This is a genomic window from Hydrogenophaga sp. (assembly GCF_011390835.1).
Taxonomy (GTDB): domain Bacteria; phylum Pseudomonadota; class Gammaproteobacteria; order Burkholderiales; family Burkholderiaceae_C; genus Hydrogenophaga.
In genome coordinates, this window is the sequence record NZ_JAABRQ010000012.1 from 57,672 (window position 1) to 113,321 (window position 55,650).

At 67.3% G+C, this 55,650-nt stretch carries 46 protein-coding genes (1 of these 46 cut by a window edge); 29 read left to right on the forward strand and 17 right to left on the reverse strand.

Annotated elements, in window-relative coordinates:
* The 3 genes in view from GPT34_RS09015 to GPT34_RS09025 are tightly spaced (at most 19 nt apart) and all read left to right on the forward strand, a layout consistent with a single transcriptional unit that may run on beyond the window.
* On the forward strand, positions 1-1,105 hold the 3' portion of the coding sequence (locus GPT34_RS09015) for a hypothetical protein (protein ID WP_291011284.1). Its footprint begins 890 nt before the window's first position; the window shows 1,105 of its 1,995 coding nt (coding positions 891-1,995); its start codon lies beyond the left edge, outside the window; its stop codon occupies positions 1,103-1,105.
* 19 nt (positions 1,106-1,124) lie between these two features.
* Entirely contained in the window at positions 1,125-2,174 is a 1,050-nt protein-coding gene (locus GPT34_RS09020) for a hypothetical protein (protein ID WP_291011286.1), read from the forward strand.
* Positions 2,175-2,181: 7 nt separating this feature from the next.
* Positions 2,182-6,057: a hypothetical protein gene (locus GPT34_RS09025; RefSeq protein WP_291011288.1), complete on the forward strand. Its 3,876-nt coding sequence runs from the start codon at positions 2,182-2,184 to the stop codon at positions 6,055-6,057.
* A 34-nt stretch (positions 6,058-6,091) separates the two neighbouring features.
* Here GPT34_RS09025 and GPT34_RS09030 read toward each other — a convergent pair whose 3' ends face one another.
* Together GPT34_RS09030 and glnE are read right to left on the reverse strand one after the other, a co-directional pair.
* Entirely contained in the window at positions 6,092-6,718 is a 627-nt protein-coding gene (locus GPT34_RS09030; protein WP_291011290.1) for a rhomboid family intramembrane serine protease, read from the reverse strand.
* The gene (gene glnE, locus GPT34_RS09035) at positions 6,715-9,642 is read right to left on the reverse strand and encodes a bifunctional [glutamate--ammonia ligase]-adenylyl-L-tyrosine phosphorylase/[glutamate--ammonia-ligase] adenylyltransferase (protein WP_291011292.1); all 2,928 of its coding nucleotides are present in this window, start codon (positions 9,640-9,642) and stop codon (positions 6,715-6,717) included. The genes GPT34_RS09030 and glnE overlap by 4 nt, the downstream gene beginning before the upstream one ends.
* Before the next feature lie 14 nt (positions 9,643-9,656).
* Here glnE and GPT34_RS09040 point away from each other — a divergent pair, with 14 nt between their 5' ends.
* Genes GPT34_RS09040 through GPT34_RS09055 form a run of 4 tightly spaced genes read left to right on the forward strand, consistent with a single transcriptional unit; the run spans position 9,657 to position 17,424 of the window.
* The gene (locus GPT34_RS09040) at positions 9,657-13,856 is read left to right on the forward strand and encodes a YhdP family protein (RefSeq protein WP_291011294.1); all 4,200 of its coding nucleotides are present in this window, start codon (positions 9,657-9,659) and stop codon (positions 13,854-13,856) included.
* A 37-nt stretch (positions 13,857-13,893) separates the two neighbouring features.
* Positions 13,894-14,700 (forward strand): carbon-nitrogen hydrolase family protein, encoded by an 807-nt coding sequence (locus GPT34_RS09045; RefSeq protein WP_291011296.1) that lies wholly within the window; start codon positions 13,894-13,896, stop codon positions 14,698-14,700.
* A complete protein-coding gene (locus GPT34_RS09050) occupies positions 14,697-16,763 on the forward strand; it encodes a PAS domain S-box protein (RefSeq protein ID WP_291011298.1) in 2,067 nt (688 codons plus the stop codon). Before GPT34_RS09045 ends, GPT34_RS09050 begins: the two co-directional genes overlap by 4 nt.
* A 31-nt stretch (positions 16,764-16,794) precedes the next feature.
* Positions 16,795-17,424, forward strand: coding sequence for a response regulator (locus GPT34_RS09055; protein WP_291011300.1), 630 nt, complete (start codon positions 16,795-16,797; stop codon positions 17,422-17,424).
* Between the two features lie 12 nt (positions 17,425-17,436).
* Here GPT34_RS09055 and GPT34_RS09060 read toward each other — a convergent pair whose 3' ends face one another.
* A complete protein-coding gene (locus tag GPT34_RS09060; RefSeq protein ID WP_291011301.1) occupies positions 17,437-17,586 on the reverse strand; it encodes a hypothetical protein in 150 nt (49 codons plus the stop codon).
* Between GPT34_RS09060 and GPT34_RS09065 the strand changes: the two genes are divergently transcribed.
* From GPT34_RS09065 to GPT34_RS09075, 3 genes are all read left to right on the forward strand, one after another.
* Positions 17,519-18,790 carry an MltA domain-containing protein gene (locus GPT34_RS09065; protein ID WP_291011303.1) on the forward strand — a complete coding sequence of 424 codons (1,272 nt, stop codon included), beginning with the start codon at positions 17,519-17,521 and terminating at the stop codon, positions 18,788-18,790. The two genes, GPT34_RS09060 and GPT34_RS09065, sit on opposite strands and share 68 nt — an antisense overlap.
* A 112-nt stretch (positions 18,791-18,902) precedes the next feature.
* Positions 18,903-19,859, forward strand: a complete 957-nt coding sequence (locus GPT34_RS09070; protein ID WP_291011305.1) for an aldo/keto reductase — start codon at positions 18,903-18,905, stop codon at positions 19,857-19,859.
* 42 nt (positions 19,860-19,901) lie between these two features.
* Positions 19,902-20,603: a hypothetical protein gene (locus GPT34_RS09075; protein ID WP_291011307.1), complete on the forward strand. Its 702-nt coding sequence runs from the start codon at positions 19,902-19,904 to the stop codon at positions 20,601-20,603.
* Positions 20,604-20,624: 21 nt separating this feature from the next.
* Here the strand turns inward: GPT34_RS09075 and GPT34_RS09080 are convergent, their stop codons facing one another.
* From GPT34_RS09080 to GPT34_RS09110, 7 genes are all read right to left on the reverse strand, one after another.
* The gene (locus GPT34_RS09080) at positions 20,625-21,101 is read right to left on the reverse strand and encodes a hypothetical protein (protein ID WP_291011309.1); all 477 of its coding nucleotides are present in this window, start codon (positions 21,099-21,101) and stop codon (positions 20,625-20,627) included.
* 165 nt (positions 21,102-21,266) lie between these two features.
* On the reverse strand, positions 21,267-23,246 hold the full coding sequence (locus GPT34_RS09085) for an SdrD B-like domain-containing protein (RefSeq protein ID WP_291011311.1): 1,980 nt from the start codon (positions 23,244-23,246) through the stop codon (positions 21,267-21,269).
* The gene (locus tag GPT34_RS09090; RefSeq protein ID WP_291011313.1) at positions 23,243-24,040 is read right to left on the reverse strand and encodes a hypothetical protein; all 798 of its coding nucleotides are present in this window, start codon (positions 24,038-24,040) and stop codon (positions 23,243-23,245) included. Before GPT34_RS09090 ends, GPT34_RS09085 begins: the two co-directional genes overlap by 4 nt.
* 2 nt (positions 24,041-24,042) lie before the next feature.
* On the reverse strand, positions 24,043-24,498 hold the full coding sequence (locus GPT34_RS09095; RefSeq protein ID WP_291011315.1) for a hypothetical protein: 456 nt from the start codon (positions 24,496-24,498) through the stop codon (positions 24,043-24,045).
* A complete protein-coding gene (locus GPT34_RS09100; protein WP_291011317.1) occupies positions 24,495-25,127 on the reverse strand; it encodes a hypothetical protein in 633 nt (210 codons plus the stop codon). Before GPT34_RS09100 ends, GPT34_RS09095 begins: the two co-directional genes overlap by 4 nt.
* A gap of 137 nt (positions 25,128-25,264) precedes the next feature.
* On the reverse strand, positions 25,265-25,846 hold the full coding sequence (locus tag GPT34_RS09105; RefSeq protein WP_291011319.1) for a hypothetical protein: 582 nt from the start codon (positions 25,844-25,846) through the stop codon (positions 25,265-25,267).
* Between the two features lie 200 nt (positions 25,847-26,046).
* Positions 26,047-26,559, reverse strand: a complete 513-nt coding sequence (locus GPT34_RS09110) for an Lrp/AsnC family transcriptional regulator (protein ID WP_291011320.1) — start codon at positions 26,557-26,559, stop codon at positions 26,047-26,049.
* A gap of 174 nt (positions 26,560-26,733) precedes the next feature.
* On the opposite strand from GPT34_RS09110, the gene GPT34_RS09115 reads away from it, so the two are divergent.
* From GPT34_RS09115 to GPT34_RS09135, 5 genes are all read left to right on the forward strand, one after another.
* The gene (locus tag GPT34_RS09115) at positions 26,734-30,318 is read left to right on the forward strand and encodes an indolepyruvate ferredoxin oxidoreductase family protein (RefSeq protein WP_291011322.1); all 3,585 of its coding nucleotides are present in this window, start codon (positions 26,734-26,736) and stop codon (positions 30,316-30,318) included.
* A gap of 198 nt (positions 30,319-30,516) precedes the next feature.
* The gene (gene yajC / locus GPT34_RS09120; protein ID WP_291011324.1) at positions 30,517-30,837 is read left to right on the forward strand and encodes a preprotein translocase subunit YajC; all 321 of its coding nucleotides are present in this window, start codon (positions 30,517-30,519) and stop codon (positions 30,835-30,837) included.
* A 108-nt stretch (positions 30,838-30,945) separates the two neighbouring features.
* Positions 30,946-32,826, forward strand: coding sequence for a protein translocase subunit SecD (gene secD / locus GPT34_RS09125; RefSeq protein WP_291011326.1), 1,881 nt, complete (start codon positions 30,946-30,948; stop codon positions 32,824-32,826).
* Positions 32,827-32,853: 27 nt separating this feature from the next.
* Complete coding sequence (secF, locus tag GPT34_RS09130) at positions 32,854-33,807, forward strand: protein translocase subunit SecF (RefSeq protein ID WP_291011328.1); 954 nt, start codon at positions 32,854-32,856, stop codon at positions 33,805-33,807.
* Positions 33,808-33,883: 76 nt separating this feature from the next.
* Positions 33,884-36,283 (forward strand): DUF1631 family protein, encoded by a 2,400-nt coding sequence (locus tag GPT34_RS09135; RefSeq protein WP_291011330.1) that lies wholly within the window; start codon positions 33,884-33,886, stop codon positions 36,281-36,283.
* A gap of 154 nt (positions 36,284-36,437) precedes the next feature.
* Here the strand turns inward: GPT34_RS09135 and dprA are convergent, their stop codons facing one another.
* Positions 36,438-37,541, reverse strand: coding sequence for a DNA-processing protein DprA (gene dprA, locus GPT34_RS09140; RefSeq protein WP_291011332.1), 1,104 nt, complete (start codon positions 37,539-37,541; stop codon positions 36,438-36,440).
* Positions 37,542-37,548: 7 nt separating this feature from the next.
* Positions 37,549-38,799 carry a LysM peptidoglycan-binding domain-containing protein gene (locus GPT34_RS09145; RefSeq protein ID WP_291011334.1) on the reverse strand — a complete coding sequence of 417 codons (1,251 nt, stop codon included), beginning with the start codon at positions 38,797-38,799 and terminating at the stop codon, positions 37,549-37,551.
* Positions 38,800-39,069: 270 nt separating this feature from the next.
* Between GPT34_RS09145 and def the strand changes: the two genes are divergently transcribed.
* From def to GPT34_RS09170, 5 genes are read left to right on the forward strand one after another with little or no spacing between them, the layout of a single operon-like run.
* Positions 39,070-39,591: a peptide deformylase gene (gene def / locus GPT34_RS09150; RefSeq protein ID WP_291011336.1), complete on the forward strand. Its 522-nt coding sequence runs from the start codon at positions 39,070-39,072 to the stop codon at positions 39,589-39,591.
* On the forward strand, positions 39,591-40,085 hold the full coding sequence (locus GPT34_RS09155; RefSeq protein WP_291011338.1) for a hypothetical protein: 495 nt from the start codon (positions 39,591-39,593) through the stop codon (positions 40,083-40,085). The genes def and GPT34_RS09155 overlap by 1 nt, the downstream gene beginning before the upstream one ends.
* Positions 40,086-40,117: 32 nt before the next feature.
* Positions 40,118-41,176, forward strand: coding sequence for a methionyl-tRNA formyltransferase (fmt, locus tag GPT34_RS09160; RefSeq protein WP_291011340.1), 1,059 nt, complete (start codon positions 40,118-40,120; stop codon positions 41,174-41,176).
* Positions 41,176-41,919, forward strand: coding sequence for an AzlC family ABC transporter permease (locus GPT34_RS09165; RefSeq protein ID WP_291011342.1), 744 nt, complete (start codon positions 41,176-41,178; stop codon positions 41,917-41,919). The genes fmt and GPT34_RS09165 overlap by 1 nt, the downstream gene beginning before the upstream one ends.
* Positions 41,912-42,247, forward strand: coding sequence for an AzlD domain-containing protein (locus GPT34_RS09170; RefSeq protein ID WP_291011343.1), 336 nt, complete (start codon positions 41,912-41,914; stop codon positions 42,245-42,247). The genes GPT34_RS09165 and GPT34_RS09170 overlap by 8 nt, the downstream gene beginning before the upstream one ends.
* A 56-nt stretch (positions 42,248-42,303) precedes the next feature.
* Here the strand turns inward: GPT34_RS09170 and GPT34_RS09175 are convergent, their stop codons facing one another.
* The gene (locus tag GPT34_RS09175) at positions 42,304-43,044 is read right to left on the reverse strand and encodes a phosphatase PAP2 family protein (RefSeq protein ID WP_291011345.1); all 741 of its coding nucleotides are present in this window, start codon (positions 43,042-43,044) and stop codon (positions 42,304-42,306) included.
* A gap of 105 nt (positions 43,045-43,149) precedes the next feature.
* Between GPT34_RS09175 and GPT34_RS09180 the strand changes: the two genes are divergently transcribed.
* From GPT34_RS09180 to GPT34_RS09195, 4 genes are all read left to right on the forward strand, one after another.
* Positions 43,150-43,869 carry a response regulator transcription factor gene (locus tag GPT34_RS09180; RefSeq protein ID WP_291011347.1) on the forward strand — a complete coding sequence of 240 codons (720 nt, stop codon included), beginning with the start codon at positions 43,150-43,152 and terminating at the stop codon, positions 43,867-43,869.
* Positions 43,866-45,242 carry an ATP-binding protein gene (locus tag GPT34_RS09185; RefSeq protein ID WP_291011349.1) on the forward strand — a complete coding sequence of 459 codons (1,377 nt, stop codon included), beginning with the start codon at positions 43,866-43,868 and terminating at the stop codon, positions 45,240-45,242. Before GPT34_RS09180 ends, GPT34_RS09185 begins: the two co-directional genes overlap by 4 nt.
* Before the next feature lie 134 nt (positions 45,243-45,376).
* A complete protein-coding gene (locus GPT34_RS09190; protein ID WP_291011351.1) occupies positions 45,377-47,020 on the forward strand; it encodes a phosphoethanolamine--lipid A transferase in 1,644 nt (547 codons plus the stop codon).
* Positions 47,017-47,592 (forward strand): phosphatase PAP2 family protein, encoded by a 576-nt coding sequence (locus GPT34_RS09195; RefSeq protein WP_291011353.1) that lies wholly within the window; start codon positions 47,017-47,019, stop codon positions 47,590-47,592. The genes GPT34_RS09190 and GPT34_RS09195 overlap by 4 nt, the downstream gene beginning before the upstream one ends.
* A gap of 24 nt (positions 47,593-47,616) precedes the next feature.
* On the opposite strand, the gene GPT34_RS09200 is transcribed toward GPT34_RS09195, so the two are convergent.
* Genes GPT34_RS09200 through GPT34_RS09210 form a run of 3 tightly spaced genes read right to left on the reverse strand, consistent with a single transcriptional unit; the run spans position 47,617 to position 50,150 of the window.
* Complete coding sequence (locus tag GPT34_RS09200) at positions 47,617-49,026, reverse strand: sensor histidine kinase (RefSeq protein ID WP_291011355.1); 1,410 nt, start codon at positions 49,024-49,026, stop codon at positions 47,617-47,619.
* Positions 49,027-49,053: 27 nt separating this feature from the next.
* The gene (locus GPT34_RS09205; protein WP_291011358.1) at positions 49,054-49,716 is read right to left on the reverse strand and encodes a response regulator transcription factor; all 663 of its coding nucleotides are present in this window, start codon (positions 49,714-49,716) and stop codon (positions 49,054-49,056) included.
* A complete protein-coding gene (locus tag GPT34_RS09210) occupies positions 49,713-50,150 on the reverse strand; it encodes a PepSY domain-containing protein (protein WP_291011361.1) in 438 nt (145 codons plus the stop codon). The genes GPT34_RS09205 and GPT34_RS09210 overlap by 4 nt, the downstream gene beginning before the upstream one ends.
* A gap of 31 nt (positions 50,151-50,181) precedes the next feature.
* On the opposite strand from GPT34_RS09210, the gene GPT34_RS09215 reads away from it, so the two are divergent.
* The 4 genes from GPT34_RS09215 (at position 50,182) to GPT34_RS09230 (ending at position 54,748) form a co-directional block, all read left to right on the forward strand.
* Positions 50,182-50,613: a DUF1924 domain-containing protein gene (locus GPT34_RS09215; RefSeq protein ID WP_291011363.1), complete on the forward strand. Its 432-nt coding sequence runs from the start codon at positions 50,182-50,184 to the stop codon at positions 50,611-50,613.
* 30 nt (positions 50,614-50,643) lie between these two features.
* A complete protein-coding gene (locus GPT34_RS09220) occupies positions 50,644-51,159 on the forward strand; it encodes a diheme cytochrome c (protein ID WP_291011365.1) in 516 nt (171 codons plus the stop codon).
* A 28-nt stretch (positions 51,160-51,187) separates the two neighbouring features.
* Complete coding sequence (locus tag GPT34_RS09225; RefSeq protein ID WP_291011367.1) at positions 51,188-51,958, forward strand: cytochrome b/b6 domain-containing protein; 771 nt, start codon at positions 51,188-51,190, stop codon at positions 51,956-51,958.
* 276 nt (positions 51,959-52,234) lie between these two features.
* Complete coding sequence (locus GPT34_RS09230; protein ID WP_291011369.1) at positions 52,235-54,748, forward strand: cation-translocating P-type ATPase; 2,514 nt, start codon at positions 52,235-52,237, stop codon at positions 54,746-54,748.
* Between the two features lie 95 nt (positions 54,749-54,843).
* Here the strand turns inward: GPT34_RS09230 and GPT34_RS09235 are convergent, their stop codons facing one another.
* Positions 54,844-55,104, reverse strand: coding sequence for a hypothetical protein (locus GPT34_RS09235; protein WP_291011371.1), 261 nt, complete (start codon positions 55,102-55,104; stop codon positions 54,844-54,846).
* Positions 55,105-55,504: 400 nt separating this feature from the next.
* Here GPT34_RS09235 and pgk point away from each other — a divergent pair.
* Positions 55,505-55,650, forward strand: a 146-nt coding sequence (gene pgk / locus GPT34_RS09240; RefSeq protein WP_291011379.1) for a phosphoglycerate kinase, incomplete at its 3' end; no start/stop codon positions are given.

Sequence of the window (55,650 nt, forward strand, 5' to 3'; positions counted from 1 at the left end):
GTCGGGCGTGGCATCGAAGGCGTCGCCGCCGCTGGGGGCTCGCGCGGCAGCGGTCGCCGTCACGGCGCAGCCGCAGCCCAACGCCGTGGGCGCTGGCACCAGCGTGTCGGGCCACCGCATCGCCGCCTCGGGCGCATCCTGGACCGAGGTGCCGGTGTCCAAGGGCGTGGCCAAAGGCGTAGCCTCGGTGGGGGTGAAGCTGCTGGTGCCCAAGGTGCGGCTGTTTCTGCTCGCGCAATGGAGCTTCGAATGCCGCGAGGGCGGCGACTTCGAATCCATCATGCAGGCGCTGCCCAACAACGGCGGTGTGGCTATGCTGGGCATGCCGCCCTCGCTGGCACAGGCGTCGGGCAGCACCGGGGCGGCGGTGTGGCGCGCGGCCCTGGACACCGGCCATGTGCCGTTGCCGCACCTCACCCGCGACGGCGAGCAGACCCTGGCCTGGTACCGCGGGCCGCTCACGCCCGTGGGCGTGCGGCGCGAGACAGCAGGGCCGTACCACAGCGCCGATCAGGCGCGCCGGCTCGACCCGGCCACCGGGCTGGAAAACCTGGGCTACGCGGCGGCGTTCGAAATCGGCCGCCTGATGGCCCTGGGCGACCCGCGCTTTGCGCTCGATCTGATGCAGTGGCGCCGTCGCTGGCGTCTGCGCCTCGACCAGGGCCTGCTCAACCGCATCCTGCGCGTGCGCATCCCCGGGCTGGACGCGTTTCTGGCCGAGCGCCTCGATCCGCGTCACCTGTTGCAGCTGCCGCGTTTCCTGAGCCAGCTCAGCACCGACCGGCTCTCGGCGCTGATGCGTCAGGGCGATCTGGGCCTGCTGCGTGACCCCACCGGCCTGAGCGCGGTGCGCGATCGCCTGCCTGGCTTCAACCCGGCGCAGGTGGCCGATGCCAAGGGCTTGTCGCTGGAGACCGCGCAGTCGCTGCTGGGCAGCCTGGCCCTGGGCGGCAGCGTGCTTGACGAAGTGGGCTTTGTGGAAACACCGGTGCTGGAGACCCGGCTCGATGTGTTGCTGGAGAACCCGAACCTGCACTTTGGCCCGCAGCTGCAGACCTTCGACAACCAGCTGAGCAATCTGCTCGACCGCGGCCGAACGCGTTGAGCACCGCCGGAGACACACCATGGACAACTGGCTCACCGCACCCCGATACCTGAGCGAACTGCGCAGCCCGCCCTCTACCCTCCTGGGTGCGGGCAACACCGCGCCGCCTTCGGTGGTCAACTTCCTGACCAGGCTGCGCCTGCTCTACGGCGTGCCGTTCAACCACCTGGTGCCCGACAGCCGCCTGCTGCCGCCTGAGTCGGTGCGCTTTTTTTACATCGACCGCAACTTCACAGACCGCCTGGTTGATGGCGCGCTCAGCGTGGGCAAAACCACGACGCGCGAGTTTTCTCATGCCCAGGCCAGCAACGCGGCGTTGCGCGCCCAGGTTGACGAAGAAGAGCGCAACCTGCGCTTGCAGTTGCGTACACCCGGCGCGCTGAAATTCACGGCGCCGCAGACCGCCGACCTCAGCGGCGTGCTGGTGCGTTCGCGCGCGGTCTCGGGCTGGCCAGGCCTGGAGGTCAAGGCGTACCGCAGCATCACCAGCGCGAGACCGGAAGGCGAGCGGCTGGACCTGCTGCGTATGGACCGCCTCGCGCCCGACGTGCTGCTGTGCATTTTCCAGGGCGTGCCGACCCGGGTCGACATGGAAGAGCCGCGTGAAGGCATCCAGTTCGGTGTCGATCTGATCGACGCCGATGGCAACGGCATCGTCGAGCCCAGCAGTGCCGCGCCCAGTGGCCTGCGGCTGAAGCTGCGCAAACTGAGCGGCACGCTGGCCGGCCAGCTGCTCGGGGCCACGGCCACCAACCTGCGGCCCACGCCCCAGACCGTGGTGGTACCGGTGCGGCGCGGCAATCGGCGCGTGCTGCATGTGCGCGCCTTGCAAGATACCCTAAGCAGCGCGCTGGCCGCCAGCGGCGACCCCGACGCCCAGCCGGGCACGCTCACCGCCGGCGAACTCGCGCTGCAGATGTTCCAGTTCCCGTTCCGGCAGCGCTTTGAAGGCAGCGGCGACGCGCGACGGGTTACCTCGCAGTACATCGACGCGGTACTCAAGGTGGCGGTGATCGCCAAGCCGCTGGAGCCCGACGAGGTGCTGGCCCTGTTCCCCCGAGTGCTCTGAGGTCCTTATGGCGACACGACTGTTTCAGACCGAACTACTGGCGCGCAACCTCACACTGGCCCATGGCATCGTGCCCCGCGAGGTGTTGAACTGGGACAGCGGCGCCTGGCAGGGGCCCCGGGTGTTGGTGCCGATCATGGTCGAAGCCCTGGCAGTGTCGGTCGCCGACGCGGCCACTCGCGAATGGGCCGCGGTGGCGGTGGACCCGCTGGACCCCGAGGCAGCGCGCCCGGCACCGTTCGACACCGTCAAGGACCGGCCGGCGGGTGTGCACCTGCACTGGGCCCTGCCCGACGCGCTCACCCGCGGCAAGCGCCAATCGGCCGACGAAGAGGTGCCGCTGGCGGCTTCCGTGCAGTCCAGCGTGGAGCAGCCCGAGCAGCGCGACCAGCGCCGCACCGAATTCAGCCGCACGCCCAACCGCTGGCTGGTGGTGCGCATGCGCGCGGGCGCCACGCAGACCGCACCGCGCGAGGCAGCGGCCTGGGTGGTTTGCGGCGCGCTCGATCCGGCGCGGCGGCGGGCCGTGCCTCTGGCCGACTGGAGCGAAAACCGGGAGACCGCCGATTCAGCGGTGACCGCGATGGGCCCGGGCGATCCGACCTTTGCCGTCTACTACGACAACACGCGCAACCTGCTGGCGTTTCACGACCCGCTAAAAGACGTGGCCAGCGGACCGCTCAGTTACCTGGTCTGCGGCTGGTACGCACAGCTCGAAGACGATCCGCTTTACGCACCGGTTACCGAGCAGGCCTGGCTGGACTTGATCGAGAGTCTGGGCTGGTCGGTCAACGCGAGCGCTATCGAGCGGCTGCGCAAGGACGCACGGGCTGCCGCTCGCGCTGGCTTTCTGCCAAGTGCCGACCAGAATGACGAGACACGCGCCGGCGAAATCCAGCTCTTTGGCCCTGATCGCGACGGTGGCGACAAGCGCAGCGACGCGTCCTCGCTACTCTTGGGCACAGGGCCATCGCAGTTCACCAAGGACGCCGAGAAGCGCCAGATTAAGTCGCGTGCGGTGTACGCCCGCAAGCAGTTCTTCAGCCGGTTCTGGCCGCGCCAGATGCTGTGCCACGGTGCGTTGTTTGACGTCGCCTGGGGCGGGCGCGGCGGTGCTTTCGACAGCCCGGGTGCGGGCGTGCCGCCAGCGGGCTCGGTGGGACTGGCGGTGGGCAACACCGCGGCGCAAGCCCTGGCGGCGCTGTCGGCCAAGCAGTCGGGCGATGCATCGCTGGCGCGCCTGCTCGACGCGTTCGCCACCGGTGCGCTGTCCGACCTGTCCCAGTCCAGCGGCCTGGCGCGACTGGAGAGCCTGCTGCATGGCGAAGACTTTGCGTCTTCACCCGGTGGCTTTGTGGTGGACCAGATCGAGCAGGGAGACTTGTTTGCGCCGTCGGCAGGCTCCGAGACACCCGGCACCCGCGGCCAGACGGACAAAGGTCTGCTGAAAACCCAGGGCTCGGACACGCGTCAGCTCAAAGTGCAGCGCAGCTTCTTTCGCGCCGACGCCTCGCTCAGCGAACTGCGCGAACGCATGCAGAACCCCGGCAAGCGCCCGGGCGGTGCTGCGGGCCAGGCGCCTGCCGGGCGCCCTCGCACCACCGAAACCGTGCGCCGCGCCATGCCGCGCTGGTTCCAGCCGCGCGATCCGGTGCTGTTGCTCAGCCAGGCGCGGCGGGCCTACAAGCACGGAGAAGACCATGTGATCGACGGTGTGCTGGGTTGCCGCATCAGCGGCCAGACCGTCGACCAGGTCAGTGTGAATCCATGGCGAAGCAGCGAGACGGGGGATCGCAACGCCGCGCTGGTCGATGTGGTTGGTCGCGACCTGAGCACGCGCGACCTGCAGAGCGGCCAGATTCCAGCCGAATGCGGTGCGCTGTTTTTCGAGGCGCTGCTGCTCGATCCGACCACCGTGCCGGTGGCGCAGAACCTGATCGTGCAGCGCGCTCACCGCGTGCGCAGCTCGGCGCGCAGCGACGACCGGGTGGTGTCCGCCGCCATCGCAGGGCGTCGTTACCAGGTGGAGCAGACACTGCTCTATGTGGCCGCGGCCGATCCGCTGATCGACGCCCAGGCGCTGGCAGCCACCTCCAACCTGCGCGGCACCCGTCCGCACCCACTGGCGCTGCAGCTCTGGCGCCGGCCCTGGACCCCGATCGAGATGGACTGGGAGGTCGCCTGGTTCCCGTCGCCCGGCGCCGAGCGCGACTGGGCGCTGCAGCAGACCGACTTCGGACTGCGCGGCGATGTGCCACTGGGCACCGACGGTGAGCCGGCGCTGGTGCTGCGCGGGCGCAGCTTGCTCACGCCATCGGTGGCGCGCACGCTGGAGCGCCACCTCAAGCGCTTTCTGGAGGACGAGGACAGCGGCGAGCGCGACGAAGCCACACCCAGCGAAGAGGCCGACCTGGCGCGCGCCATGCGCGATTTCGCCAAGCTCGATGTGCTGGGCACCTCGCTTTCGGGCTTGCACGACACCCTGATGGCGCGTCGCCCGGTGCCCGGGCTGGCCGGTGAACCGGCGCCCGACGCCTGGCTGCCGATCCCGGAGGCCCGTGCGCTGTGGCTGCTGCGGGCGGGCCACCTGCGCGTGCAGCGCGCGCGGGTGATCGACGCGTTTGGGCAGTTTCACGAATTGGCGCCCGCGGTGCTCGCCGCGCCGACGCGGGCCGAAGACCTGGTGAGCCGCGCCGGCCCCGCGTTTCTCGCCCTGCCGCCGCGCATCCAGGAGCCAGCTCGGCTGATGTTCCGTCTGCTCGACGCCAGCGCTGCACCCGGCGCCGAGGTGCGCGAAGCCACGCGCGAACGCTCCCCGGTCTGCGGCTGGATCGTGCCCGACCACCTGGATGAAGCGGTGGAGGTGTTTGACGCCCAGGGTCAGGCCAGCGGCCAGCTGCAGCCAGCCGACGACGGTCGCACGCTGGAATGGCAGGGCGTGCCCGGCGTGGCCGATGCGCTGGGCGCACCGCCACAGCTGGCGCAGCCCCAGCTCGCCGGCTTTGTGCAGGGGCTGCTGGACCACGGCCTGCGCGACCGCGAGCGTCTGGCCTCAGAAGACCCACCAAGCGAGAGCGCGCTGTCTGCCCTGTTGCGCATGGTCGATGCCACGCTCTGGAGCACCGACCCGGTGGGACGGGCTGGTAGCGAACACCTGAGCCTGCTGGTGGGGCATCCGCTGGCGCTGGTGCGCGCTGAACTGCGGCTGGAGGTGCAGGACGGCGGCGTGACCGCCATCGTACAAGGCGCGTTGTACGACGACGCGCGCGACGAACTGGAGCGCACGCCGCTTCCGGTTCGCCTGGGCGAGGTGCTGTCGCTCGACGACGGCCTGATGGGCTATTTCATCAACGACGACTACAGTCGCTTCTATCCGATCCACGACTCGCTGGCGCCTCAGGCCTGGCCGATCGGCCCGGGTCAGGGCTTTCTGGGCTCGCTGGCTGGCGCGCCCAACACCGCGGGCCGCGCGGTGCGCCACCCCTACATCGACCGCACGCCGCAGGTCTGGATCCGGCCCGGGCAGCGCGTGCGGCTCACCCTGGTGCTGGACCCTCGCGGTGCGGTGCACGCCACCTGCGGCTTCCTGCCGCGCAAGAAGATCGAGCTCATGCGCGAGCACGTGGCGCCGGCGCTGGAGGCGCTGAACTTCACTTTCCGCGTCGGCCCGGTGCTGGTGGATCCGGACACCATCCGCATGCCACTGCCGTCCGAGATCGCTGGGGGCTGGAGCTGGGTACGGCGCGTCAACGTGACGACTTGGCAGGAAGATCCGGTGATCAAGGCCAGCCAGGACGCGTTGCTGCCCGACACGCCGGCCTTGCTCACCGAAGGCTGGCTCAAGCTCAGCGGCGCGCTGGTGACGCCACCCGACGAGCGCTGACTCGCGCTGGACCAAATCCACTTTCGCGCTTGCTTCAGGCCGCGCTGCCCGGTGGTTTGCTGGTCGTCCAGCGCCAGCCCGTTGGCGGCCAAGCTGTCACCAGGCCAAGCACCAATCCCCACATACCACCGGCCAGGTGGGCGGCCAGGACGACCGACATGTCGTTGCCTGGGTCCCAGACCACCGGTCGCGACCAGCCTTGTTCCAGGGCCAGCTTGGCCATAACGGCCAGCAGCAGCAAGCCACCCCAGCGGCGTGCCTTGGGCACACGAATGCGCTTGAACAGCAGGTGCACCGCGAGCACCAGCGCACCTGCGTGCAACACCCCCGACAGGCCCACCGCATAGCCGATCTGTGGCCAGATCAGCAGCGTGAGCGTGGTCAGCGGCCAAGCCAGCAGCCAGGCGATTGCACAGGCACGTGGCGGGTGCACGATCCAGGCCGTGGCGGTGAGCGCGCCCAGCGCGAGCTGATTGCCGATCAGGTGCGGTGTGTTCATGTGCACCCAGGCGGTGGTCCACAGCGTCCAGGGCTTGCCTGCCCAGCCGTCGGAGCGAAAGGTCAGGGTCTCGACCAGGTTGTCGCCAGCCCACCAGAGCAGCATGCTGGCCACGCCATGCAGTGCGCACAGCAGCAGCCAGTCGCGCACGGACGGCTTCATATCAGTGGCGCAGGCGATCTATCGGGCTCAGCACCTAGCACGTGAAGCCAGAGCGCGCGCACCGCGGATGCAGCATCCTGCACCCGCTCCTTGTCGATTTGCGTCGGCACTTCATCGAGCCGGGCCCGGTGCTGGATCATGCGCAGCTCGCGGTAGGCCAGCGCCGCCGCTTCGCCGATGCCACTCGGCACTAGGCCAGCAGCCTCGATCAGCCGAAGCAGCTTGATGTTGCCCGTGTTGGGCCGCAGCTCGGCATGTGCGCGCGAATAGGCAAGCACGATGTACTGCACCGCAAACTCCACGTCGACCATGCCGCCCGCGCTGTGCTTGACGTCGAATAGCTCGCCGCGCACCGGGCGGGCGCTGCGGATCTTCTGGCGCATGGTACGGATCTCGGTGGCCAGCGCGCTTGCATCGCGTTCGGCGGTGATGACCGCGGTGCGCACCGCGTCGAAGCGCTCGCGCAGCGTGGGGGTTGCGTTGCCATCGCCGGGCTGCCCCAAGTCGGCGGCAGCCTCCTCGGGGGGCCGCGCACCTCGCGCAGTGGGCAGCGTGGGGACAATTTCCTCCCACCCCATGACAAATCGAGCGCGTGTCATGGCCTGGTGTTCCCAGGTCCAGGCGGTGTTGGTGCCGCGCTGCAGCTGGTAGCGCTCGTAGGCCTCGAAGCTGGTGACGAGCAGCCCCGAATTGCCGTTGGGCCGCAGAGCGGTGTCGATCTCGTACAGGTCGCCCTCACTGGTCTTGACCGTGAGCCAATTGATGAGCTTGCGCACAAAAGTGGCGTAGAGCTCGCCAGCGTTTTCGTGATCGTCTTCATACACGAAGACGATGTCCAGATCGCTGCCATAGCCCAGCTCTTTGCCGCCCAGCTTGCCGTAGGCAATGATCGCGATGCGTGGCACCTCGCAGTGGCGGTTTTTCATGCGCGCCCAGCACCATTGGGTGGCCACGCGCAACACCGCGTCTGCCAGTGCGGTGAGGTCGTCGGCGACCTCTTCCACGGTGAGTTTTTTCTCCAGATCGCGCGCCAGGGTGCGAAACACCTCGGCGTGGTGGGCGCGGCGCAAGATGTTGAGCAGCTCCTCCTCGTCGTCTTCGCCGGTGGACTGCAGCGCGGCGCGGCGCGAGGCCAGTTCGGCTTCGAACTGCGCTGCGCTGAAGCGCTCCTGCAGCATCTGGTCGCTGGCCAGCTCGTCGATCACGCCGGGGTGCTTGAGCAGGTAGCGCGCCGGCCAGCGGGCTGCACCGAGCAAGCGCAGCAGCCGCTCGTGCACGGCGGGGCGCTCCTGCAGCAAGGCCAGGTAACTCTCGCGTCGAAAGAGCGGCTCGATCCAGTCGGCCATGCGCAGCGCAGCGACTTCGGTGACCCGGCCGTCTTCCAGCCAGGCTCCGGTGCGCTCGATCAGGCGCACCAGGCGCACGCGCGCGTCTTCGCGAAGCGCGAGAAAGCGGGGTTGTTCGATCCACTCCGCCACCCGAGCTGCGAAGGCCTCAGGCAGTTGCGGCAAGACGCTCGCCAAGTCGGCCGTCGCTGTGCGTGAGCCGCCATTGCAGCCCTTGCCTTTGCACTGGCCCTGGTCGGCACCGCCGAGCAGGGTGTCGAACTCGTGCGCCACGGTCTCGCGGTGCGCGTCCAGGGTGTGAAGGAACTCGCACACGCTGGCGCAGCCCATCGTCGCCGCCAGCCAGGCGAGGTCGTCGTCGCGCGTGGGCAAGGTGTGGGTTTGCTGGTCGTCCAGGTACTGAATGCGGTGTTCCACGCGGCGCAGGAAGTCGTAGGCCTCGCCGAGCGCGTTGGCGGTGGCCTGAGGCATCAGGTTGGCGCGGCTTAGGCGCTTGAGTGCGTCCATGGTGGGCCTGGTGCGCAGCTCTGGAAACTGGCCACCGCGCACCACCTGCAGCAGCTGCACGGTGAACTCGATCTCGCGGATGCCGCCGCGCGAGAGCTTCACATCGTTGGCGCGGCCCGGGTTGCCCGCCGCGCGCTTGGCCGCATGTTCGCGGATCTGGCGGTGCAGGGTGCGCAGCGCGTCGAACACGCTGTAGTCCAGGTAGCGGCGGAACACAAAAGGCAGCACTACGCCGCGCAAGGCGCTGGCACTCTGGTCGGCGATGCAGGCGGCGGGTGAGATGACTCGGCTCTTGAGCCAGGCGAAGCGCTCCCACTCGCGACCCTGCACCAGGAAATACTCCTCTAGCGCGCCCAGCGACACGGCGCTCGGCCCCGAGTTGCCATTGGGGCGCAGCGCTAGGTCGACGCGAAACACGTTGCCGTGTTCGGTGGTCTCGCCCACCGTGTTGTAAATGTGCTTGACTGCCTTGCCGAAGTACTCATGGTTGCTGATGCTGCCGCGGCCTTGCGCGTTACCGGCGGTCTCGCCATCCTCGTCATAGACGTAGATCAGATCGATGTCGCTCGACACATTGAGCTCGCGCGCACCGAGCTTGCCCATGCCGATCACCCAGAGCTGGGCGCGCTGATCGCGGCCGTCAGCGTCGAGATACCGGGGTTCTCCGTGAGCTGTGTCGAGTTCGGCGAAGGCCAGTGTGCAGGCCACATCCAGCGACAGCTCGGCCAGCTCGGTCACGCCGCGCGTGACCTCGGCCAGCGACGCTGACTGCTCGCAGTCCAGCACCGCCAGCCGCTCCACCACCAGTTGCCGCAGCACGCGCAGCGCGGCCGGTAGGGGCAGCCCCTTCTCCTGCAAGGCCTCCAGGCCTGCTTGCATCGACGCGCGCACCGGGGCACCCGCGGGCAGCACACCCAGTTCGGCGGCAAAGCGCCGGCGCACGCGCTGCACAAAACGGGAGTAACCAGCGCCCGGGTTGTCCAGTGGCGCGTCGCTGCGGTGAGGGGGGGTCACGTTTGTTGGCAAAGTGCTGTGCGCTGCTGCGGAACCTGTAGCGTGGCTGGCCGTCATAATTTGCGGTGGATATGAACCCAAAGCCCGCGACCATTGCCTCCTCCTCGCGAGGTCTCAAGACACTGTCGGTGGTGACGCGGCTCCTGTTGTGGCTGGTGCTGGCGGCCTGGAGTCTGTTTGCGCTCACCTGGGGCGTTCTTCAGCTGTGGATTGTGCCGCGGATCGGCGAATGGCGCCCGGACCTCGAACGCTGGGCCACGAATGCGGTGGGGGTACCGGTGAAAGTCGGCGAGATCGTGGCGATGCCACGCGCCTCGGGTGCCGGCCCGCTGCCCTCGTTCATACCGGCATTCGAGTTGCGTGATGTGCGCCTGTACGACGCGCAAGGCCGCGTGGCGCTGCAGCTGCCGATGGTGCGCACCGCGGTGTCGGTCGGATCCTTGTGGCGCCTGAGCTTCGAACAGCTGGTGATCGAGCGCCCGGTGCTGGACGTGCGGCGCACGGCGCTAGGTCGCATCGAGGTGGCCGGGCTGGATTTCTCGGGTTCGGAGAGCGGCGACGGCAGCGCGGCGGACTGGTTTTTCAATCAGCCGGAGTTTGTCATCCAGGGGGGCGAGGTTCGCTGGACCGACGAGCTGCGCCAGCAGCCCGCGCTGGTGCTGCAGGCGCTCGATCTGGTGGTGCGCAACGGAGCCCGCAGCCACCAGATCCGCGTCGATGCCACGCCGCCACCCGAATGGGGCGAGCGCTTCAGCGCGCTGGCCCAGCTGCGGGAGCCTCTGTTGCGCTTCTCCGTCCCGTCTGCTGCTCCTGGCCAGCCTTGGCAGCGCTGGGACGGCCAGCTGTACGCCAACCTCCCGCGGGTGGATGTGACCCGTCTGCGGGCTCATGTCGATCTGTCGGACTGGGGTGTTGCATTGCGCAGCGGTCGAGGGGGCGTGCGTGCGTGGGCTGACGTGGCGCGCGGTCGTATCACCGGCATCACCACCGATCTGGCCCTGACCGCAGTCGACGTGCAGCTCGGCCCCACGCTGCCGCCTTTGCTGCTCGACGAAATCAGCGGCCGTCTGGCAGGTCAGTGGGACGACGAGGGCCTGGGCCTGAGCACCGAGGCACTGCGCTTTCGCACCCGGGAAGGCGAGACCTGGCCCGGCGGGCGCCTTTACCTGAAGCACACCCGCGCGGCACCCGGGCGCGCACCCGCGCTGGCATTCACCGCCGACGAACTCGATCTGGCGGCGCTGTCGGCAATCGCCACCCGCTTGCCACTGACCTCGGCCACCCACGCCACGCTCGCCAGCCTGCGCCCAGCCGGCCGCGCCAGTGGTCTGAACCTCACCTGGCAGGGGGATCCGGGTGTGGCGCCGGCTGATGGCGCGCTGATTGACTGGCAACGTGGCCGCTACCAGGTTAAGGGCCGCGTTGACGGGCTGGCGTTGGCCAGCCTGCCGCGCACGCGCGGTGTCAACGACGCGGAGGTACCCCTGCCTGGGAGACCCGGTCTGTCCGGTGCCACCGTGGATTTCGACCTCAATCAGGAAGGTGGGCGCGCCACCTTGTCGATGGCCCAGGGTTCGATTGATCTCCCAGGTGTGTTCCAGGACAGTGTGGTGGCACTGGACCGGCTGCAGGCCGACGCAAGCTGGCGCCTGCTGGGCGAGCGCATCGAGGTCCAGCTCGACAACGTGCGGATGGCCAATGCCGACGCCGAAGGCACGGCGCAAGTGCGCTGGCAGACCAGCGACCCGGCCATGAGTCCGTCGCGTTCCCGCTTTCCCGGCGTGCTGGACCTCAACGCCAAGCTGACCCGCGCCAACGCCACGCGGGTGCACCGCTACCTGCCCCTGACCGTGGGCCCGCTGGCGCAGCGCTATGTGCGCGAAGCGGTGCGCGCGGGTCAGGCGAGTCAGGTCGATTTCCGCGTGCAAGGCGACCTGTGGGACATGCCCTTCAACTTGCCTGGGACCCAGGGCACGTTCCGCATTGCTGCCCAGCTGCAAGACTTGGATTTCGTTTATGTGCCGCCCTATTTGCAGGTGGACGGGGACACGCCGTGGCCTGCGCTGAAAGGCTTGCGCGGTGAACTGGTACTCGACCGCACAGCGATGACCTTGACGAGCGCCGAGTCCGGGCTGGAGGGTGCGCCCAATGTGCGGCTGAGCCAGGCGCAGATCGACATCGACGACCTAGCCCAGACCACCACCCTGGTGGTGAGCGCCCGCGCTCAGGGACCGGCCAACGAGGTGCTGGGCTTTGTGCGCAACAGTCCCGTGAACTTCATGACGGGTCAGGCGCTGGCCCGTGCCCGCATAGGCGGCAACGCAGGCGTGCAGTTGCAGCTCACGCTGCCGATGTACGCCATCACCTCGACCAGGGTCAGCGGCACGGTGGCGCTCGCGGGCAACGACGTGCAGATCAGCCCCGAGGCGCCGCTGCTCGGCCGCGCCAGCGGCAGCCTGCAGTTCAGCGAGCAGGGGTTTCAGGTCAGCGGTGCGCAGGCCCAGTTGTACGGTGGGCCGGTGCGTTTTGACGGCGGCATGCGCCCTGCGCCAGGGGGGACTGGGCCGCGCATCCGCTTCCAGGGCCAGGGCACCGCCAGCGCCGAAGGCCTGAGCCAGGCCGGTCTGGGCTTTGTCTCGCGCCTGTTCGAGAAGGCGAGCGGTAACGCTCCCTACACCGCGCAGCTGGGGTTCCGAGGGGGTGTGCCCGAGTTGCTGGTCACCAGCAACCTGCAGGGCATGGCAATCGACCTGCCAGCGCCGCTGGGCAAAAACGCCGAGTCCCTGCTGCCGCTTCGTTACGACAACGCGGTGCTGAGCGAAGTGGACGACGTGGCGCGCAGCGATCGGTTGCGAGTGCAGATGGGCCCGACCAACCTGCCGCTGGTGGATCTGCAGTACGAGCGCGACATCACCGGCGCAGAGCCGCGCGTATTGCGCGGCAGCGTGGCGGTAGGGCTGGACGCAGCCGAGTCGGCGCCGCTGCCCGCCGCGGGCGTGCTGGCTAACATCCGCTTCAAGCAGATCGATGTGGACGACTGGCAGCGCGCGTTCCAGGCGGCCACCGGCGCGGGGGTGCGTGCCGACTCGGCGCCTGGCCCGGCGATGACCGGCCCCCAGCTGGGCTACCTACCCACCACGCTCGCGGTGCGCGCCGAACAGCTGACCGTGGACGGGCGTTCATTCAATGGCGTGGTGCTTGGTGGATCGCGCGAGGGCACGCTGTGGCGGGCCAACGTCGATGCCTTTGAACTCAGCGGCTATGGCGAATACCGCCAGCCCGGACCTGGCAACGCCGGCAGTGTGTTCGCCCGCCTGGCGCGGCTGCAGATCACGCCGTCGGTTGCGACCGAGGTGGAGCAGCTGCTGCAGCAGCCGCGCAGTGTGCCGGCGCTGGACATCGCGGTGGACGACCTGACGTTGGGTGAGCGGAGCCTGGGGCGCGTCGAGGTGCAGGCGGTCAACCGCGGCGGTGTGGGCCGAGCCAGCGAATGGCGCCTCAACCGGCTGGCGCTGACCTTGCCCGAAGCGCGCTTGAGCGCCACGGGCAACTGGGCTGCCGACCCCAAGGCCGGTAGCCCCGGCGCGCCGCGCCGCGCCGCGATGGATTTCGAGCTGGAGGTCGCCGACTCGGGTCAGCTGCTCAACCGCTTTGGTCGCGCCGGCGTGGTGCGCGGCGGCAAGGGCCGCATCGTTGGTCAGCTGGCTTGGCTGGGATCCCCTCTGGCGGTGGATTACGCCAGCCTGTCGGGCCAGCTCAAGGCCGATTTTGAGCGGGGCCAGTTTCTGAAGGTCGAGCCTGGAGCGGCCAAGTTGCTTGGTGTGCTCAGTCTGCAGGCCTTGCCGCGGCGGCTGGCGCTGGATTTTCGCGATGTGTTTTCCGAAGGTTTTGCCTTTGACTTTGTCCGCGGGGATGCACGCATTGACCAGGGCGTGATCTTCACCAACAACGTGCAGATGAAGGGCGTGAACGCGGCGGTGTTGATGGAGGGCAGCGCCAACATCGCACGCGAAACGCAGGACCTCAAAGTGGTGGTGGTGCCCGAGATCAATGCCGGCACCGCATCGCTGATCGCCACCGCGATCAATCCCGCGATTGGCCTGGGCACCTTCCTCGCGCAGTTCCTGCTGCGCCAGCCCCTGCAGAGCGCCGCCACGCAGCAGTTTCAGATCAGTGGCAGCTGGGCTGACCCGCAGGTCGAGAAAATCGAGCGCGCCGCAGCCGGAGCCACGCCGCCAGCTGCCGGCAACGCAACCCCCGCGGCACAATAGACGCTCCGGTGTCGCACGCCGGATCCAAGGAGTTCACATGAAAGTCGCCGCCATCCAGATGGTCTCGGGCATCAGCCTGGACGCCAACCTCAGCGAAGCCCTGCGCCTGCTGACGCAGGCGGCAAGAGCCGGCGCCGAGTTCGCGGTGCTGCCCGAGTATTTTTGCTTCATGGGCCACAAGGACGAGGACAAGCTGGTGCTCGCCGAGACGCCCGGGCTGGGCAAGGTGCAGGATTTTCTGAGCGACGCCGCGCGCGACCTCAAGCTCTGGATCGTGGGTGGCACGCTGCCGATGGCCATCGACGACCCGACCCACGTGGCCAACGCCTCGCTGGCCTACACGCCCAAGGGCCAGTGTGTGAGCCGATACGACAAGATTCACCTGTTTCGCTACGACAACGGGCGCGAGCGCTACGACGAAGGGGTGGTGCTGCGCGCGGGCGAAACGCCCACTGCGTTTGATCTCAACGACCGCTCCGGTCAGTCCTGGCGCATTGGTCAGAGTGTGTGCTACGACCTGCGCTTCGCCGAGCTCTACCGCCTGTTGGCGGCCGACGTGCTGCTCGTGCCCTCGGCCTTCACCTACACCACTGGCCAAGCCCACTGGGAGGTGCTGCTGCGCGCGCGCGCGATCGAAAACCAGGCCTTCGTGATCGCCAGCGCCCAGGGCGGCGTGCATGAAAACGGTCGCCGCACCTGGGGTCACACCATGGTGATCGACCCCTGGGGCGAGGTGTTGGCGCTGCAGTCGGTGGGCCCGGGCGTGGTCCTGGCCGATCTGGATGTCGCGCGGCTGGCCAGCGTGCGCGAACAGCTGCCCACGCTGCAACACCGGCGCCTGTGAAGTCACAGGCAGCGACCAGCGCCGGGCGCTGGTCCGAGGTCTTGCACTCGCGCCGCGGCTGGCTCTGGGGTGCGCTCCTGCTGCTGGTGTCGGTGTTGCTGAGTGTGCTGGTGTTTCTGGCCGGCGAGTTTGAAGAGGCGCGCGATCAGGCGGCGCTGGAGCGCGACGCCGCTTCGCTGGTGAGTGACATCCGCAGCGAGCTGGTGCGCAATGTGCAAACCCTGCAGGCGTTGCACAGCGTGGCGCCCTCCGCCGAGCGCTGGGCTGCACCGGCGGACCATCTGCTGATCGAACACCGCGAGATCGTGCGCGTGGAATGGCGAAGCAACAGCTATCGCTTGCTGGCGCAGCGCGACACGCCTTACCTCGCCAGCTTGGTGGGCCATATCGAACGCGATGCCTTCCTGCCCGAGGTGCGCCAGGCCTGCGATAACGCCGTGCGCCTCTCTGGCCCAGCCTTCTCTGCCAGCTATTTCTGGCCGCTGAGTGAGGGCCGTGGCCTGGAGCTGATGGAAATGTGCCTGCCCTTGGTGCGTGCCGGCCTGCCCGACGGCTTTCTGGTCGCGACCCATGGTTTGCAGGGCGTTTTGACCGAGTTCACCGACAAGGACCTGGTGCGTGGGCGCGGTCTTTCTTTCAACGAGGCCGACGGCACCCGTCTGGCCATTCTGAGCCAGGCGCCCGAGAGCGTGCGCAGTCTGAACGCCCAGGCCCTGCTGGACTTGCCTGGCCACACCCTGAATCTGCGGCTGGAAGCGCCGCTGCTGCCGCTGGGCCTGTTTCCCAACGTGCTGACCGCCGTGGTGGGCGTGCTCTCGCTGGCGCTGCTGGTGGTGCTGGCGCTGCTGGGGCGCGACATGCGGTTGCGCCAGCGCGCCGAGCTGGAGGTGGCCGAGGCGCTGGCCTTTCGCAAGGCGATGGAGAACTCGCTGGTCACCGGTCTGCGCGCGCGCGACATGGATGGCCGCATCACCTATGTGAACCCAGCGTTCTGCCAGATGGTCGGCTACAGCGCCGAGGAGCTGCTGGGCGCTGGCCTGCCCGCCCCCTGGTGGCCGCCCGAGCGAGTGGATGAGTACCAGCACCGCCGATCGCTTCGCCTCTCAGGCCAGAACCTGCCGCGCGAGGGCTACGAATCGGTGTTCCAGCGCCGCGACGGCACGCGCTTTCCGGTGCTCATCATTGAGGCACCGCTGATCGACGCCCAGGGGCAGCAGACTGGTCACATGAGCGCCATGCTCGACATCACCGAGCAGCGCCGAATCGAAGACCTCAACCGCGCGTCACAAGACCGGCTGCAGGCCACCGCCCGCCTCACCACGGTGGGCGAGATGGCCTCGCTGCTCAGCCACGAGCTCAACCAGCCCCTTGCCGCCATCGCCAGCTACGCCACCGGCACCCTGAACCTGCTGGAAGACGGCAACAACCGAGGCACACCCGATGAGCTGCGCCAGGCGATGCGCCGCATCGGCGAGCAGGCCGATCGCGCAGGACGGGTGATCAAGAGTGTGGCTGACTTTGTGCGGCGACGCGAGCAGACGCGAGAAGCGGTGGCGCCGCTGGATCTGGTGGACGCGATCGCGCCGCTGCTGTCGCTGCAAGCCAAGAAGCTGGGCATCCGGCTGCAGATCGACTTTGCGCCCGCGCTGCCGCCCGTGTGGTGCGACCGCACCCTGATCGAGCAGGTGCTTCTCAACCTGGCGCGCAACGGCATGCAGGCCATGCCCGAGGGCCATCCCACGCTGGTGTCCGGGCTGCGCGTGCTGCGCCTGGCTGCGACGCAGCCGCGCCTGTCGGCGCGTGGCGTGGGCGGATCGCTATCGCACAAGGCCTGGGTCGAGTTCTCGGTGACCGACCATGGGGAAGGCCTGAGCGATGCCGTGGCTAGCCAGCTGTTCACGCCGTTTTTCACCACCAAGGCTGAAGGCATGGGGCTGGGCCTGAGCCTGTGCCGCACCGTGGTCGAGCAGCATGGCGGCGCGCTGAGCTTTGATCCCGCGCTACCGCGCGGTACGGTGTTCCGCTTCACGCTGCCGGCCGACGTTGGGCCGCCAGTCCATTGAGCGGGTTTCATGCCGCCCTATCATTCGCCCCATGACGCAGCACCCTGACGCCAAAATCTACCTCGTGGATGACGACGCCAGCGTTCGCGACGCACTGGGCTGGCTGCTGCGCACGCGCCGCCTGCTCAGCGAGCCGTACGAGAGTGCCGACGCCTTCCTGGCCGAGGTCACGAGCTGGCGCGTCGAGCCTCAACTGCCGTGCTGCGTGCTGCTCGATGTGCGCATGCCTGGCATGAGCGGGCTGGCGCTCTTCGAGCAACTGCTCGCCCTGCCCTGGCAGGCCACGATGCCAGTGATTTTCCTCAGCGGTCATGCCGATGTGCCGACCGCTGTAGATGCGGTCAAGCGCGGTGCTTTCGATTTCTGCGAAAAGCCGTTTTCCGACAACCTGCTGGTCGACCGGGTCGAGCAGGCGCTCACGCAGTCGGCGCAGGCGATCGACCAGCGCAGCCAGATGCGCAGCGTGCAGCAGCGCCTGGAGAGCCTGACCGATCGCGAGCGCGACGTGATGGCGCTGGTGGTCGAAGGCTTGCCCAACAAGCTGGTCGCTGACCAGCTCAACATCAGTGTGCGCACGGTGGAGGTCCACCGCTCGCGCGTCTTCGACAAGATGGGTGTGAAATCGGCGGTGGAGCTGGCCAACGTATTGCGCCAACCGTGAGCCGATTGCCGCTCAGTCCTTGCGCGTCGCGTCACCCTGGCGCTTGTCCTGCTCGGCCTCGTCGGGCAACTCGCCTTTTTTGCGACCCGAAAACATGGTCCACCAGACAATGAACACCAGCAACAGCAGGGCGCCCAGCGCTTCAAGCAACAACAAGGTCATGACAGGGAGGGGGAGCGTGTTCGGGTGGTTCGGAAAGGGCGTGCAGTCGGTCGCTGTCGGCCGACTCTGGCGAATGGGCGCTAGCGCGCTGATTGTAGGAAGCCTGGTCGCCTGCGCCACCGACGTGGTGCAAGTCCCCGCCGCCCCGGCGGATATGCCGCCGTTGGCCGTCCCCACCGACACGGCCCCCTTGCCACCCGCCATCCAGCGCACGGGCAGCCGCTGGGTGCCGGTGCGCTGGTCCGAGCTGCCCGGCTGGGGCACCGATGGGCTGCACGCGGTGTGGAACGCCTGGGTGCGCGGCTGCGAACGCCCCGCGCCAGGCCAGGCGGCGCTGTGCGCCGAAGTGCGCCAGCTCAGCATCGCCACCGACGCAGAGCAGCAGGCCTGGGTGATGCGCCGCTTCCAGCCCTATCGCGTCACCGAGCCCGATGGCACGCCGCCCACCGGTCTGCTGACCGGCTATTACGAGCCCATCATGGATGCCCGACGGCAACCCAGCGCCACCCACCGCACGCCGCTGTACGCGCCACCGGCCAGCTTGCGCAGCGGCCAGCCCTGGTTCAGCCGGCAGCAGATCGACACCGATGCCAGCGCCCAGGCCGCGCTCAAGGGCCGCGAGATTGCGTGGGTGGCCGATCCGATCGACGCCCTCATCCTGCAGATCCAGGGCTCGGGTCGACTCAACATCACCGAGGCAGACGGTCGCCAGCGCCAGGTGCGCGTGGCCTTTGCAGCCCACAACGGACACCCCTACCAGAGCGTGGGCCGCTGGCTGCTGGATCAGCGTGCCATCCGCGAAGCCTCGTGGGACGCGATCAAGACCTGGGCCGCGCAAAACCCCAAGCGCTTGAATGACATGTTGTGGAGCAATCCGCGTACCGTATTTTTCCGCGAAGAAGCCTTGAGCGACTTTGACGCCCGCTTTGGCCCGCGCGGCGCCCAGGGTGTGCCGCTCACGCCCGGCCGCTCGATCGCCGTCGACCCGCAAAGCATTCCCTACGGCACGCCGGTCTGGCTCGCCACGCAAGGTCCCACGCTCGACATCCAGCGGCTGGTGATGGCGCAGGATACGGGCGGCGCCATCGTCGGTGCGGTACGCGCCGACCTGTTCACCGGCTGGGGCAGCTGGACAGACGAGCCCTACACCACGGCGGCGGCACTCAAACAACCATTGCAGCTGTGGGTCTTGTGGCCACGGTGAACGTCGGGTAGCGCGATCAGGCCCGTCGCGCCAGCCCCGTCGGAAGCCGTCTCAGGAACTCCCTGGGCCGATGGCTTTCGAACAGGGGTGTTCTGCTTTTCCGAAGACCGTCATGACCCTCACAAGCTTCGTGTCCGATGATTCAGGGCGGTTGAGTCGCCGTGCCAGCCTCGCCCGCATGGCTGGGCTGGCTGTGGCATCAGCCTGGCTGGCGTCACGCAGTGGCGCCGCCACGCCCGTCATGCCGTTGCTGCGCGCTATTCCCTCCAGCGGTGAAACCGTGCCGGTGGTGGGGCTGGGCAGCTGGATCACGTTCAACGTGGGGCAGGACACTGCGGGGCTGGCGGTATCCACCGAGGTGATCCGGGCCTTTTTGGCTGGCGGTGGCCGGATGATCGACTCTTCCCCCATGTACGGCTCGGCGCAGGCCACCATCGGCCACGCGCTGGCGGCACTCGGCCGCCCCAAGGCGGTGTGGTCGGCCGACAAGGTGTGGGAAGGTGACCTGGCGCGCGGCACTGTGCAGATGGACACCTCGCGCCAGCGCTGGGGCGTGGAGCGCTTTGACCTCATACAGGTGCACAACTTGCTGGGCTGGCAGGCGCACCTGCCGCGCCTGTTCGAGATGAAGGCGGCCGGGCGATTGCGCTACGTGGGCATTTCCACCAGCCATGGTCGGCGCCATGCCGATGTGGCGCAGATCATGCGCAGCCAGCCGCTGGATTTTGTGCAACTCACCTACAACCTGCTGGACCGCGATGTCGAGCAACGCTTGTTGCCGCTGGCGCGCGACCGCGGCATCGCGGTGATCGTGAACCGGCCGTTTCGCCAGGGCGCGCTGCCTCAGCAGCTGGCGCGCCATCCGCTGCCGGGCTGGGCGCGTGAGCTCGGCTGCGAAGACTGGGCGCAGGCGGCGCTGAAGTTTGTGGTGAGCCACCCGGACGTGACTTGCGCGATTCCGGCCACCACGCAGGTGGCCCATGTGCGGCAAAACCTGGCCGCTGGCGCCGGCCCCATGCCGGACGCCGCGCTGCGTGCGCGCATGGCGCGCGAGGTGGCGGCGCTGTGATGCGGACACCGCGCTGAAACCTGAATCAAGACCGCGTCGCACATGGATGAATGGTGGAGCTACCGGCCTTCGGACCTGCTGATGTTTTCGCCGGCCATTTACTGGCGGCTGTTTGAATCGCTGAACCGACAGGCCTGGGCGCTGCCGTTGGGGCTGGCGATCGTGGCGTTGGTGGTGTCGTGGCGGAGCGCTCGAGGGACAGATCGTGGCCGCATCAGCTCGGCGCGAGCGATGGTCAGCTTGCTGGCATTGGGCTGGCTGGGGGTGGCCTGGGCGTTTTTCTGGCAGCAGTTCGCACCCATTTACACCGCGGCCCCGGCGTTTGCGTGGCTGTTTGTGGCGCAGGGACTGGGCTTGATGGTGCTGGCGTTCGCGCCAGGCTTGCGCTGGGCGACGGGACACAGCGCTCGCCACATCGCAGGGCTGTTGCTTGCCGCCTGGGCCTTGGTCGGACACCCTGCGCTGGCCGGGTTGTCCGGCCGACCCTGGGTGCAAGCCGAGTGGTTGGCGCTGGCGCCCGACCCGACGGCCCTGGCCACGCTGGCCCTGCTGCTGCTCCTGGACGGAAGTCGCCACCGGTTCACGCGAGCCTGGCAACGCGTGCTGTGGGTGCCGCCGATGTTGTGGTGCGCCGCCACCAGCCTCACGCTGTGGACGCTCGGGGAAGCCCAGGCTTGGGTGGTCGCGGTGCTGGCAGCGCTGGCGCTGCTGGCCGCGACCGGTCGATCACCAGACCGAGGCTGACAGAGGCCCGTCACTGCTGGCTCAGAGTGTGCTCAGGTCCGTCTGCACCGGCCAGCGCTGGGCCGAAAGCTGCTCGCTAGCGGCGAATTCGTGCCTCAGCTGCAAGGTGTACCGACCCGGCCGCGCAGCACACAGACGGTAGCCATCCTGCACCGGCTCCAGACTCACACCGTCGGCGCCACCTGCCTTCTCGAGGCGCCAGCCAGCACGCTGCGGCTCGGCCGTGCGCAGGCTGACGCAAAAACCGCGCCTCATGTTGGACACCACCACCAGCCGCTGCTGGCCGCTGAGCGTGCCGGCGGCATCGGGCATCAGCTCGCTCGGGTAGCTGTTCTCCAGCACCCGCATGACCGGCGGGATGATGATGCGAAAGTCCAGCGCCGCACTGGCCTTGCCCCCCGGCGGCGCAAAGCCGCTTTCGGCCAGCGCCATTGGTGTGGCCAGCAACGCGGCCAGCGTGAGCAGACCGGTTTTGAGAGGGTGTGATCGCCAGAACATGCCCAGTGAATCGGTGCATTTCTCGTGAACTTGAGGCCCTTTCCATCGACACCGACCTCATCAAATGCGTTTTGGTGGCGGTTGCCCCTATTTTTTGGGGCAGCGACCTGCGCAGCAGTGGAGCCGCTAGTCGCATCTTGTGAATGCGGCTCGAACGGGGCCACTTCAATCCGCGCGCTGCACCGGCAGGCTCAGACGCGTGGTCTCGCGCAGCCGCACGTCGACCTTGGCCTGGCCTTCGTCCACCACCGCCCAGGGCAGGGGCAGGGTTTCGTTGCGCACGCTGACGGTGCGCGGGCCGCTGGCCACGAACGGGAATTCGAAGCGGCCCTGGGCGTCGGTGCGCACGCCATAGCGGTTGTCCAGGAACACCGTGACACCGGGTACGCCGGTCTCGCTGGCCTCCTGGGTGCCGCTCTTGTTGGCATCGAAATACACCACGCCCTCGATGCGCCCACCACCGTCCAGCGCACTGCCGCCCAGCGGGGTGTTGCGGCTGCCGGCCTGGAGCTCGTAGCGCAACACGGCGTAGAACGAGCGGTCGCTGTTGCTGTTGACCGTGGGCAGGGGTGTCGCCAGCGGGTCGAGCGAGGTCGCCACCAGGCTTTTGCCTTCGGAGCGGTTGAGGTTGGCTTCCAGGCTCCAGCGGGTGTTGATGCGCCAGTTGAACCCGAGGTTCAGACCCCAGCGACTGCTGCTGCCGCTGCCTTGCTCGGTGTTGAGGGTGCCGCGCAGCAGCGTGCTGTCGCCCATGGGCGCGCTCAGGCTGAGGGCTGCGCTCCACAGGTTTTGTGGCGCTTCGCCGGTCACCGGGTCGCGACCGAGTCGGCCCAGGCCCAGGCTGGTGTTGAGCGAAAACCCCTGGGGCACGGTCCAGTCCTGGTCGTAAAGGAGTTGCTGCCGGCTGGCCACGCTCTGCCCACCACCGAATTCCAGCCGCAAGCCGCTGGGGCCCCAGCCGCTGGCGAATCGCCAGTCGCCATAGGCGTCCCAGGCTTCGCCGTCGAAGCGGCGCAGCGAGAACCCGCTCCCCAGGCTGCTGTTGCGTGCCAGGCGCCAGCGCGCGCTGGCGGTGGCGTAGCTGCCATCTGCTGCGCGCCCGGAGATGGAACTCAGCCAGTCGAGCGAGGCCTCGGCCGACCATTGCCGGGTGCGCCAGGCGGTGCGCGCGTAGGCGCCGCTGATGTCACTGGGCAGCGGCTGGCCTGCCCAGGACAGCTCGGGCTCCAGCCGGAACAGGCCCAGCCCGTGGCGGCGTGGACCTTCGTCCCATTCGCCATCGACCCAGTAGCCGCTGCGCCCGCCGTTGACTCGGGACGACGCGTTGTGCACCACTTGGCCCTGCACACGCAGCCCGGGTGCGGCGTAGCGCAGGGCGAGCTGGGCGGCGTCGGCGTCTTCTCGGTCCGCCGCGGTGAGGGGGTTGTCGAGCAGCGAGACATCGCGCGCGCTCTCGGCCCGCAGGGCGGCGGTCCAGCCCAGGCGCTCAGCGGCATTGCTGTCGGCGTTGTCGCCGCCCAGCTGCCATTGCCCGCCCAGGCTGCTGCGTTGCCCGCTCAGGCTTTTGAAGGCGCTGGTGGGCAGGCCCTCCAGGCGTCCGGGCGTACCGGTGGCGGCTTGCAGCTGCAGGCCGCGACCTGCGTTGTTCCACTCGGCTCCCACGCCTTGAACCAGCGAAGACGGCACGAACACGCGCGATGGCCGGCGGGTGATGTCTGGCGCCGGCGTGTTGATCACGCCCAGCTCGTGGTTGGCCAGCCAGCCACCATCCCAGGGCATGCCGCGCTGGCGCAGCGTGAGGCTGCCGCGTCCCTCCTTGGGGCTCACGCTGCCGTCCAGCGACAGCGTGCCGTGGTTGGGCGTTTCCACCAGGGCGAACGCGGCAAACCCGAGCCGGGCGCGGCGCTGGTCGTCAAACGGCTGGGTGCCGAGCCGCGTCTCCAGCCGCAGAAAGCGCGGCAAGCCTTCGGCGTCGTAGGGCGCGGACTCGATGGCGCTGGTCTCGGGCGCCAGGCCCTCGATTTCTCGGTCGACGTAGGGCGCGGCTGGCGGCTGTGCGGTGGTCTGGGCCAGCACCGCGGCGGTCGGTGTCAGCGCGGCGCACAGGTACAGCGCCAGGCGCCGGCGACCTCGCCACACCGTCATGGCGCGAAGCGTGTGTTCAGCGGTAGCCGGTTGGTGCCCCACTCCAGCGCGCCCTCGACCTGCAGCGGGAAGCGGATGGTCGGCACGGGGCGCCCTTCTTGCACCACTGGCGCGAGGCTGAGCGCGCGTGTTTCACCTGGCAGGATAGGCAGATCGGCGGGCGCCAGCTCCAGGCGCTGGCCGTTGGCGTCAATGCCGTTCACAAAACCTTCGACTCGCCCATGGGCGTTGCCGCTGTTGCGCACGTCGATCAGGGCCGTGGGCTGTCCGTTGATGGTGGCCACGCGGGTGGCGGTGAGCTCCAGCAGGGGAGCGGCGTTGCCGATGGCGGCGTAAACGATCACGCCGATGCGCCCGCCCACGGGGAAATTGAGCTGGCCTTCGACCTTGGCCGTTTCCAGGCCTTCGACCATGAGCGCGAAGCGGCACTCGCGCGGTGCCGTACCAGGGGGCGGCGTGATCTCGAAGCGGTAGCGGTAGCGCGCGCCGGGCTCAATGGTGAGCTCGCGCCGTTCGATCGCCACCCAGGGCCGGCAGCTGTCGGCGGCCAGGGCGTCGCTGAAGGTGACGGAGTTGTCTGCGTTGAACACCCAGTCGTTGGTGTAGACGCGGTAGTTGCCCTTCTCGCGCCCCACGTGCTGGATCTCCACCACCTGGCGCAGGGTTTCACCCGGCACCGGCTGCAGCTCGAAGCGCGGCGGCGAGATGTAGGCGGCAAAGCCTTGCGCGCCGGCCGGCAGCGAAGATAGCGTCGCGGCCAGGCCGAGCAGGGCGGTGGTGAGCAGTCGGTGCATGGTCAGTCTGTGTCGAGTTCGAAGTGCACGTTCAGCCGCCGGCTCGGACTGTTCCAGTCGGCGGCCGAGCGCAGCCGGACCAGCAACTGGTCTTCCAGTGTTTCGCTGGCGATGACGCCCGCGTACACCAGGGCGCGATCACCGGACACCAGGCGACCCGGCAGCAGCCGGCCCTGGGTGGTCCAGCTGACCTCGATGGTTGAAGCCTGATCGCGCGGCAGCACCATGTAGATGCGCCCGCTGCGGCCCACCCATTCGCGGGTAGCGATGCGCACGTTCACCCGCACCCAGGCTTCCATGCCGGTATCGGGCTGGCCCGGTGCGATCGCGCGCCACTCCATCTGCACCGTGGGCGGCACGGTGTGGCTTTGTGAATCGTCGAGGCGGAATGGGTTGGCGGCGGCGTGGCCGGTCCACACCAGTAAGGCCGTCAGCGCGCAGGTGATGGCGCGCTTCATGGGCTGGTCATGGTGTAGGTCACCCGGCCGTTGTAGGTGCCCGCCGCCGGCACGATGCTGTTGGCGTAGGTGAAGCTGTGGCAGTTTTCGATGTAGGTGTTGGCGGGCACGGTGGCCAAGGTCTGCTGACCACCGTTGAAGGTGCCCGCGGGGATGACGTTGGGGGCGTTGCTGCCGGGCGCGGACACGGTCCAGCTGATCTGGCTGAACGGAATGCTGTCGCCACCGGTGGTGGTCAGGCTGCCTGGAGCGGTCACGCTCAGGGTGGCGCTGGCCGGGCCGTTGCCTGCGTTGCTGCGGCGGTACGACGCACCGATCAGAATTTGCGAGGCCGGGTTGGCGCAGGTGGTGAAGCCGTCAAACAGGCTTTGCGACTGTGTGCTGTTGGTGCTCATGGCCTGCGGTGTGCCGCTGATCAACTGGGCGCCACTCAGGTTGACCTCGACGCGGTTGATGGTGCCGTTGTTGGCATTGGCCGTGCCATTGCCCACGTGCAGGAACACGCGGCGCGAGGCAGCACCGATGCTGAGTGACCACGCGTTTGCCGCGTCGGTGCCCAGCAAAGCCGCGAGTGCGAGCAGTGTGGTGCACAGCGGGCGGGGCCACAGGGAAGGGGAGAGAGCAGGCACGGGAATGATTGTCCTTCAGGCGCGGTGCCGGCGGACCCGAGGGGTCACCAAAGCCCGACGGAGGGCCGCTGCGCGCAGGCCCTCCGTCGGCTGGGGTGATCGCTGGATCGGGACCGCGATCTGGAAGCGCGAGGCGCTCAGGGCATGGTCGCGGTGTAGGTCACGCGGCCGTTGGTCGTGCCGTAGGTGCCAGGTGCCACCACCGCGGTGTTGGCGTAGCTGAAGGTCCAGTCGGCGGTGCGGCTGGTGATGCGGGTGCCCGAGCTCAGGCCCAGGTTGACCGAGGCACCAGAAGGGGCAGGGCTCGCGAAGTTGGGCGTGTCCGAGGAGACGGCGGTGATCTCGCTCCAGGGAATGGTGTCCCCGGCGGCGTTGGCCAGCGCACCGGTGTTGGTGCTGGCCAGGGCGATCACGCCGTTGTTGCCCAGCACACGCACCGGCACCACGTTGCCCGTGATTGCGCCGGCTGCAGCTGTGGTTCCGACGGCGGCCGGGTTGGTGGTGTAGTCGAAAGTCACGGTGTCGACGTTGGTGTTGTCAGCCAGGCCCGCAGCGCCTGTGCCCACGGCCAGAAACAACACGCGCGGAATGATGACGCGGAAATCGAGTCGGGCGGCGGCCGAGCCGGGACCGATGGTGAGTTGCGATTCGGCCGAGGCCAGCAGCGGGGTGGCCAGGGCGAGGGCCAGGGCAGATTTGAGGAGCAGGTGCTTTTTCATGAGGTTTCCTTCCGGAGGGTTGTGGGCTTGACCTGTAAACCTTGGTTTGCACAGGCCACCCGAGATCAGATGGGTTGATGTTAAGGAAAGTGCCGGTTCGCCACAACTTAAAGACCGGAAAAACGTCACGAATTCAAATACTTACACAACTTTCTTGCGCCAGCGGTCGAGTTTGGGTGATGGGCGGCAGTCGATTGTCCTCAAGTTTGGCCGCGGCTTGCCGTGATGACCTCTTTGGTATTCATCAAGTGGGACAGCGGCAGCGCGCTGGCCGCCTTGACCTCGCCCAGCGAGAAGCTCGTGTGCAAGTCCTTCACGTTGGGCAGGTTGAGCAGCACATCGCGCGCGAACCGGCTGAAATGGTTGAGGTCGGGGCTGACCACCTGCAGCTCGAAGGTGCCCGAGCCGCTGATGTAGTGGCAGGCCACGATGTCGGGGATGTTGCGGATGGCGGCCTCCAGCGAGCGGGTGATGTCACCGCTGTTTCGCTCGGCATCCAGCCGCACAAAGGCGAGCACGCCCAGGCCGATCTTTTCCCGGTCCAGCTCGGCCCGGTAACCGCGGATGAAGCCGGCGGCCTCCAGCGCGCGCACCCGGCGCCAGCACGGCGCGGCCGACAGACCGACCCGGCTCGCCAGCTCGGCATTGGTGAGGCGGCCGTTCTGCTGCAATTCGTTCAGGATGGCGAGGTCAAACTTGTCTAATGTTTCCATGATGCCCGCATTCTAGAAAGAATCGTGCTTTTAGAGTCCTGTTAGGAGCATGAAAAGCAAACACCTGTCAAGCGGCGGGTCATACACTGTGCGGCACACTGAAATCTGCCGACCCGGCCGGTTTTGGCATCCAGCAACCGCCCACAAGGTGGCCCCACTCGTCAGGAGACCTGCATGAACGCGCCGTTGCCCGAACACATCCGCAAAGCCCTCGAAACGGTGACGCTGGACGACAAGTACTCGCTCGATGTCGGCCGGGCCTTTATGAGCGGGGTGCAGGCCCTGGTCAAGCTGCCGATGCTGCAGCGCCAGCGCGACGCCTTGCAGGGCAAAAACACGGCTGGCTTCATCAGCGGGTACCGCGGCTCGCCGCTGGGGGGGTACGACCAGGCGCTGCAAAAGGCCGCGCCCTACCTGAAGCAGCAGAACATCGTGTTCCAGCCCGGTGTGAACGAAGAGCTGGCGGCCACCGCGCTCTGGGGCACGCAGCAGCTGGGCTTTGCGCCGCCGGGCAGCAACCGGTTCGACGGCGTGTTCGGCATCTGGTACGGCAAGGGTCCAGGCGTGGATCGCTGCTCGGATGTTTTCAAACACGCCAACATGGCCGGTACGACACCCTGGGGCGGCGTGATCGCGGTGGCGGGCGACGACCATGTGGCCAAGAGTTCCACCGCAGCCCATCAGAGCGACCACATCTTCAAGGCCTGCGGCCTGCCGGTGTTTTTTCCGGCGACGGTGCAGGACATCCTTGATCTGGGCATCCATGCCATCGCCATGAGCCGCTTCAGCGGTGTCTGGGCCGGCATGAAGACCATCCAGGAAATCGTGGAGTCGAGCGCCACAGCGATGATCGATCCTGAGCGGGTGAACATTGTCGTTCCCGAGTTCGACATGCCGCCGGGCGGTGTTCATATCCGGTGGCCCGATGCCGCGCTGGACCAGGAAGCGCGCCTGTTCGACTTCAAGTGGTACGCCGCGCTGGCCTACATCCGTGCCAACAGGCTCAACCACAACGTGATTGCCGGCCCGAACGACCGCTTTGGTGTGATCGCCAGCGGCAAGGCCTACAACGACACGCGCCAGGCGCTGCTCGATCTGGGCCTGGACGATGCCACCTGCCAGCGCATCGGCCTGCGTCTGCACAAGGTCAACGTGGTGTGGCCGCTGGAAGCACAGACCACGCGCGAATTTGCCACCGGCCTGCGCGAGATTCTGGTGGTGGAAGAAAAGCGCCAGGTCATCGAATACCAGATCAAGGAAGAGCTCTACAACTGGCGCGGCGATGTGCGCCCCAACGTGCTGGGCAAGTTCGACGAAGTGGAAGGCGACTTCAGCGGTGGCGAATGGAGCATGCCCAACCCGAGCGCCCACACGCTGTTGCGTGCCAACGCCGACCTGAGTCCGGCCATCATCGCCCGCGCAATTGCCAAGCGCCTGCGCAAGCTGGGGGTGCCCGAAGACGTGCAGGCGCGCATCGACGCGCAGCTTGCGATCCTGACGGCGCAGGAGCAGGCCATGCAGACCCTGCTCACGCAGGGCGTGCCCGGTGCCGAGCGTCAGCCCTGGTTTTGCTCGGGTTGTCCTCACAACACCAGCACCAAGGTGCCCGAAGGCTCGCGCGCCATGGCCGGTATCGGTTGTCATTTCATGACGATCTGGATGGACCGTGCCACTGAGGGTTTCACCCAGATGGGTGGTGAGGGCGTGCCCTGGGTGGGCCAGCAGCCGTTCAGCTACGACCGGCACATGTTCGCCAACCTCGGTGACGGCACCTACTTCCACAGTGGCATCCTGGCGATCCGCCAGAGCATCGCCGCCGGTGTGAACATCACCTACAAGATCCTTTACAACGACGCGGTCGCCATGACAGGCGGCCAGCAGGTGGGCGAGCGGCCTGAAGGCCACAGCGTGGTTCAGATCGCGCAAAGCATGCGCGCCGAAGGCGTGGCCAGGATCGTCATCGTCACCGACGAGCCGGAGAAGTACGCCGGTGTGACCGGCATCCCGAGCGGCATCGCTATCCAGCACCGCGACACGTTGGACGCCGTGCAGCGCGAGTTCCGCGAGATCGTGGGCACCACCGTCATCATTTACGACCAGACCTGTGCCACCGAAAAGCGCCGCCGCCGCAAGCGCGGCACCCTGGTCGAACCGACCGAGCGCGTGGTGATCAACGAGCTGGTGTGCGAAGGCTGTGGCGATTGCGGCGTGCAGAGCAACTGCCTGTCGGTCGAGCCACTGGAGACCGAGTTCGGCCGCAAGCGCACCATCAACCAGAGCACCTGCAACAAGGACTTTTCCTGCGTCAAGGGCTTTTGTCCCAGCTTTGTCACGGTGGACGGCGGCCAGCTGCGCAAGCAGAAAAAGGGCGAGGCCCGCGCCGAGTGGACCGGCGGCGCCTTGCCCGATCCCGAGTTGCCCATGCTGGGCGAAGAAGCCTGGGGTGTGATCGTGGCTGGGGTCGGTGGCACCGGCGTCATCACCATTGGCCAGCTGCTGGGCATGGCCGCCCACATTGAGGACAAGGGCATCGTCACGCAGGACGCGGCGGGTCTTGCCCAAAAGGGCGGCGCCACCTGGAGCCATGTGCTGATCGCGGCGCGCCAGGAGCACATTCGCACCACGCGCGTGGCGGCGGCGGCCGCCGATCTGGTGATTGGTTGTGATCCCCTTGTGGCTGCCCACAAGGAGACCTGGGCCCGGCTGCGCACCGGCCGCAGCCATGTGGCGCTCAACAGCAGCGCCACGCCGACCGCGGCCTTCGTGACCAACGCCGACTGGCAAAACCCGGCGCAGGCTTGCGTTGACGCGCTGACCGGGCAGCTGGGTGGTGAGGCCGTGGGCGTGTTCGATGCAGAGGCGGCAGCCAATCGGCTCATGGGCGACAGCATCTACACCAACCCCATGATGCTGGGCTACGCCTGGCAGCGCGGCTGGGTGCCGCTGGGCTACACCGCGCTGATGCGCGCGATCGAGCTCAACAACGTGCAGGTGGACAACAACAAGGCGGCTTTCGAATGGGGCCGCTGCGCCGCGCATGCACCGCAGGTGTTCGCCACGCTGCTGGCCGAAGGCGGCGCGCAAGTGATCCAGTTCAAGCCGCGCGAGAGCGTGGCCACCGTGATGGCGCGGCGGGTGGAGTTCCTCACCGCCTACCAGAACAAAGCCTACGCGGCCGAGTACCAGGCGTTTGTCGAGCGGGTGCGCAAGGCAGAAGCGCCGCTGGGCAGGTCGGACCTCACCATGGCGGTCGCGCGCTACCTGTTCAAGCTCATGGCCTACAAGGACGAGTACGAAGTGGCCCGGCTGCACAGCGACCACTCGTTCCACGAACGCATTGCCGCCCAGTTCGAAGGTGACTTTAAGCTGCGCGTGCACCTGGCACCGCCCTTGTTGTCTAAGAAGAACGAAAAGGGCGAGCTGATCAAGCAGACATACGGTCCGTTCATGTTCACCGCTTTTCGCTGGCTGGCCAGGTTCAAAGGCCTGCGTGGCACAGCGTTGGATGTGTTCGGCCGCACCGAAGAGCGGCGCACCGAGCGCGCGCTGATCGGCGAGTACCGCAGCGCGATTGAGGGCCTGCTGCCCGATCTGGACGCCGGCAACCTGGCGCTCGCGGTGGACATCGCCCGTGTGCCCGAGCAGATCAAGGGCTTTGGGCACGTGAAAGACCGCAACCTGGCCGCGGCGCGCAGCCGCTGGGCCGATTTGCAGGCGCGCTGGGCAGCCGGCGGCACGGCGGACGTCCTCGCGGCCTGATCGGCCAGGTTGGGCCCTGCCCGTGAAGGTGGGTTCATCCACGCGCCGCGCAGGACGAGAGGGTGTGAACCCCCTCCATGGACCCGGGCAGAGGCGCGGCTTACAATCGCCGGTTGATCCCGGCACATGTCGGGCGGCCGGATTCCGCGCTGTCCCTAGGCCGGGCGCCGTCACAACCGACCCCGTTGGAGAATCCCTGTGTTCATTTCTTCCGCTTACGCCCAGGCCGCCACCGGCGGCGACACCCAGTCCACCATCATGGGCCTGCTGCCCCTGGTGCTGATGTTTGTGGTGCTGTATTTCGTGATGATCCGGCCCCAGATGAAGCGCCAAAAAGAGCACAAGGCCATGGTGGAGGCCTTGGCCAAAGGCGACGAAGTCGTGACCGCTGGCGGCTTCCTCGGCAAGATCTCCAAGATCGGTGAAGCCTACGTTGGCGTTGAACTGGCGTCGGGCGTGGAAGTGCAAATGCAGCGCTCGGCTGTGACGCAAGTACTGCCCAAGGGCACGGTCAAGTAAGCCCACCCCGCCGCGCTTCGCGCGACCCCCACGGGTCGCGCTAGCGGCCCGGCGAAGCCGGTTCCGCGGCGTTCTGAACAATTCTGCTCACAGACCCCCGACCCGACCATGAACCGATATCCGCTCTGGAAGTACCTGATCATCTCGGTCGCCCTGGTGATCGGTGCGCTGTACGCCTTGCCCAATCTGTTTGGTGAGTCACCAGCGGTGCAGGTGTCGGCAGCTCGCTCGTCGGTTCGCATTGACAGCGCCACCGTCAATCGGGTGGAGCAGGCGCTGGCGGCTGCATCGCTCAAGCCGTCGCTGATCCAGCTGGATGGCAATTCAGTCAAGGCCCGCTTCGAGACCACGGACGACCAGATAAAGGCGCGCGACGCGCTGGAGCGTGACCTCAACCCTGACGCCACCAACCCCGAGCACGTGGTGGCGCTCAACCTGCTGCCTCGAACGCCGGCCTGGCTCGCCGCGCTGGGTGCCTCGCCCATGTACCTGGGATTGGACCTTCGTGGTGGTGTGCACTTCATGCTGCAGGTTGACATGCCGGCTGCGCTGCAGCGCCGCACCGATGTGCTGACCGGTGATCTGCGCACCGCATTGCGGGAACGGAGCGTGCGACACAGCGGCATCAGCCGCAGTGGCCAGACCATCGAAATCCGCGCTCGAGACGCGCAGACGGCCGATGCTGCGCGGGCCTTGATCCAGGACCAGTTTGCTGACCTGGAAGTCAAGGAAACGGTAGAGGGCACCGAATACCGCCTGATCGCCAGTCTTCGTCCCGAAGCGGCCCGACTGGTGCAGGACCAGGCGCTCAAGCAGAACATGACCACGCTGAGCAACCGCATCAACGAACTTGGCGTGGCCGAGCCGGTGATTCAGCAGCAGGGAGCTGACCGTATCGTGGTGCAGCTACCGGGTGTGCAGGACACGGCCAAAGCCAAGGACATCCTGGGGCGCACCGCCACGCTGGAGGTCCGGCTGGTGGATGAAAGCTCCGAAGGTCTGTCCGCCGAGCGCGGCAATGGCGCGGTGCCGTTTGGCTCCGAGCGCTACCTGGAGCGCAATGGCCAGGCGGTGATCGTCAAGCGCGAGGTGCTGCTGACCGGCGAGAATCTGACCGACGCCCAAGCCGGCTTCGACGACACCCAGCAGGCGGCGGTTCACCTCACGCTCGACGCCAAAGGCGCGCGCATTTTCCGCGATGTGACACGCGAGAATGTGGGCAAGCGCATGGCCATCATCCTGTTCGAGAAGGGCCGTGGCGAGGTGGTGACCGCGCCGGTCATCCGCACCGAAATCGGCGGTGGCCGGGTGCAGATCTCGGGCGCCATGACCACGGTGGAGGCCAATGACACCGCGCTGCTGCTGCGCGCCGGATCGCTGGCGGCGCCGATGGAGATCATCGAAGAGCGCACCATCGGCCCTAGCCTGGGCGCAGAAAACATCGCCAAGGGTTTCAACAGCGTGATCTGGGGCTTTGCCGTGATCGTGCTGTTCATGTGCGTGTATTACATGCTTTTCGGCATGGTCTCCAGCCTGTCGCTGGGTTTCAACCTGGTGCTGCTGGTGGCCGTGCTGTCCATGCTGCAGGCCACGCTGACCCTGCCCGGCATCGCGGCCATGGCGCTGGCGCTGGGCATGGCGATCGACTCCAACGTGTTGATCAACGAACGCGTGCGCGAAGAGCTGCGCCGCGGCTCATCGCCCCAGGTGGCGATCAACGCCGGTTATGACCAGGCCTGGGGCACCATCCTGGACTCCAACGTCACCACGCTGATCGCTGGTGTGGCGCTGCTGCTGTTTGGCTCCGGCCCGGTGCGGGGTTTTGCGGTGGTGCACTGCATTGGCATCCTCACCAGCATGTTCTCCAGCGTGTTCTTCTCGCGCGGTCTGGTGAATTTCTGGTACGGCCGTCAGAAGAAGCTCAAGACGGTGTCCATCGGCACCGTGTGGCGCCCGGATGGCCCGGTGCCCGCCACCAAGGCCGACTGATTCGTCGCCTCGCCCTAAGGACACGCCATGGAATTTTTTCGCATCCGCAAAGACATCCCGTTTATGCGGCACGCGCTGCTGCTCAACGCGATCTCGACCGTCACCTTCATCGCCGCGGTGTTTTTTCTTGTCACGCGAGGGCTGAACCTGTCGGTCGAGTTCACCGGCGGGACGGTGATGGAGGTGGCCTACGAGCAGCCGGCCGATCTCGCCGCAGTGCGGCAGGTGGTCGAGTCGCTCGGCTATGCCGAGGTGCCGGTGCAGAACTTCGGCAGCTCGCGCGACGTGCTGCTGCGCCTGCCGGTGCGCGAAGGCAGCACCTCGGGTGAACAAAGCCAGACCCTGCTGTCGGCGCTCAAGGCGCAGAACCCTTCGGTGGAGCTCAGGCGCACGGAATTCGTGGGCCCGCAGGTGGGCCGCGAACTGGTCGAGAACGGGCTGAAGGCGCTGGCCATGGTGATCGTGGGCATCATGATTTACCTCGCCTTTCGTTTCGAGTGGAAGTACGCGGTCGCAGCCATCATCGCCAACCTGCACGATGTGGTCATCATCCTGGGCTTCTTCGCCTTCTTCCAGTGGGAGTTTTCGCTGGCGGTCCTGGCCGCGGTGCTGGCGGTGTTGGGCTATTCGGTCAATGAATCTGTGGTGATTTTTGATCGCATCCGTGAGAGTTTCCGCCGCCACCGAAAAAAGACGACGGTGCAGATCATCGACAACGCCATCACCGCCACCATCAGCCGTACCATCATCACGCACGGCTCCACCCAGATCATGGTGCTGTCGATGTTGTTGTTTGGCGGCCCAACCTTGCATTACTTTGCGCTGGCGCTGACGATTGGCATCCTGTTTGGCATTTATTCCTCGGTGTTTGTCGCTGCGGCCATCGCGATGTGGCTGGGTATCAAACGAGAAGACTTGATCAAGAGCGGGCCCAAGCAAGAGGGTGATCCGGACGATCCGAACGCGGGCGCTGTCGTGTAGTGCCTGCGCGGCCGGGCGGTCGATTTTGGGGGCTAGACCGTGAACTATTTCGCATTCGTGTCATACTGAAAAAATTGTGTCCTCTCCCGATCAGCACGCCTCCTCCTTGGCCAAACAGGCCCGTGAACTCTTTGTGGTTCAGGTAGGACGCATGCTTCCCGATCTGGTCAAGGCCTGCGACAACCGCCTGACGACTGTGCTCGATCAAGCCGGCCCGGCCCGTGAGATGCAGATACGGCGCGATGCCTGGACCGGATTCCAGAACCACCAGACAGCCTGGATCAACCAGAGCCGCAAGGCCATGCAGCGCACTTTGCTGCCCGGCTTTTCCCGCTCCGGGAGCACGACCCCGAGCACGGGCGGTCGCCTGGAACTGGTGGCCGAGGGCGCCATAGACGACCAGATCATGGCGTCGCGGCTGGCGATGCGGGTGCTCGATACTTCGTCCACCGAACTCAACGAATTGCGGCTGCGCATCCAGCACCTGGAAAAACGCCAAGAACTGCCGCGCGGCGACGTGCTGCTGCCCGATGTGACGGCCCGTGTGCTGGTTGACCAGTGGCTTGAGTCCGGCATGACGCGCGAGGCTTGGCAGCTCGTGCAGGACAGCATGGCACCGGTGCTGGGGGCCAAGATGCTGGAGGCCTACAAGGCTGCCAACGAATTCCTGGTTTCCAGCGGAGTTCTGAAGGAAATCGATCTCCAGGCGCTGGTCAAGCGTACGCCAGGCGCGCGCAGCGAAGGCGGGCCTCCTTCTGGACCTGCGGATGGGGGTGGTGTCGGGCATGATGGCGGGCTTTCAGCCGAACGATCTGGCTCAGGCAGGCCCGGCGCAGGCGGTGCACGTTATGGCGCTGCCCGCTCTGTTCAGGGCAGTGGCTTCGACGGAGGGCACGGCGGCGCGGCATCGTCCGGGATGGGCGTGCATGACGAAACCCGGCTCATGACCAGCTCCACACCGTTGGCGCGTGCACGCATGCGGGCGCAAGGGGTGGTGGGCCGCCTCAAGCGCTTGCTGATGGACAAGGTTGGTGGTGACTTCGAGGCCACGCAGCTGATGGCGCCGCCGTCTGCGCGACTGCAGCAGGCCATGGCCCACGCCATGCCCTCGGCCGTGGGGGAAGGCGGTGCGCGCCCCAGCGGCGGTGGTCTGGACGGTAGTGCCGTTGTCATGGGCGCGGTCCACGTGGACCAAGCCGCCACCGAGTTGCGGCAGCGCACGACCGAACTCAAGCAGGCCGCATCCACGCCCACCGAGAAGGCCACCATCGAGGTGGTTGCACTGATGTTCCAGGCCATCCTGGCCGAAGAGCGAATCCCTCCCAGCGTGCGCGTCTGGTTTGCCCGGTTGCAGATCCCGGTGTTGCGCGTGGCACTCGCCGAGCCCGAGTTTTTCAGCGCGCTGCAGCACCCCGCTCGCCGACTGATCGACCGCATGGGCTCGTGTGTGCTTGGTTTTGAATCGAACGTGGGGTCTGCCGCGCTGGAGGCCGAGATCAAGCGCGTGGTGCAGGTGATCGAGCAGTACCCTGAGACCGGTCGGCGCGTGTTCCAGCTGGTATACGACGAATTCCAGAAGTTTCTATCCACGTACCTCAGCGAGCAAGGCAGCGCGAGCCGCTTTGTGAGCGTGGCGCAGCAGGTCGAGCAAAAGGAAACGCTCTCGGTGCAGTACACCATCGAGCTGCGCAAGCTGCTTGACGAGGTGCCGGTGCGCGACGAGGTGCGCGATTTCCTGTTCAAGGTCTGGGTCGAGGTGCTGGCGGTGTCTAGCGTCAAATACGGTTTGAAGCACGAGGAGACGAGCTCGCTCAAGCAGGTGGCTACTGATTTGTTGTGGGCCGCCAGCGCCAAACCCAGCCGCACCGATCGCGCGCGCGTGATCCAGCAACTGCCCAACCTGTTACAGCGCCTGCGCCATGGCATGAGCATGCTGGGCTACACGCCCGGTATGCAGGACGAGCACATCAAGTCGGTGAGCGACATCTTGGCCGATGCTTTCATGTCGCGCACCGAGTCCATCCCCCAGGAAAGCCTGGACCGCCTCTCACAGCGACTGGCTCACCTGGAGGACTACTTGCCCGAGGGCGGTGTGGGCGACCTGGATCTGGACAACGAGAGCATCGAGATGATCACCGGCGTCGATGCCAGCAACATCGAGGTGGTCAACCAGGGTGGCAGCAAGCCCAGCGAAGCCATGCGGGCCTGGGCGGTGGAATTGCAGATCGGGTCCTGGTTCGGACTGGACCACAACGGCAAGTTCAACAGCGTGCAGCTGGCCTGGCGCAGCGAACGCGGTCAGCTCTACATGTTCGTCACCAATGGCGGACGTTGCTTCCTGATCCAGGCCTCCCGTGTCGCGGCTTATCTGCAGGCCGGGCTGCTGGTGCCAAGCGAGGAAGAAGCGCTCACGGTGCGCGCCACCCGCGAGGCCTTGGCCAAGCTGGATGCGAATCCCGAGCGCCTGTTGAGTTAGCCCGCCTCCGCGCCACCGGCGGCGCCACCCCCTTAGGTGGGCGGCACTGGCCGACTGGCCAAGCCAGATCGGCGGTGCTCTTGACCGACTCCCCTGCTGCCCACGGGACTTGGGGCCACCAGCGCAGGAGTGTGCAGCTTGCCTGAGTGCAGACTCAACCCGCTCCAGTCCGCTGCAACAAGCCACCGGGCAGTCGGCCTATTGCGCCTTCAAGTTCCAGCTCCAGCAGCCGCGCCTGCAGCGTGGCGGTGTCTAGGCCGGTGCGGGCCTGCAAGGCGTCGAAGCTCACCGGGTCGAAGCCCATCACGGACAGCAGTCCTTCGGGATCCGTCGGTGAGGGAGCGATGAAATCGTCTCCAGGCGATGCGCCGGGTGAGGTGATGCGCAGGTCTTCCAGGATGTCCTGGGCAGATTCCACCAGCTTCGCACCCTGGCGAATGAGTGCATGGCAGCCGCGCGACTGCGGCGCGTGGATGGATCCTGGAATGGCGAACACCTCGCGCCCCTGTTCCGCGGCCAGTCGGGCGGTGATGAGCGAGCCCGACTGGATCGCGGCCTCCACCACCAGCGTGCCTTGTGACAGGCCGGCAATGAGGCGGTTGCGTTGCGGGAAGTTCGCCGGGAGCGGAGGCGTGCCCAGCGGGTATTCGCTCACGATCGCGCCCTGCGCCGCGATGCGGTGCGCCAGCTCCAGGTGGCGCTTGGGGTAAACGCGATCCAGGCCGGTGCCCACCACCGCAATGGTGGGTGCACCGCCCGCCAGCGCGCCCTCGTGCGCCGCGCCGTCCACGCCAAGCGCCAGGCCGGAGACGATACAGACATCGGCTTCTGCGAGCGCGCGTGCAAACTGTCGGGCGTTCTGTTCACCCTGGGGCGTCGGATTGCGACTGCCCACCACGGCCAGCCGCCGGGGATGGTGCAGGGCGTCGATCTGGCCGGTGACGTAGAGCAGCAGTGGCGGGTCGACCATCTGCAGCAGCTCGGGCGGGAAGCGCGGGTCGCCCAGGGTCAGGAGGTGGCGATTGGCGCCGCTGGCCAGCCACGCCGATGTGGTGGCGACGGTGTCGTCCAGTCCCTCAGACGGGACACACAAAGCCTGCTGCAGCTTGGGGCCGACCACCGCACTCAGCGCGACTGGGCTTTGCTCGAACACCGCTTCGGGGGGACCGAAGGCGGCGAGCAGCTTGCGCGCGGTCTCAGGCCCGACGCCAGGTGTGCCGAGCAGACGCAGCCAGGCGACCAGCTCGTCCGGCGTCACGACGGGCTCAAGGGTTGGTGAAGCGGTCGCCCACTTTGACGCCGTCCCGGATGTCCAGCACCAGGGCGTAAGACAGTCGGTCGAAGGTCTGGAACACCATCATCAGACCATTGCGCTCGCCAGGCAGGCGAAGCGTGGGGCGGGCGTCGTCGGTTTTGTCGGTCAGCGTGCTGGTTTCACGCAGCAGCGCCAGCACATGGCCGCGCTCGATGCCGTCGACCTTGCCGCGGTTGATCACCACCACTTGGTTCTGGGCCGCAAAGGTCACCGCATTGCCTTGACCGACTGAAACGATCTGGCCAGTCTGCACGCCGCTGGGCGCACTCGGCACGTAGTTGGAGAGCAGGCGTTCCGGCTCCGGTAGCATGCGGTCGCCTACCCGCATTTCTTCCTTGGCCGCCACGATATCGATGGTGGCTGGAATCAGCTCGGTCTGCACCTTGCCATCGGCATCGGCCATCTGGCGCGACGTTTCGCCACGCTCCAGCTGGGCCTTGCCCAAGTACTGGGCCTCGTAACCGAGGATTTGACCGGTGGTCGGGTCCTTGAGCGGGGTGGCATTGCGGAAAACGCGGAAGTCGCGCGGCTTGCCCTCGTCCATGCTCAGCGGTTCGCCGGGCTCGCCGCTGCTGTAAGCGCCGCGGGCATAGGCACGGTCGCCCCGGCTCAGCAGCACACGCGTCTCAGGCGTGGCGACGATGCGCGGTGCACGGGCCAGCGTGGTCTCGTCCACGATCAGGGACGAGGTCAGGAAGGCTTCGATGGCCTGCAGCGAGATTGGGGGAACCGCCGAATCGCTCAGTCCTTCCGAGCGGATGCGCGGAGAGACCTTGACCGTCTCGATATCACCGCCAGGACCCCGCGTGGACAGGGTGGCTCGGCCATTGGCCTTGATCAGATACAGCACCTGGTTGGGGAAGATCAAGTGGGGATTGCGGATGTCTTGCAGGTTCATGCCCCAGAGCTCGGGCCAACGCCACGGGCTCTTGAGGAACACGCCCGAGATAGCCCACAGCGTGTCGCCGCGTTTGATGGTGTAGCTGTCAGGCGCGTTGGGGGCGAGCTCGGACAGGGGCACACCGGCTTCGGCCACCTGGTTCGCCGTGGCGCGCTGGCCTGGCGTGATTGGAAAGTTGGGTACGCTCTGGGCCCATGTTTGGCCGGTCAGCAGGGCGGCCGCCAGGGCGCTCAAGCCGGCCAGCGGACGCAGGCGGTGCAGTGGGGAACGTTGAGCAGGCGGGACGGTCTGGAATGGCATGTGTGGGCCCTGGGGCATGCGCGGCTGCTCAGACGTTGCGCCGGCACTGGGCCTGACAGCGAAGAAGCAGCAGCATTTTGGTCTTGACAAAGCGCTTTTGATTCTGCGCCCAAGCCTTTGATTAGGCAATGTTTCTGGACAAGCGTAGCCGCGCAGCCGACGAAAATTGGCGAAAATAGCGACAAATTCACCACCCTGTTCCCTCGAGAGCACCGCGCCCGGACCGCCCGTCACCGACGAGCGGTTTTGAGCACCGTCGGACCTGATCGCATGACTTCCGCCCAGCCGTTACCCATTCTCTGTTACCCCGATCCTCGCCTGCACACAGTTGCCCGTCCGGTGGAGGCGGTCGATGCGCGCATCCGCGAACTCGCCGAGCGCATGTTCGCCACCATGTACGAAGCCAATGGCATTGGCCTGGCGGCCACTCAGGTCGATGTGCATGAGCGTCTCATCGTCATCGATGTGAGCGAAGAGCGCGACCAGCCTCAGGTGCTGATCAACCCACAGATCGAGTGGGCCAGCGAAGAAACCCGAAAAGGCGAAGAAGGCTGCCTCTCGGTGCCCGGCATTTACGACGGTGTCGAGCGATCGGTGGCGATTCGTGTGCGTGCGCTCGATCTCAGCGGCGCTGAGCGCAGCATCGAGGCCGAAGGCATGCTGGCGGTGTGCATCCAGCACGAGATGGACCACCTGATGGGCAAGGTATTTGTGGAATACCTGTCGCTGCTCAAGCGCAACCGCATCAAGAGCAAGCTCCTCAAGGCACAGCGCGAGGCGGAGCGGGATTGATGAGCTGGGTGGAGCGCGCCCTCGCCATGGGGCTGATCACGCTGCTGGCGGGCTGCGCCCTCATGCCCGAGCGTGTGCCGCTGGGCGCCACGCGCAGTGAGATCGAAAGCCGGCTCGGGAGCCCGACGGGGGTGTATGGGCTGGCCGATGGCACGCGATTGCAGTACTCGCGCCAGCCCGCTGGTCAGCAGGTCTACAACCTCGATCTCGACGCTGCCGGCCGCCTGCGCCAGACCGAGCAGGCGATGGAAAGCGCCCGGCTGGAGCGCATCCCGGTCAACCAATGGACGCGACAAGAAGCGCTGCTCCACCTAGGCCGCCCGGCGATCATTGAGCGGGTGGCGAGTTTTGAGGGCGTGCTCTGGACCTACCGGTTTCAGGAAATGAACAACCCGCGCTTTGTGCACCTGTATCTGGATGCCGCTGGTGTGGTGCGGCGCGTGAGCTTCAGCGACGAGCCTTTGCCAGACGATCTGTTCGACATGGCGCGCTGAGTCAACTCGGCCCGCGTTCCTCTCCCGATCCCATGAAAATCATTTTTGCCGGTACCCCGGCCTTTGCGCGCTCGGCACTGGAGCGTCTGCAGGCCGCCGGGTTTGAGGTGGTGCTGGTGCTGACGCAGCCCGACCGGCCTGCGGGGCGCGGCATGAAGCTGCAGGCCTCGCCGGTCAAACAGCTCGCGCTGGAACATGGCCTGCCGGTAGCGCAGCCGCGCAGCCTGCGCCTTGACGGCAAGTACCCGGAGGACGCTGCCGCAGCACGTGACGCCATTGCCGCGGCACGCGCCGACGCCATGGTGGTCGCCGCCTACGGCCTGATCTTGCCTCAGTGGGTGCTAGACGCGATGAGCGTCGCCGGGCCGCCTCAAGACGCTCAAGCGCCCTTGGGGGGCAGCGCACCTCGCGAAGCGGGAGGCGTGGGGGTGAGAAAGCTGGGTTGCTTCAACATCCACGCCTCGCTGCTGCCGCGATGGCGAGGTGCTGCGCCCATTCACCGCGCCATTGAAGCAGGTGACGCGCAAACCGGCGTGACCATCATGCAGATGGACGCCGGGCTCGACACCGGCGACATGCTGCTGGCCGAGCCGATGGCCATTCGGTCCGACGACACCACCGCGAGCCTGCACGACCGGCTCGCCGATCTCGGTGCGCGCCTCATGGTCGAGGCGCTGGAGCTGGCCGCCTGCGGTGGCCTGCGCCCGGTGCCGCAGCCTGCCGAGGGCGTGACCTATGCCAACAAAATCGAGAAAGCCGAGGCCGCGATCGACTGGCGAGAGCCGGCGGAGGTGATTGCGCGCCGCGTCCGCGCATTCGATCCGTTTCCTGGTGCACAGGCCGCGCTCGCGGGCGAGACGATCAAGCTCTGGTCGGCGCGCGCGCAGCCCGCCGCCGAGGCCGGTGTGCCGGGTCAGGTGTTGGCGGTGGACGCTGACGGCATCCGGGTCAAGACCGGCGAGGACGTGCTGGTGATCACCGAGTTGCAACGCCCAGGCGGCAAGCGCCTGGCCGCGGGCGAGTTCCTGCGCGGCCAGCGCCTGGAAGCGGGTCAGGTGCTTGACGCTGCGGTTACCAGGGATCCGCGCTGATGTTTTTTCTCAAGGAAGTGCGGCAACAGCCCGAATTCTGGGAGGGCGTGCGCGACCAGAGCAACGTCTCCATGGGCATTGCCGCCTGGGGCCTAATGACCGGCGTGGCCATGGTGGCGGCTGGGCTGTCGGTGCTGGAAGCGGTGTTGATGACGCTGATCGTTTTCGCCGGCAGCGCCCAGCTGGCCGCGGTGCCCATGCTGATGGGCGGCGCGCCGATCTGGGTGATCGTGGCCGCGGCCTTTTGTGTGAACCTGCGATTCGTGGTGTTCTCGGCCCACCTGCGGCCTTACATGATGCACTTGCCCTTGTGGCAGCGACTGGTCAGCGGCTATGTGATGGTCGACCTGACCTATGTGTTTTTCACCCGGCGCTTTCCCGTGCCGGGTGTCACGCCGCAGGAACGGCTCAGTCAGCAGGCCTACATGATGGGCAACTGCGCCATCAATTACGTGGCCTGGATGGGCGCCAGCCTGATCGGCATCGCCTTGTCCAACGCGATTCCCACCGCCTGGGGTCTGGGCTTTGCCGGCATTCTGGCGCTGGTGGGTGTGCTCGCGTCCATGGCCAGCACGGGGCTGCGCATGGTCTCGGTGGGCGTGGCGGGCACCGCCGCCGTGGCGGCGTGGGCACTGCCCTTGAAGCTCAACATCGTGGTGGCGATCGCCAGCGCGGTGGCGGTGTGCCTGGTGATCGAAGCGGTGCGGGCGCCACGCGGTCCCGCGGGAGCCCGCGGTGTTTGAGCTCGACCTGCGCACCCTGGCCATCATCCTCGCGCTGGGTGTGGTGAGCGTGCTCACGCGCAGCCTGTTTTTCATCTCCAGCCGGCCCTGGACCTTGCCACGCTGGGCCCAGCGCGGCCTGAACTACGCGCCCATCGCCGCGCTGGCGGCCGTGGTCATTCCCGAGATCGTGATGGCGCAGGGTGCCTTGGTCACCACCTGGCAGGACGCGCGGCTGTTCGCCGTGGTCGCAGGCCTGGCCTGGTTCGCCTGGCAACGCGGCGTGCTCGGCACCATCATCGCGGGCATGGCGGTCTACCTGCCGCTGCACATTTACCTCGGCTGGTAGGCCCGTCTCCCCCTCGCTGCGCCGCTGTGCGGGTCGCGTCCGCGCTCCACTGTCGCTCAGGCCTTGGCCATCCAGGGCCGTGCCGCCAGCCAGCCGGCCCACGACACGCTGCCGCAGATCAGCAGCGTCCACAGCGTGTGGCTGGGAAAGTGGGCGCCGCGCAGGGTTTGCGTCGCGCCAGCGGTGAGGCCAGCGAGCACCAGAAAGGCCAGCCAGCGCAGGCCGGCGTCGGGCTTGCGATGCGCTGTGCGTGGCGGCGCCAGCCAGGGAAGGCACAAGCCTACGAAGGCGAACGCGCTGGACGCGTGGCCACCAGGAAAGCAGCGCCCCGACCCGCCATCGACCTGGCCCAGCGCCCAGTGGGACACGTAGCGCGCGCTGCCCCCAAAGGCCTGCAAGTCCCAGGGGCAGCTCGTCAGGCTGTTGAGCTTGACCAGGTTGACGGCGAGCAAGCTGAGCAAGACCAGCAGAATGACGGTCCAGCGCTCGCGCCGTGGCAGGTCCATGGCGGCCAGGCGCGGCTGGTTCCAGCGGGCTGGCCACAGTGCCCACACGCCCATCAGCAACAAGAGACCTGCAAAAAATTGCCGCCAACCTTCGTGAAACACCTGCAACAGCAACCACTGGTTTCGCAGCGAAAACCCGCTGGGTGAACCGATCCACTGCATCAACGGCAAATCGCCCCCACTGGCGTCCCAGGCCAGCGTGGCCAGCAGCAACATGACCAGCCAGCGCGTGACCGGGTGGCGCCAGGCAGTGGAGGCAGTGTTGGTCGTGAGGACGGCGGCAGGAGGCATGCGGCGCGAGTGTCCACGTGCTGCGTTAAGCCGCGCTTAACCCCGAGCGAGATAATCGTTGGCAACGCGTCATGCCGACGCGTGTCAACCCAACACACGAATCCGATGCGCGCCCTGGTGGTGGAAGATGATCCCGGCATTGCCAATGGCCTGGCGGCCACGCTGCGCAAGGCGGGCTATGCCGTGGACGTGTGCGGCGCGCTGTCTCCCGCCTGGGCGGCGCTGAGTGTGGAGCCGTTCGACGTGATGCTGCTCGATCTGGGCCTGCCCGACGGTGACGGCCTGGACCTGTTGGCACGCGTGCGAGGCGACGGACGCGCTCAAGCGCACGACCGCTTGCCCCATGCGGACATGCCGGTGCTGATCATGACGGCGCGCGATGGCGTGAGCGACCGCGTGAGCGGCCTGGACAGCGGTGCCGACGATTACATCGTCAAACCCTTCGACTCCACCGAGCTGCTGGCGCGCCTGCGGGCCATGCTGCGGCGCGCCGGCGGCCGCAGCAATCCGGTGATCGAACACGGCGACCTTGTGCTCGACCCTGCCGCCCACACGGTGCACCGCGCCGGCGAGCTGGTGGCCCTGGGCGGCAAGGAGTTTGCGCTGCTGCTCACGCTGTTGCAGGCACGGCCCAATGTGTTGTCCAAGTCGCGGCTGGAGTCGGCGCTTTACGGTTTCGGCGAAGCGCTGGAAAGCAACGCGCTGGAGGTGCACGTGCACCACTTGCGGCGCAAGCTAGGCGAGTCGCTGATCAAGACCGTGCGAGGTGTGGGCTACTTTGTGCCGCCGGTGGTGGGCGCCGCCGACCGACCGCGCAAGACATGACTGCCGCCGCGCCCAACCCGCTGCGCCCTCGCGAGTCTGTCCCAGCCGAGCGCCCCGCGCTTTGGCGTCACCTCTGGCTCTGGACTTTTGGTGCCGTGCTGGCGGTGTGGATCACGCTGGTGGCGGTGGCGGTGTCGACCGGTTTTCGCGAGGCGCGCAAGTTCATCGACGGCCAGCTGGTGGCCACAGCCCAGCTCTGGCTGGCGACCGCTCCCGCAGACGCTGTGACACCACCGCCCGGGATCGTTGGGGTTGACGACGAATACATCCCCGATCTGGCGGTGCTGGCCTGGACCAATGGCGCGCTCGATACCGATACCCACCAGCTGGCGAAGGGCCTGGCGCTGGATCGCCTGAGCCGTCCTGGCCTGACCGATGTGGTCTATACCAACGGCAACGGACCGCGAGACTGGCGCGCCTATGTGGCCGAACAATCCCAGGGCGAGCGGGTGCGGCGTGTGGCTGTGCTGGTGGACAAGCGCGAGCGCAACACCCTGGGTCTGGACATTGCCGAGCATGTGGCCCTTCCTGCCCTGCTGCTGCTGCCATTGGTGGCGCTGGTGCTGTGGTGGACCATCCGCCGTGGCTTGCGGCCACTGGAGCGGCTCTCCCGAGAGGTCGGCGAGCTGGACAGCGCTGCCGGTCAGCGGCTCAACACCGAGCACCGCCACCGAGAGTTCGTGAGCACAGTCTCGGCCATTAACACCCTGGTCAGCAGTCTGCAGGCACAGGCCCAGCGCGAGCGCGAGTTTGCGTCCGACGTGGCACATGAGTTGCGCACGCCCCTGACGGCTATCACCTTGCAAGCGGGTGCCGCGCAGCACGAGCCCACGCCCGAGCGCCTGGCCCAGTTGGAGCAAGAGTCGTTGCGTGCCGGGCGCATCCTGTCTCAGTTGCTCGACCTGGCACGGGCGCAACGCAGCGAGGGGGGGGCTGGTGAGCTGACCCCAGTGGATATTGCCGAGGTGGCCGGGCAGCTCGTAGCGACTCACGCGCCGCTGGGTCATGCCAGCGGGCACGAGCTTTCGCTGCAGTCGCCCGATGTCCCGGTGGCGGTGCGCGTTTCGCCCTTGCTGCTCGAGCTTGCCCTGCGCAACCTGATCGCCAACGCCTTGCGCCACACGCCACCTGGCACCCAGGTGGAGGTCGAGGTCTGGCGGCGTGGCGGTGAGTTTGGCGTGTCGGTGAGCGACGACGGCCAGCGCGCGGGCGCACCGGCGCCTTCGGTCGCCGCCGCGCCAGGCCAGGCGGGCGGTCTGGGTCTGGGCCTGCGCCTGGTCGAGCGCATGGCCGAGCAGATGGGTGCGCGTCTGGAGCGGTCCACCGGCCAGCCACCCATGACCACCTGCTTCACGCTGCGCTGGCCCGCCTGACGCTCGGGCAAGGACACATAAGGTTGATTTAACACCGGCTGCCCACACTGGACTCGCCAGGTTGTTCTGGCGCCAGTCCGTGTGCCATGACCGCCTTGTCTCCGAGTGTGCCCAGAAGCCCCCGATTGCCCACCATGGGCGCCGCCGAACGCCGCCCCATGCATGCCGTCTGGCTGATCGCGCTGTGGCTGGCCGGGCCGGGCAACCTGCCGTTGTGGCAGCGCATCTTCGCGCTGGAGGGCACGCTGGCGCACCGTCTGGTGCTGCTGGCGGGCCTGGGGCTGGTGGTGACGGCGGCCACCGCCGCTCTGCTCTCGCTGCTGGCCTGGCCGCGTGTGTTCCGACCGGCCGCCACGCTGCTGGTGCTGGTGGCTGCGTTCAACACCCACTTCATGTGGCAGTACGGCGTGGTGATGGACCCGACCATGCTGGCCAACGTGGCGCACACCGACGTGCGCGAGGTGCGCGACCTGCTCTCGCTGCACCTGGTGGGCACGGTGTTGCTGGTGGCCGGGCCGCCGCTGTGGTGGCTCTGGCACCGGCCGGTGGTCTCGCGGGTCTGGTGGGCGCAGACGGGGCGTAACCTGACCGGTGTGGTCGTGGGCCTGCTGGTGATGGTGGGCGCAGGCCTGGCGAGCTATCAGGGGCTGGCTTCGCTGATGCGCAACCACAAAGACGTTCGCTACATGATCAACCCGCTCAACAGCGTTTACGCTGCCACCCGCGTCGCCGCGGACCAGTTGCCGCCGCAGGTGCGCACCCTGCAACCCACGGGTGAAGACGCCACGCTTGGTGCGAGCTACGCCACCCAGGTCCGGCCGCCTCTGCTGATGCTGGTGGTGGGCGAGACCGCCAGAGCCGAGAACTGGGGACTGAATGGTTATGCCCGCGAGACCACGCCCGCTCTGCGGCGCTGGCAGGAGCAAAGCGGTCTCGTCAATTTTCCCCAGGTGCGCTCTTGCGGCACCAACACCCAGGTGTCGTTGCCCTGCATCTTTTCGCCGCTCACCCGCGAAGACGGTGGCGACAAGACGCCAACGCAGGAAAACCTGCTCGACGTGTTGCAACGCGCCGGTCTCGCCGTGCTCTGGCTGGACAACCAGTCGGGTTGCAAGGGCATCTGTGATCGCGTGTCCCATGCGAGCACTTCCGAGTTGAACCTGCCCGGCCTGTGCGAAGGCGGCGAGTGTTTTGATGAAGCCATGCTCCACGGGCTGGACGAGCGCATCGCCGCACTCGACCCAGTGCGGCGCGCGCGGGGCGTGGTGCTGGTGATGCACCAGATGGGCAGTCATGGGCCAGCCTATTCCAAGCGCACGCCAGTCGACCGCAAGCCCTTCCTGCCCGAGTGCACGAGCAACACGCTCTCGGCCTGCGCGCCCGAGCAGCTGGTCAATGCTTACGACAACACCATCGCCTACACCGACCATTTCCTGGGCCAGTCGCTGCAATGGCTGCAGCAGCAGTCCACCGAAGGCCGCTTCGATACCGGGATGATCTACGTGTCCGACCACGGCGAGTCATTGGGCGAAAACGGGCTGTACCTGCATGGCGTGCCCTATGCGTTTGCGCCTGATCAGCAAACCCATGTGCCCATGGTGGGATGGCTTTCCCCTGCGCTGCAGCAGCGCAGCGGCGTGAGCATCGACTGCCTGCGCCAGCAGGCGGCGGCACGGCTGTCGCACGACAACGTGTTTCACACCGTGCTGGGGTTGATGGATGTGTCCACGCAGGCACGCGACAATGCGCTCAACGTTGTCGCACCCTGCCGTTCATGAATCCGATCGATCAGCAACTTTTTCTCTGGCTTAACCTCAACGACCAGGCCCCCGCCTGGCTGATGCAGCTGGCCTTGTTCGGCAGCACGGTCTGGCCCAAGGTGATGCTGGTGGGCGTGTTGCTGGCGCTGGTGCTGGGTCCACCCCGGTGGCGCCGCGCGGCGCTGCATGCATTGCTGGCCATGTTGCTGGTCTGGCTCATCGTGCGCGGCATCTCCAGCGCCTGGCCCATGCCACGGCCCTTTGTGCTCGGCATGGGGCAGCAGTGGCTGGCCAAAGAGCCTTCGCCCAGTTTCCCGAGCAGTCACGCGGCCATTGCCTGGGCGGTGGGTGTGGCGGCTTGCTGGTGGGCAACTCACCCGATGGCCCGCACAGCGCTGCTGCTCAGCGCTTTGCTCATCGCCTGGAGCAGGGTGGCGCTGGGCCTGCATTTCCCCTCTGACACGGTCGCTGGCATCGTGTTGGGTGTGCTTTCGGCATGGGCCGCCCTGTACCCCACGCGCCTGCTCGCGAGCCGGCTGGGCCGGGGCTTTCGGGAAGACCGCCCTGCTGCCCTGCCGCCCGCCGCCTGAGGTGGTCTGGCCCGCTGCAAGGGCTCAGGCCGAAGCCGGTGCCGCTGGCAGGTTCAGCTGAGCCCGCAGCCCACCCAGCGGGCTCTGGTCCAGTTCGAGTGACCCGCCGTACAGATCTGCCAGCTCGGCCACGATGTGCAGGCCCAGTCCTGAGCCTGGCCCCGACTCATCGAGCCGAATCCCGCGAGCCAGCGCCGCGCTGCGCTGCTCCGGCGCGATGCCCGGCCCGTCGTCGTCAAGGGTGATCAGCAGCCGGTCACCCGATTGATTGGCGTTCACGGCCACTTCGGTGTTGGCCAGGCGCCCCGCGTTGTCCAGCAAGTTGCCCAGCATGTCCTGCAGGTCCTGGGCCTCGCCCGCGAAAAACAGCGCCGCCGTCGCCGGGGCTCGCCAGTGCAGTCCGCGCGCTGCGTGGACCTTGCCCATCACCCGCAGCAGCCCCTGCAGCACCGGCTCGAACTCGGTTCGCTGGCCGGGCAGGCCCTGCGTGACGGCTGCGCGCGCCCGCGCCAGGTGCCAGTCGAGCTGACGCTGCGCCACCGCGACCTGCTCGCGCACCAGGGCGGGCAGCGCGGCGCGCTCGGCCGGGTGGTTGGCCGCCTGCGCCATCACCGCCAGCGGCGTCTTGAGCGCATGCGCCAGATTGCCCGCCTGGGTGCGTGCGCGTGCCGTGGTCTCGGCGTTGCGGTCCAGCACCGTGTTGAAGTCGTGGATCAGGGGCTGCAACTCGTCGGGGAACGCGCCTTGCAACCTTGGCTCGTAGCCGTCACGCACCCGGTTGAGCGCACCCTGCAAGGCCTTGAGCGGCGCCAGCCCCACCGTCACCTGTGCCAGCGCTGCCAGCACCAGCAGCAGCCCCAGCCCAGCCAGCGAGAGCGCCAGCATGCGGTTGAAATCGTCGACGGCCAGCTCGGTAGACGCCAGGTCGCTGGCCACCACCAGGCGCCAGCCGGTCCCTGGTGTGAGGCTGGTGCGCACCGTGCGCTCCACCATCAGCATGGGCCTGCCTTGCGGGCCGATGCCCTGGTGCACGTGGCGCCGACCGTCTTGCAGCACATCGGCCTGCAGCGTCAGGCTGTCGTCCCAGAGCGAGCGCGAGCGCAGCGCGGCACTGCGCGTCTGACCGTCTGGACTGAGCTGGTCGACTTGCCAGTAAAGGCCCGAGTAGGGTCGTTCCCAGCGCGGGTCAGAGAGCCGTTGCTCGTCGATCTGGGGCTGGCCTTGTGCGTCCACCTCCAGCCGCGCGGTGAGCTGGTCGAGCTGGTTGGTGAGCGTGGTTTCGAACTGCCGCATCACATGCTCCCGAAACAGCCCGCCGAGCAGCAGACCCGCCAGCACCAGCGCCACGCTCAGCGCGACCAGCGTGGCCGCCAGCAGCCGAAACCGCAGCGAGCCGGTGCGGCCCCAGGGTCGGGTGGCGGTTTTGGATGGCAATCGAGAAACCTCCGGAATGAGGCGGATTCAGGCTGGTGAGACAAGGCGGTAGCCTTGGCCGCGCACGGTCTCGATCATGGCCACTGGCAGCTTCTTGCGCAGCCGGCCGACGAACACCTCGATGGTGTTGGAGTCGCGGTCAAAGTCTTGCGCGTACAGGTGCTCGGTGAGCTCGGTGCGCGAGACCACCGCGTCGGGCCGGTGCATGAGGTAGGCCAGCAGTTTGTACTCGTGGCTGGTGAGCGCCACCGGGTCGCCAGCCACGGTCACGCGCCCGCTGCGGGTGTCCAGCGCCAACGCGCCACATTGCAGCAGCGGGGACGCCAGGCCACTGGCGCGGCGAATCAGCGCGCGCAGTCGCGCCAGCAGTTCTTCCATGTGAAAGGGTTTGCTCAGATAGTCGTCGGCGCCAGCGTCGATGCCGGCCACCTTTTCGCTCCAGTTGTCGCGCGCGGTCAGGATCAGCACGGGCATCGTGCGCCCGGCGGCGCGCCAGCGCTGCAAAACAGTCAGGCCGTCGAGCTGGGGCAGACCGAGGTCGAGCAGCACCGCATCGAAGGACTCGGTCTCGCCGAGAAACTGGGCATCGCGCCCATTGTCGGCCTCGTCCACCACATAGCTGGCGCCTTCCAGCGCTTGCTTGAGTTGTCGGCGCAGGGTGGGTTCGTCTTCGACCAGCAGCAATCTCATCGTCGTATTCTGCTGCGCAACACCTCGGCGGTGCGGGCGTCGAGCTCCAGTTTCAACAGCTGGCCATCAGCCTGCAGCAGCTTGATCTCGTAGTACCAGGCGCCATCCTCCCGCTCCAGCTCCACTTCCAGCACCTGTCCCGGGTGGGTGGTCGCTAGCTTGTCGAGCACGGCAGGCAGGGGCATCACCTGCCCTGCCTGCACCGCCTGGCGTGCGCGCTCCTGATCGCGGTCGCTTGCCTGGGCCAGCGGCGGGGCGAGCATAGCGGCCAGCGCCGCGACGGTCAGAGCGGCTTTCAGCCTGAGAAATACAGTGAACATGGTTTGACTCCTGAGCAGACCGTGGGAGGCCCGGTACAGCGCTGATGTTCGGTCCTTCAGTCTGAACGCAGGATGAACGCCGGCTTCAGCTTGCGTACAGGCACGTTTTTTCATGATCACGGCTCCTCACCTTGCTGGAGTCTGCATGAGCCCTCTTTCCCCTGTCCGGTTCCCGTTGTTCCACGGCGCCAGCCGAGTCGTTCCCATCGCGCTGGCGCTGCTGGCTGGTCCCGCCTTCGCGGCCGACACGACAGCCGCCGAGCAACTCGACCGTTGGAGCGCCCAGGCCGGTGCGCCAGGCCGCGTTGACGCAGGGCGCAGCTTCTTCAACCGCACCCACGGCAGCGAATGGTCGTGTGCATCCTGCCACGGCACCCCTCCCACCGAGGCTGGCAAGCACGCCAGCACCGGCAAGCGCATCGCGCCCATGGCGCCAGCCTTCAACACTCATGCATTCACCGACAGCGCCAAGGCGGACAAGTGGTTTCGCCGCAACTGCAAGGACGTGGTGAGCCGCGAGTGCAGTGCGACGGAAAAAGCCGATGTGCTGGCCTACCTGCTCAGCCTCAAGCCCTGAAACTCCTCAAAGCCTCAACCGGAGCACACCATGCCAGCCACCCGAATCCTGATTGTCACCACCGTACTCAGCGCGTTTGGCCTCACCACCGTGCACGCCGACAGCGACCGCCTGATGCCGCGCGACATGCCCAAGGCCTACACGCAGGAATGCGCTGCCTGCCACACCGCCTACCCGCCGGCGTTGCTGCCGGCGGCTTCCTGGAAGCGCATCATGAGCGGCCTCGACAAACACTACGGCACCGACGCTTCGCTGGATGACGCGACCGTGCAGTCGCTCAGCACCTGGTTGCAGGCCCATGCTGGAAGCTACCGCCGAGTGACCGATGCGCCTCCCGAAGACCGCATCACGCGCTCAGCCTGGTTTGTGCGCAAGCACCGCGAGCTCAACCCGTCGATCTGGCAACACACCAGCATCAAAAGCGCGGCCAACTGCATCGCCTGCCACACCGGCGCTGACCAGGGCAATTTCGACGACGACAGCGTGCGCCTGCCGGCCGACCTGCGTGGCCGCAAGGGCGTGGGTCTGCGCTCCTCCGATGACTGATCCCCACGACTGAACCACGGAAGTCCCCATGTCGACCACACCCACTCTCGATGCCCTGGCGCAAGCGCCTCGGGCCGCCGCTGCCAGCAGCAGCGCGAATCGCCGTCTCGTCACAGACGCGCCCACACGTGTGTTTCATGCGCTGTTCGCGCTGTGTTTCCTCGGTGCCTACCTCACCGCCGATGGCGAGCGTTGGCGGCTTCTGCACGTCACGCTCGGCTACACCATGGCCGGCCTGCTGGCCTTTCGTGTGCTCTACGGCGTGTTCGGGCCCCGACACGCCGGCCTGGGCCTGCTGTGGCGCAAGCTGTCGAGTGCCCCGGCCTGGTGGCGCTCGCTGCGCGCTGCGCCGATGGCGGTCAATTGGCGCCAGGGGCAAAACCTGCTCATGGCCCTGGCCGTGATTGCGCTGATGGCCCTGGTGCTTCCGCTCACGCTCAGCGGCTACGCCACCTACAACGAATGGGGCGACGTCCTCGGTGGCGACCTGGTGGCCGAGCTGCACGAATGGCTGGGCGAAGCCTTGCTGGTGGTGGTGCTGGCCCACATCGGACTGATCGCGGGACTTAGCCTTCTGCGGCGCAAGAACCAGGCGCTGCCCATGCTCACTGGTCGGGTGCAAGGCCCGGGGCCGCACCTGGTGCAGAAGAACCGCGCCTGGCTGGCCGCCTTGCTGCTGCTGGCCGTGCTGGCCTTTGGGGCCTGGCAATGGCAGCAGTCGCCCAGTGGCCTGATCCCGAGTGCGGCCTGGAGTGGCGGCGACTCCGGGCATGACCGGCACGGGGATGACGACGACTGAACCGGTGCCGTTCCGCTTCCGGCCCTTGCAACAGGAGGCGCGCAGAACAACCTGCCTGTGTGTTCTGCATGGATTCGTCAACGACCACGCCGCCAGCACGGTGTGCCCCTGCATGGGCGCTGTCCGCGAGCGCAACTCGACCAGGACCGCCTTCGCCAGGGTCCCGGTGTGAGCGCTTGAGCGGGGAGGGCGGCCAACGTCGCTGGGTGGCGCCGCCATCTTGCGGATGGGCCATGTGGTCCGCAGTAGCATGCATGGCATCCATCCCGCTGCCGCATGAACAAAGACGATCCCCCCGGCCTAAGTCCTGAAACAGCCGCGCAGCGCCTGCGCGAAGACGGCCCCAACGAGCTTGGCGTGAGCCAGCGCCGCACCCTGCTCGACATGGCCTGGGACGTGGTGCGCGAGCCCATGTTCCTGCTGCTCATGGGCGCGGGCTCGATCTACCTGGCCATGGGCGACGCCCACGAGGCCATGATCCTGCTCGGTTTCGTGGTCATCATCATGGCCGTCACGGTCTTGCAGGAGCGCCGAACCGACAACGCGCTGGAAGCCCTGCGCGATCTCTCCAGCCCGCGCGCGCTGGTGCTGCGCGGTGGCGAGACGCTGCGCATACCGGGCCGCGAGGTAGTGCGCGACGATGTGCTGTTGCTGGCCGAGGGTGACCGCGTTCCGGCCGACGGCGACTTGCTGCAGGCGCACGAGCTCGCCACCGACGAATCCATGCTCACCGGCGAGTCCGAGGCCGTGGCCAAGCAGCTGCCAGAGGGCCGGGTGTTCGCCGGCACCATGGTGGTAAGCGGACAGGGCATGGTGCGTGTGACGGCGACCGGCCGCCACACCGAGCTCGGGCGCATCGGGCAATCGCTGCAGAGCATCGAGCTGCAGGCATCGCCCTTGCGGGAAGAAATGGCACGGCTCACGCGCCGACTGGTGGTCATCGGCGTGGTGCTGTGCGTGCTGCTGTCCGGGTTGTTCTGGATGCTGCGTGGCGGCTGGCTGGAAGCGGTGCTGGCCGGCATCACCCTGGCCATGGGCATCCTGCCGCAGGAGCTGCCGGTGATCATGATCGTGTTTCTCGCGCTGGCCGCGCGCCGCCTCGCGTTGCAGCAGGTGCTCACCCGCCGGCTCAACGCCATCGAGACCCTGGGCCAGACCACGGTGCTGTGTGTCGACAAGACCGGCACCCTCACCCAGAACCGCATGGCGGTGGCCGTCCTGTGTGTTGGCGAGCAGACGCTGGACGCGCGTGAGCTCCCGCCCGACAGCCTGCCAGAACCCTTTCACGAGCTGCTCGAGTACGCCGTGCTCGCCAGCGAGATCGATCCGCACGATCCGATGGAGCAGGCCTTCCATCTCCTGGCGCGCCGGCAGCTCGAGAACACCGAACATCTGCATCCGCAGTGGACTCTCGCCCGTGAATACGAGCTGTCACCCGCACTGCTCGCGATGAGCCACCTCTGGCAAGGCCGCGAGACGCCCCATGACGTGGTGGCCGCCAAGGGCGCGCCCGAAGCTGTGGCTGACCTGTGCCATCTGTCCGCCGAGCAACTCGCGCAGGTCACGGCGCAGGCTGTGACCATGGCGGATCGGGGTCTGCGCGTGCTCGGTGTGGCCAAAGCGGGCCATCGCGAGGGGCACGACTGGCCCGACATCCAGCACGATTTCGATTTCGAGTGGGTGGGGCTGGTCGGCTTGGCCGACCCGCTGCGGCCTGAAGTGCCCGAGGCCGTGTCGCAATGCCGGCGTGCCGGCATCCGCGTGGTGATGATCACCGGTGACCACCCGCGCACAGCCGCGGCCATTGCTGCGCAGGCTGGCATCGAGACCACTGGGGTGGTGACCGGGGACGAGCTGGCCGCCATGGACCCCGACACCTTGGGGCAGCGGGTGACCGCCGTGAACGTGTTTGCCCGCGTCAAGCCACATCAGAAGCTGGCACTGGTGGAGGCGTTGAAGTCACAGGGCGAGGTGGTGGCCATGACGGGCGACGGTGTTAACGACGCACCCGCGCTCAAGGCGGCGCACATCGGCATCGCCATGGGCCAGCGCGGCACCGATGTGGCGCGCGAAGCCGCGTCGCTGGTGCTGCTCCAGGACAACTTTTCGTCCATCGTAGGCGCCATCCACCGCGGCCGCCGAACCTTTGCCAATCTGCGTCAGGCCATGGTCTACACGCTGGCTGTACACGTGCCCATCATCGGGCTGGCGCTGCTGCCGGTGCTGTTCGGTCTGCCGCTGGTGCTGGCCCCTTTGCACATCGCCTTTCTGGAACTGGTGATCGACCCGGCGTGCTCGCTGGTGTTCGAGGCCGAAGAAGGCGATGGTGACCTTATGGAGCGGCCGCCACGCCGCACCTCGGAGCCCTTGCTGTCCATCTCACACGTGGGCCTGAGCCTGCTGCAAGGCGGGCTGGCCACGGCTGCGGTGGTTGGCCTGTATGCGGGCCTGCTGAGTCAGGGGCTGGACGCTGGCATGGCCAGCACCGCCGCCTTCGTGGTGCTGGTCAGCGCCAATGCCGTGCTGATCCTGCCCAGCCGCTCGAGCCAGATGCGCTGGAAAACGCTGCTGTCCGGATTGACGTCCACCAGCGTCTGGGTCCTGATCGGCACCTTGCTGGCACTCGCGGCAGTGACCAATTTGCCGCCAGTGGCGCGGGCCTTTGGCTTTGCGGTGCTCGCACCTGGACACTGGCTGGCGGCGCTGGCCGCGGGTTGCAGCCTGCTGCTGCTCTATCAGGTGAGCAAGGTGCTGATGGCTCGCGCGATGCGCCACTGGGCGACGGCTTGAGCATGGCACGGGCCTGACGGTCTTCCGGATAGGTCATGCTACAAGGCCAAGCCTGCCGACCTCGGCAGGCTTGGCCTTGTGAGGCCGGTGCGACTTCAGCGACGGCTACCGCCGGAACCGGAACCGGATCCGCCACCAGAACCAGAACCAGAACCACCGCCGGTGTTCGCATCGGTGCTGGCCGATCCCATGGTGTCAAAGTCCAGGTCCAGGTGGGGCGAGTCGGCGTCCTGCAAGTTCTGGTCGATCATTCCCCAAGTGTCTGCGTCAATGATCGCTTCGGCCGGGTGGTGTGCAAAGGCCGAAAACGAAGTGAGCAGGGAAGCGATCACGGCAGCTTGAATGGTCTTTTTCATCTCAATGTTCCTTTTAAAAAAATGGACAGAACCGTCGATTCCTGAGGCCCATGCGTCCGTTGATTCAGCGGTTGCAAGTCCAAGGTGATCTTTGGTGGTGCCTATCTTCTAAAACCGGCGTGTCTTGTGCATGTCGGGCGGGTGTCAGCGTGTGCCGGCGCGTGTCTTCGCCTGTGCACCGTCGCAGTGATGTCCTTGGCCGGCCCGCACCGGGAAGCCTCCAGGCGCACGCTGGTTCAGCAGTCGATGGGCCATGCAGACCAGTCCTCATTCAGCGTTCAGGGTGCCGGACTGCACGAGCAATGGCTTGTGCCTGCGGCGGGCTTTCCTACAATCGACAAGTTAGGCCCTGACGACCCGTGCCGTCGGGGCTCCTCTCCACCGCCCACCGGTACCCACCATGCAATTCATCCGTTTTTCCGACCTCTGCTCACAAGGCCAGGCCAAGGGCAAGCGTGTCTTCATCCGAGCCGACCTCAATGTGCCGCAGGACGACAGCGGTCACATCACCGAAGACACCCGCATCCGCGCCAGCATCCCCGCCAT

What these genes read in the sequence shown, in the direction of transcription:
- GPT34_RS09040 (WP_291011294.1), top strand. Translation starts at nt 9,657, where the DNA reads ATGAACCCAAAGCCCGCGACCATTGCCTCCTCCTCGCGAGGTCTCAAG.
- GPT34_RS09020 (WP_291011286.1), top strand. Translation starts at nt 1,125, where the DNA reads ATGGACAACTGGCTCACCGCACCCCGATACCTGAGCGAACTGCGCAGC.
- GPT34_RS09215 (WP_291011363.1), top strand. Translation starts at nt 50,182, where the DNA reads ATGAGCCCTCTTTCCCCTGTCCGGTTCCCGTTGTTCCACGGCGCCAGC.
- GPT34_RS09110 (WP_291011320.1), bottom strand. Translation starts at nt 26,559, where the DNA reads ATGGAAACATTAGACAAGTTTGACCTCGCCATCCTGAACGAATTGCAG.
- GPT34_RS09180 (WP_291011347.1), top strand. Translation starts at nt 43,150, where the DNA reads ATGCGCGCCCTGGTGGTGGAAGATGATCCCGGCATTGCCAATGGCCTG.
- GPT34_RS09220 (WP_291011365.1), top strand. Translation starts at nt 50,644, where the DNA reads ATGCCAGCCACCCGAATCCTGATTGTCACCACCGTACTCAGCGCGTTT.
- GPT34_RS09145 (WP_291011334.1), bottom strand. Translation starts at nt 38,799, where the DNA reads ATGCCATTCCAGACCGTCCCGCCTGCTCAACGTTCCCCACTGCACCGC.
- GPT34_RS09225 (WP_291011367.1), top strand. Translation starts at nt 51,188, where the DNA reads ATGTCGACCACACCCACTCTCGATGCCCTGGCGCAAGCGCCTCGGGCC.
- GPT34_RS09075 (WP_291011307.1), top strand. Translation starts at nt 19,902, where the DNA reads ATGGATGAATGGTGGAGCTACCGGCCTTCGGACCTGCTGATGTTTTCG.
- GPT34_RS09115 (WP_291011322.1), top strand. Translation starts at nt 26,734, where the DNA reads ATGAACGCGCCGTTGCCCGAACACATCCGCAAAGCCCTCGAAACGGTG.
- GPT34_RS09060 (WP_291011301.1), bottom strand. Translation starts at nt 17,586, where the DNA reads ATGACCTTGTTGTTGCTTGAAGCGCTGGGCGCCCTGCTGTTGCTGGTG.
- GPT34_RS09230 (WP_291011369.1), top strand. Translation starts at nt 52,235, where the DNA reads ATGAACAAAGACGATCCCCCCGGCCTAAGTCCTGAAACAGCCGCGCAG.
- GPT34_RS09030 (WP_291011290.1), bottom strand. Translation starts at nt 6,718, where the DNA reads ATGAAGCCGTCCGTGCGCGACTGGCTGCTGCTGTGCGCACTGCATGGC.
- GPT34_RS09055 (WP_291011300.1), top strand. Translation starts at nt 16,795, where the DNA reads ATGACGCAGCACCCTGACGCCAAAATCTACCTCGTGGATGACGACGCC.
- GPT34_RS09045 (WP_291011296.1), top strand. Translation starts at nt 13,894, where the DNA reads ATGAAAGTCGCCGCCATCCAGATGGTCTCGGGCATCAGCCTGGACGCC.
- GPT34_RS09185 (WP_291011349.1), top strand. Translation starts at nt 43,866, where the DNA reads ATGACTGCCGCCGCGCCCAACCCGCTGCGCCCTCGCGAGTCTGTCCCA.
- GPT34_RS09205 (WP_291011358.1), bottom strand. Translation starts at nt 49,716, where the DNA reads ATGAGATTGCTGCTGGTCGAAGACGAACCCACCCTGCGCCGACAACTC.
- secF (WP_291011328.1), top strand. Translation starts at nt 32,854, where the DNA reads ATGGAATTTTTTCGCATCCGCAAAGACATCCCGTTTATGCGGCACGCG.
- GPT34_RS09195 (WP_291011353.1), top strand. Translation starts at nt 47,017, where the DNA reads ATGAATCCGATCGATCAGCAACTTTTTCTCTGGCTTAACCTCAACGAC.
- GPT34_RS09210 (WP_291011361.1), bottom strand. Translation starts at nt 50,150, where the DNA reads ATGAAAAAACGTGCCTGTACGCAAGCTGAAGCCGGCGTTCATCCTGCG.
- GPT34_RS09065 (WP_291011303.1), top strand. Translation starts at nt 17,519, where the DNA reads ATGGTCCACCAGACAATGAACACCAGCAACAGCAGGGCGCCCAGCGCT.
- GPT34_RS09090 (WP_291011313.1), bottom strand. Translation starts at nt 24,040, where the DNA reads ATGCACCGACTGCTCACCACCGCCCTGCTCGGCCTGGCCGCGACGCTA.
- GPT34_RS09190 (WP_291011351.1), top strand. Translation starts at nt 45,377, where the DNA reads ATGGGCGCCGCCGAACGCCGCCCCATGCATGCCGTCTGGCTGATCGCG.
- def (WP_291011336.1), top strand. Translation starts at nt 39,070, where the DNA reads ATGACTTCCGCCCAGCCGTTACCCATTCTCTGTTACCCCGATCCTCGC.
- GPT34_RS09105 (WP_291011319.1), bottom strand. Translation starts at nt 25,846, where the DNA reads ATGAAAAAGCACCTGCTCCTCAAATCTGCCCTGGCCCTCGCCCTGGCC.
- GPT34_RS09095 (WP_291011315.1), bottom strand. Translation starts at nt 24,498, where the DNA reads ATGAAGCGCGCCATCACCTGCGCGCTGACGGCCTTACTGGTGTGGACC.
- secD (WP_291011326.1), top strand. Translation starts at nt 30,946, where the DNA reads ATGAACCGATATCCGCTCTGGAAGTACCTGATCATCTCGGTCGCCCTG.
- glnE (WP_291011292.1), bottom strand. Translation starts at nt 9,642, where the DNA reads ATGACGGCCAGCCACGCTACAGGTTCCGCAGCAGCGCACAGCACTTTG.
- GPT34_RS09085 (WP_291011311.1), bottom strand. Translation starts at nt 23,246, where the DNA reads ATGACGGTGTGGCGAGGTCGCCGGCGCCTGGCGCTGTACCTGTGCGCC.
- GPT34_RS09235 (WP_291011371.1), bottom strand. Translation starts at nt 55,104, where the DNA reads ATGAAAAAGACCATTCAAGCTGCCGTGATCGCTTCCCTGCTCACTTCG.
- GPT34_RS09070 (WP_291011305.1), top strand. Translation starts at nt 18,903, where the DNA reads ATGACCCTCACAAGCTTCGTGTCCGATGATTCAGGGCGGTTGAGTCGC.
- GPT34_RS09165 (WP_291011342.1), top strand. Translation starts at nt 41,176, where the DNA reads ATGTTTTTTCTCAAGGAAGTGCGGCAACAGCCCGAATTCTGGGAGGGC.
- GPT34_RS09080 (WP_291011309.1), bottom strand. Translation starts at nt 21,101, where the DNA reads ATGTTCTGGCGATCACACCCTCTCAAAACCGGTCTGCTCACGCTGGCC.
- fmt (WP_291011340.1), top strand. Translation starts at nt 40,118, where the DNA reads ATGAAAATCATTTTTGCCGGTACCCCGGCCTTTGCGCGCTCGGCACTG.
- GPT34_RS09175 (WP_291011345.1), bottom strand. Translation starts at nt 43,044, where the DNA reads ATGCCTCCTGCCGCCGTCCTCACGACCAACACTGCCTCCACTGCCTGG.
- GPT34_RS09025 (WP_291011288.1), top strand. Translation starts at nt 2,182, where the DNA reads ATGGCGACACGACTGTTTCAGACCGAACTACTGGCGCGCAACCTCACA.
- GPT34_RS09155 (WP_291011338.1), top strand. Translation starts at nt 39,591, where the DNA reads ATGAGCTGGGTGGAGCGCGCCCTCGCCATGGGGCTGATCACGCTGCTG.